The following is a 57,430-nucleotide window of genomic DNA, read 5'->3' as shown; positions in this document are numbered from 1 at the left end:
GGCAAGCGCCGCATCTGCGCCGGTCTGCTCGAATACATCGGAGAAATGCTCCAGCGTGCCGCAACCGCCGGAGGCGATGACCGGGATGCCGACCGAATCCGCAACCATTTTGGTCAGATTCAGCTCAAAACCGGACTTTGTGCCGTCCTTGTCCATCGAGGTGAGCAGGATTTCACCCGCGCCCAGCTCATACACTTCCTTTGCCCATGCGACTGCGTCCAGGCCGACCGGCTTGCGGCCGCCTGCGACATACACTTCATAACCGCTCGGGCACTTTTCCAGATCGTCACAGCTGCGCGCATCAATTGCAACAACAACGCACTGGCTGCCAAACTTTTTTGCGGCATCCGCAATCAGCTGCTTGTTTTTGACCGCAGCGGAATTGACGGAAATTTTGTCCGCACCCGCGCGCAGCAACTCCTTGAAATCATCGCTCGTGCGGATGCCGCCGCCGACTGTCAGCGGGACAAACACCTGCTGTGCCGTGCGGCGCACAACATCGACAATCGTATGGCGCTTTTCATATGTCGCGGTGATATCCAAAAAAACCACCTCGTCCGCGCCCTGCTGGGAATAGAACTTCGCCAGCTCAACCGGGTCTCCCGCATCGCGCAGGTTGACGAAGTTGACGCCCTTGACAACACGCCCATCGTTGACGTCAAGGCAGGGAATGATTCGTTTTGCCAGCATATTCTTACGCCTCCCCTGCCACTTCGATGGCCTTCTTTACATCGAGCTGGCCGGTATAAACCGCCTTGCCCGCAATGGCTTCTTCAATGCCCATATCGCGCAACTTTGCGATGTCCTCCAGCGTCGAAACGCCGCCGGAAGCGACAATGCCGCAGGAAACCGCATCGCGCAGTGCCTGAAGCTGTGCAAAATTCGGACCGGACAGCATGCCGTCCTTGTCGATATCGGTGAAAATAATCGTCTTTACGCCGTAAGATTCCATCAGCTTCGCGAACGCAATATAATCCGTGCCGCTGTCCTTGATCCAGCCCTCGGTGCGGACGGTGCCGCCAAGTGCATCGATGCCGACCGCGATTTTATCGCCGTATTTCTCACATGCTTCCTTGACAAACTGCGGATTTTTGACCGCTGCCGATCCGATAATGACGCGCTTGACACCGAGATCAAGCACACGTGCGACATCGTCCATGCAGCGGATGCCGCCGCCCAGCTCGACCGATGCACCTGTTTCCTCAATGACGCGGCGCACAACCGGATAATTCGGATGCGTGCCGTCCTTCGCGCCGTCCAGATCAACCATATGAATCAGCTCCGCACCGGCCGCCAGAAACGACTGCGCGGTTTCTACTGCGTCCTCCGCAACCTTGTGCGCAGTCGCATAATCTCCCTTGACCAGGCGCACGCACATCTGGTCGTGCAGGTCGATTGCAGGTAAAATTCTCATTCTGCCCCTCCTACCATGTTTCCGAAGTTGCGCAGGATGGTCATACCGACCTCGCCGCTCTTTTCCGGGTGGAACTGGCTGCCGTACAGCTGTCCGCGCCCGACCAGTGCCGTGACGCTGTCATTGTAATCACAGGTTGCAATCAGGTCGCTGCGCTCCGCCGGGCACATTTTGAATGTGTGCACGAAATAGACATACGAGCCCTCCGGCACACCCGCCAGCAGCGGGTCATTTTTGTGGTATTCCAGACTGTTCCAGCCGATCTGCGGCAGCTTGAGATCGGTATCAATACGCTGGACACGTCCCGGCAGCAGGCCGAGGCCTTTTGTCAGGTGCATCTCATCGCTCTCCTCAAACAGCATCTGCGCGCCGAGGCAGATGCCCAGGAACGGGCGTGTCTTTGCCGCATGAATCAGCGACTGTGTCAGTCCGGATTCCGCCAGCGCCTGCATGGCGTCCGGAAACGCACCGACGCCGGGCAGGATGATGCCGGACGCCTGTTCCATCAGATCGGGGTTGGTGACAATCTTATTTTCCAGCCCGAGGAAATCCAGCGCCTTGGATACGCTCATCAGATTTCCTGCGCCGTAATCTACAATTCCTATGTAGCCCATTCGTCGATACTCCTTTGACTGCGGGATGCGGTTCAGCCCTGCATACCCGCACAGATATCCTTCAGCTCCTCCAGCAGCTGTGCGTTTTCCACAGCGCTGCCGGTTGTGATGCGCAGCATCTCATATTTCGGGAAGCAACGCACACAAATGCTGCGATTTTTCAACTCTTCAAAAATTTCACTGCACTTCGGGGTACGCAGCACGACAAAATTGGTATGTGTCGGCAGGACAGTGAACACGCCGCAATCCTCTGCGAGCCTGGTGCACGCCTGCTCCAGCTCCTCCTTGCGCGCAATAATCTCTGCGCACTGTTTTTTCTGCCATGCCGTATCCTCCAACACGATACATGCCGCCATCTGCACCAGCGAGCCGATGTTATACGGCGAGCGCGTCTTGTTCAACTGATCGACCAGCTCGGAATAGCCGATGACAAAGCCGCAGCGCAGCGCGGCACAACCATATGCCTTGGACAGTGTTTTCATGACGAGGACATTTTCCAGCGCGGTGGACACATCCAGAATGCTCTGATCCCAGAAGTCCATATACGCTTCATCCACAACGACCAGCATATCCTCCAGCGCATTGCAAATGCGAACCGTTTCCGCATGTGTAAAGCCCTGTCCGCCCGGATTGCACGGGTTGGAGAAAATCAGAATATCCGGCTTCTCCTTCTGCGCGCGTTCAATGACGTCCTGTTCTGTCAACATGAACTCGTCATCCTTGAGCATATTGACGACTTCCAGCTCTGCAACCTCTGCATAGAACTGGTACATCGAGAAATCGGGCGACAGCACCATGACCTTTCCGCCGCGCGGTGCAAACGTGTTCATAATCAGCGAAATCAGTTCATCCGAACCATTTCCGACGACAATATTGCCGGGCGCCACGCGGAATTCGCGTCCCGCCAGACGGCGCAGGCCGTCCACTGTCGGATCGGGATACCGATTGAAATCAATCGTATCGATGCCCGCCGCAATCGCGTCGCGCAGGTCTTCCGGCAGGGAGAAAAAGCTCTCATTTGCGTCCAGCTTAATCTGATAAATGTCCTCGCACGGGTCATACGGCGTCATGCTGAACAGCTTTTCGGGTAATGTAATCATGCGCGGGCTTCCTTTCTCCGGCGGACAGAATTGGCATGTGCGGTCAGTTTTTCGCTCTCTGCCATGGCAATGATGCCGTCGGCGACCTTCAGCAGCTCCTCCTCTGAATACTCAATGACGCTGGTCTTCTTGAGGAAGGTGTCTGTGGACAGCGGCGAGAAAAAGCGCGCGGTGCCGGAGGTCGGCAGAACATGGCACGGGCCTGCCATATAATCGCCGAGCGGTTCGGGCGAATATGCACCGAGGAAAATCGCGCCCGCATTGTGCAGTCTGGGCAGCAGGGCACGCGGTTCACGGGTGACGACCTCCAGATGCTCCGGCGCAACCTCATCCGCCATCACACAGGCGTCCTCGAGATTGTCAAACACCAGTCCGATGCCATAATTTTTGACCGATTCCTCGATGATATCGCGGCGCGGCATGTCTGCCGACTGACGATCCATCTCCTCGGAAACTGCGTTTGCCAGCGCCTCGCTGTCGGTCAGCAGGACGGCGGACGCCATGCGGTCGTGCTCCGCCTGCGACAGCAGGTCGGCCGCAACATAGACCGGATCAGCGGTCTCATCGGCAATGACCAGAACCTCAGATGGGCCTGCAATCATGTCGATATCCACCTTGCCGAATGCCTGCTTCTTTGCCGCCGCGACAAAGGCATTGCCCGGGCCGACAATCTTGTCAACCGCCGGGATAAAGCCTGCGCCGTAGGTCAGCGCGGCAATCGCCTGTACGCCGCCGCAGGCAATGACCTGATCGACGCCCGCAATTTTTGCCGCCGCAAGCACGACATCACTGAGGTTCTCCGTCGGCGGGGTTACCATGATGATCTGGCCGACACCCGCGACCTTCGCGGTGACGGCGTTCATCAGGACGGTGGACGGATACGCCGCCGTGCCGCCCGGCACATAGATGCCGACACGGGCGAGACCGCGCACAACCTGTCCGAGCTTTGCGCCCGGCGCGCGGTCATATTCCCACGTCTTCACCATCATCTTTTCATGATAGTCGGCGATGTTCTTCGCACTCAGCTCGAGTGCATCGCGCAGGTCGCGCGGGCAGGCGTCATATGCCTGCTGAATGCGCTCCTCCGAAACGATATACGGCTTGTTTTTATCAAACTGTACCGAATAGCGCTCGACGGCTTCCATGCCGTTTTTGCGCACATCCTCCATAATGGCCGCAACCTTGCGGTCAATATCGGCGGCAGTCTCCGCCGCACGCGCCTTCATTTCTGCGATCTGACGCTGTTCCGTCTGACCATCGGCGCGGATTACTTTCAAAAAGCTCATTTGTCTGCCTCCAGACCATCCTGCAACTGCTGTGTGAGCTGCTGGATCTGCTGTTTTTTCATCTTCATGCTCGCCAGATTGACGATGACACGCGCACTGATCGGTGCGACAGTCTCATACGGCTCCAGTCCGTTTTCCTTCAGCGTGGTGCCGGTTTCGACGATATCGACAATGGCATCCGCCAGGCCAAGCAACGGCGCGAGCTCGACGCTGCCCTCAATCTTGATGATATTGACGTCCATATGCTTCTTCGAGAAGAACGCACGGGTTACTTCGGGATATTTGCTCGCAATGGTGCGGGTATGGTAGCCCGCATAAAAATCCTCGCCCTTTTTGCCGCACAGACAGAACCGGCACTTGCCGAAGCCGAGGTCGAGCGTTTCATAAAAGGCACCGCCCTTTTCCATGATCGTGTCCTTGCCCACGACACCCATATCGCACACGCCGTGCTCGACGTAGGTGATGACGTCCGCCGCCTTCGCGAGGACAAGCTCAATATTGGAATCCGGCAGCTTAAAAATCAGCTTGCGCGAACCGGAGCGCAGCTCGCTGACATCATAACCGGAGTGCTCCAGCAGCTCCAGTGTTTTCTTTTCCAGTCTGCCCTTGGTCAGGGCGATACGGATTGTATTCTCCGGTGTCATGCCTGCACCTCCGTCTTCTGAATGCCGTTTTTGTCAAAGGTCACCAGCGTGCGGTAGCCCTTTCTCTTTGCGATTTCCATCGCCTGCTCCAGCGTATCGCACGGCGCAAGCTCTGCCAGCTTCCCGCTGACATGGATGTAATCGAGCGCCAGCTTGAGATAGCCCGCACCGCAGAACACCAGCTCCTCAGCCGTCTGCTCCTGTTTGAGTACAACGGAATCGGACAACGCGTCGATATCGATGGCAAAGCCGGTCGCCGGGATATCCCTGCCGAACTTCCCGCACAGGCTGTCATACCGTCCGCCGACCAGAACCGGAGCACCTGCGCCGCCCATATAGCCGCGGAACATCATGCCGGTATAATAGTCGATTTCCTGTACCAGACCGAGGTCAATCATGACATTCTCGCCAAAGCCTGCGGTAGTGATCGCATCGATCAAGTCGCGCAGGTATTCGACCGCGCGCAGCACCTCACTGTTGTCGGTCAGACGGGCAACCTCTTCGAGCACCTCGCCGCCGCCGAACAGCGTCGGCATCGCCTTGAGCGCCTGATACGCCTCACGATCCTTGAACGGCTCGAGTACATCGCCCAGCGCCGCATACGACTTGTTTTCAATATGCGAACGGATGGTTTCTTCTGTCTCCGCATCGACATCCAGCGACGAAATCAGCGCCTTATAAATCGCCGCGTGACCCAGCTCAATACGGAAGGTCTCACCCTTGACCGCCGCAAGTGCCTCAAATGCCGCCGTCAGGATATCCAGATCCGCCATCATACCCTTTGCGCCGAGCAACTCCGCGCCCGCCTGCATCACTTCAGTCGAATGGCCGCGGTGGAACGAGCTGGCGCGATGTACCTTCTGTACATAGTACAGGCGAAGCGGCAGCGCTTCGTCATCCAGCTTTGTGGTCACGACGCGTGCAATCGGGGTCGTATTGTCCGGGCGCAGCACCAGCAGGCGACCATTGCGGTCGGTCAGTTTGTACATTTTTTCCTGCCCGATAGACGAGCCCGCCTGCACAAAGACGTCATAATATTCCAGCGACGGGGTAATGATTTCCTCATATCCGCGCGCTTCTAACAGATTACGGATTCTTCTCTCATTCTGCCGGAACAAGCGTGTCGCGCCAAACAAACGGTCGCGGCTGCCCTCCGGTGTGGAGATCGCATATTGATTCATAATGTTTTGTACCTCTATACCATTTATTGTTTTATCACTTTAACGCGTTAACATAATACCATTTATGCAATTTGCTGTCAAGCATTCTTTGCCATTTCGCGCAAAACAAATCCAAAAAAGCAAAATTCAGTTCAAATCCCGCGCATTCTACGCGTGTAACATTGTGCAAAACAGACAAAATTCAAAACAGCGAGACCTGCGTGCTCTCCGGCATGTCCGCCAGCGCGCCGATTTGCCCGAGCAGCTCGACAACACCCTTCGATACCTTCGGACAGCGGATAACAACCTCCTCCTGCGAGAGGAACGGACCATTTTTGCGCTCCTCCACGATGGAGAGCGCCGCCTGCTCACCGATACCCGGCATGGAGGTAAACGGCGGAATCAGCCCGTTTTCCGTGACCAGAAATGTGGTTGCATCCGATTTGTAAATATCCATCGGCTCAAACACAAAGCCGCGCCGGTAAAACTCATGCACGACCTCCAGTGTCGTCATCATGTCGTTCTCCGCAGCGGAAATTGTTTTTTCGCGCGTCTTCTGCTGCAATTCGTGGATTTTGTCCACACAGACTGTGTCGCCGCAGATCATACACGACGCATCGAAGCCCTTCGCACGGATGGAAAAATAGGCCGAATAAAATGCGAGCGGCTTGTGTACCTTGAACCACGCAATGCGGAACGCCATCATGACATAGGCGACCGCATGTGCCTTCGGGAACATATACTTGATCTTTTTGCACGAATCGATATACCACTCCGGCACATCCTGTGCGCGCATGGCTTCCTCCATTTCGGGTTTGAGGCCCTTGCCCTTTCGCACGGATTCCATCGTCTGGAAGCTGAGCTTCGGTTCGACACCCTTACCCAGCAGGTAGTTCATGATATCGTCTCGACAGCAGATACATTCTTTCAGCGGAACGCCCTGCTCGACCAGTGTCTGCGCATTGCCCAGCCAAACATCCGTGCCGTGCGACAGGCCGGAAATACACAACAGCTCGTCAAACGACGTCGGTTTGGTGTCGCGCACCATGCCGCGAACGAATTTTGTGCCAAACTCCGGCACGGCGATGCAGCCCAGATCACCCAGAATCGGGTCGGGCTCGTCGGAAACATAATGCAGCGCCTTGTTGGAAGTGAACAGGCTCATGACGTCCGGGTCATTGAGCGGGATTTCACGCGCATTGACACCGGTCAATTCCTCCAGATGCTTGATGATCGTCGGATCATCGTGACCAAGCTCGTCCAGCTTGAGCAGATTTTCGTCGATGGAATGGTACTCGAAATGGGTGGTGATGATGTCGGAATTGGGATCGTCCGCCGGATGCTGTACCGGACAGAAGTCATAAATGTCGACCTCCTTCGGGACAACGACGATGCCGCCCGGATGCTGTCCGGTTGTGCGCTTGATGCCTGTGCAGCCGGCAGTCAGGCGGTTTTCCTCTGCACGTCCTGCCTGAATGCCGCGCTCATCCATATACTTTTTGACATAGCCGTAAGCGGTTTTTTCTGCGACTGTACCAATCGTACCCGCACGGAATACATGGTCATGCCCGAACAGCTCACCGGTATACCAGTGAATTTTCGGCTGATATTCGCCCGAAAAATTCAGGTCGATATCCGGCACTTTGTCGCCGTTGAAACCGAGGAAGGTCTCAAACGGGATGGAAAAGCCCTCACGCCGCAGCTCCGCACCGCAGTTCGGGCATTTTTTCTCCGGCAAATCGACACCGCAACCATAGCCTTCATTTTCATGCCATTCAATATAATGGCAATCGGGGCACAGGTAATGCGGCGCAAGGGAATTTACCTCCGTGATGTCCGACATGAACGCGACAAGCGATGAGCCAACCGAACCACGTGAGCCGACCAGATAGCCGTCCTCCAGCGATTTGGCAACCAGCTTCTGCGCAATCATATACATGACGTCGTAGCCGTTTCCGATGATCGAGCCGAGCTCGCGCTCCAGGCGCGCCTGTACCTTCTCCGGCAGCGGGTCACCGTACATGCGCTTCGCCTTCTCGTAGCACATGGTTTCCAGTTCCTCCGCCGAATTCTCCATCTTCGGCGGATAGTTCTCACGCGGGACAGGGCGCAATGTGTCGCACCAGTCCGCAACCAAATTCGTGTTAGTGACGACGACCTCCATCGCACGGTCTTCTCCGAGATAAGAGAATTCTTCCAGCATTTCATCCGTCGTCTTGAGATACAGCGGCGCTTGATTGTCTGCGTCCTTAAAGCCCATGCCTGCCATCAGAATGCGGCGGAACGCTTCGTCCTCCGGTTCGAGGAAATGCACATCACCCGTAGCGACACACGGCTTGCCCAGCTCGTCCGCAATCGCCAGAATCTCGCGGTTGTAATTGCGCAGATCCTCTTCATCGCGTGCCGTGCCGTTTGCAATGAGGAATTTGTTGTTTCCAATCGGCTGAATTTCCAGATAATCGTAAAAGTCCGCGATGCGCAGCAGCTCCTCATGCGATGCGCCGCCGATGAGCGCGGAAAACAGCTCGCCCGCCTCACATGCCGAGCCGAAAATCAGGCCTTCTCGGTGACGGATTAGCTCGCTGCGCGGCATAATCGGCTTCTTATTATAGTACTTCAGATGAGAATAGGAAATCAGCTTGTAGAGATTTTTCAGACCCACCTGATTTTTTGCCAGAATAATAAAATGATAGCGGCGCAGGTTTTTCAGACTGCCCGTCTTCGCCTTCAGGCCCGCCAGCAACGGATTGATGTCAGAGATTTTCTCCGCATGCAGCTCGGTGCGCATTTTTTCAATCAGCTTGATAAAGATACGCCCCAGCACCGCCGCATCCTCGCTGGCGCGGTGATGGTCGAACGGGCCGACCTTGAGTGCCTTTGCCATGCTGTCCAGGCGGTGGCGCGCCATGTCCGGAAACAGGATTTTGGACATTTCCACGGTGTCAATCGAGGTAAAGTCCCGCTGGATGCCCAGCCGCTCACAGCCCTTGTTGACAAACGCCATATCAAAGCCCGCGTTGTGCGCGACAAGCGGCAGATCGCCCGCGAACTCCAAAAAAGCAGGCAGTGCGTCCGACAGGTCGGGCGCATTGGCAACGGTTTCATCTGAAATGCCGGTCAGCTCGGTGATATTCGCCGGAATCGGCTTGTGTGGATTGACATAGGTCTGAAATTCCTCCAGCACCTCGCCGCCGCGCACTTTAACCGCCGCGATTTCCGTAATCTCCTCAAATTCCGGCTTGAGACCCGTAGTCTCCGTATCGAAGCAGACAAAGGTCTCATCCAGCGGCGCGTCATACTTGCCTTTGACAACCGAAACGCCGCCGGAATCGTTGACATAATATGCCTCGACGCCGTACAGCACCTTGAGGTCGATGCCGTTGCGCTCGATGGCGTGCATTGCGTCCGGGAATGCCTGTGCAACGCCGTGGTCCGTCACGGCAATCGCCGTATGTCCCCACGATTTGGCACGCTTCATCAGATTTTTCATCGGGGAAATGCCGTCCATGGTGGACATATTCGTGTGCAGATGCAGCTCGACGCGCTTTTTCTCCGCCGTATCCTGGCGTTCCGGCTTCTTGCTGAGTACAATGCCGGTCGGTTCAAGGATGGTCTCCTTTTCATAGGTATCATAGCTGATTTTGCCCTGCACGGTCAGATACATGCCGGTTTTGATGACGTCCATCAGTTCCCCGGCCTTTTCCTTCGCCATAAACTTGCTGACGCGCATGGAACTCGTCCAGTCGGTGATATCAAAGCCGACCTTGATCCATTCCCTTCCGGTATTTTTACTCTTGATCTCGCGGTGCTCGACAAAGAACACCTCGCCGCGGATGGTCGCGCTGTCCACCGCACCCATTGCCTCGCGAATGGACACAATCGGCTGGTCAAACAGCTTGCCGAACAGGACATTTTCGTTCTTTTTAACCGCAAACGACTTGCGCGGGCGATAGCTCTTTTCCTTCTTCGCCGGGCGCGGCTCCTCCTTTTTGGGCTTATCCGGCGCAGGAGCGGACACTTCCGCCTCAGCCGCCTTTTGCAGGCGCTCCGCGCGCTTTTCCGCGGTTTTTTCGTCGAATTTCCGCTCGGCTTCCTCATCCGCGTGCACCATATTCACCGGGCACTCCAGTCCGGTTTCCGTGCGAATGATCTCCGGCAGCTGACGCAGGTCGGTGGAAAGGTATTCCGCGCCGGTGGACAGCATAGAAACCGAAAGCCCGTCGTCCGTCACCTGCCAGCGGCTATCCGCCAGATAGCCCTGTGCAGACGGCCTGCGCAGCACAAGATAATCGCGCAGGCTCTGGAGATACGGCTCCGTCAAGCTGCCGAGGTCATAGCGCGGCGCGATGCGCACACGCGAAAAGCCATAGGCCGAGCGGATGCCCTTTTCCATATCAAACAGTGCCTTTCGCGGCACAATTTCGTCAAAATGCACCTTGCAAATCACTGCTTTTTTGTCATGACTGACCGCAACGGAGCATACCTCTCCGCCGGAAAGGTATGCTCCATGATCCTGGTCGTCATATCGTTCAAACAGGTCTCCCAATGTTGTCAAGGGTTATCTGCTCTCCTTTATCATCGCATGAATTTCCTTCATCAGTTCATCGACAAGCTGCTCCTGCGGCACTTTGCGCAGGATTTCGCCCCTGCGGAAAATCAGACCTTCACCGTCGCCGCCCGCGATGCCGATATCGGCTTCACGCGCCTCGCCCGGCCCATTGACCGCACAGCCCATGACAGCGACCTTCAGCTTGGCATCCAAACCTGCCACGCGCTGTTCGACCTCATTGGCAATCTCAATCAGATTGATTTTTGTCCGGCCACAGGTCGGGCAGGAAACAATGTTCACACCCGTGTCATTCAGGCCGACTGCCTTGAGGATCGCATACGCCGCGGTGATTTCATGCACCGGGTCTGCCGTCAGCGAAACGCGGATGGTGTCGCCGATACCCAGCGCAAGCAGTCCGCCGATACCCGCCGCCGACTTGATCGTACCCATGTATTCCGTGCCCGCCTCCGTCACGCCGAGATGCAGCGGATAATGGGTCTTCTCATGCATCAGCTGATACGCGCGCATGGTCGTCGGCACACTGGACGACTTGAGCGAAATACAGATGTCATCGAAATCATATTTATTGAGCAGCGAGACATGATACAGCGCACTTTCCACCATTGCCTCCGGCGTCGGCGAACCGTATTTTTTCAGGATTTCCTTTTCAATCGAGCCGGAATTGACGCCGATGCGGATCGGGATATGCCGCTCTCTGCACGCCTCTGCAACCGCCTTCACGCGTTCCTCCGCGCCGATGTTGCCCGGATTGATACGGATTGCACCCACACCCGCTTCGGCAGACGCCAGCGCCAGCCGGTAATCAAAATGAATGTCCGCAACCACCGGAATCGGCGACTGCGCGCAGATGGTCTGCATGGCCTCTGCGGCTTCCATGTCCGGCACGGTGCAGCGGACAATGTGGCAGCCCGCCGCCGCCAGACGTTCAATCTGTGCCAGCGTGGCCGCCGTGTCGCGCGTATCCGTGTTGGTCATCGACTGCACGGCAATCGGCGCGCCGCCGCCGACCGGAACACTTCCCACCATAATCTGTTTGGTATTCATATGCTGTCTCCTTGTTTTTGCCCGTTTTCACACCGCTCAGCCGACCATACGCAGGATATCCTGACAGGTGACATACAGCATAAACAGCATGAGGACGGCAAATCCACCCAGATGAATATAGCCTTCATATTTGCGCGGAACCGGACGCCGCGCAACCAGTTCGATGAGAACAAACAGCAGCCGCCCGCCGTCCAGCGCCGGAATCGGCAGCAGGTTCATCACGCCAAGGTTAATCGAAATAAATGCGACCAGCAGGAAGAAGCTCTGCATGCTGCTCTGTGCGGTCTGTGCGAGCACATCCGTGACGCCGACCGGGCCAGACATCTGATCCATGCCGACCTTGCCGGTCACCAGATTGCCCAGACTGATCCACACCAGCCGCGCAAAATCAATCGATTTATACGCCGCCTGTTGCAGCCTGCCTGCAATCCCCAGCTCCGTCACCTCAAAATTCAGACCGTACCGCAGGGTGCCGTCATATTCCGCCGGCTCCAACGGCACATCGGTCAGCGTCAGCTTTTTGCCGTCACGCTCGACGACAATTTCATACGTTGTATCATCGCCGCGGCTCAGCCCGGTCGAAATGTCCGAGGAGAGCAGGATGCGGAAGCCATCGATGCGTACAATACGGTCGCCTTCCATCAGCATGCTCTCCCCCTGCGACGGGAAGCCGTCTGCAAACGACTCAATCACCGGAATCGCAGCCTCTTTCTGTGGCAGAACGAGCAGCAGGACGATGAGAAAGCCGATGAGGAAATTCATCAGCGCACCGGCGGCGAGAATGAGCGCACGCCAGCCGATGGGCGCACCGGACAGCGTGCCCGGCGCTTCGTCCTCCGAATCCTCGCCATCCATCACACAGGCGCCGCCAAACGGCAGCAGACACAGCTTAAAATCAGTCTCACCGAATTTATGGTGCAGGATCGCAGGACCCATGCCCACCCAGAATTCCAGGACGCGCACACCTGCCGCCTTCGCCGCCATGAAATGGCCAAATTCATGCACAATGATGAGGAAGCCAAACGCAAGAATGGCCAGAATTACAGTTGCTATGGTCAAAAAAACACCTCTTACTCTGCGAGGGAATAGACGACCTCGCGCGCCGCGCGGTCGCTCTCAAGCACATCATCCACCGTGATCTCCGGCAGATAATCCACCGCATCCATCGCCCCACGCACCAGCTCGGGAATGCGGTAAAACGGAATGCGGTCATGCAGAAACAGATCGACAGCCGCTTCATTCGCACCGTTCATGACCGCACCGAGATTGCCGCGGGCAGCTGCCGCACGGCGAGCCAGTCCGAGTGCCGGAAATGCCTCTTCATCCGGCGCAAAAAACGTCAGATTGTGGCGGCGCGGCAGGTCGAGCGGCGGCACCTTGCACGGTACACGCTGCGGATACGTCAGTGCGTACTGGATCGGCAGGCGCATATCCGGGTTGCCCAGCTGCGCGATAACCGAACCATCTTCAAATTCCACTGCCGAATGCACGATACTCTCGCGGTGCACGACAATATCAATGTCATCCGGCTCCACATCGTACAGCCACATTGCCTCGATCAGTTCGAGACCCTTGTTCATCATGCTCGCGGAATCAATGGTAATTTTTGCGCCCATGCTCCAGTTCGGATGACGCAACGCCTGCTCCTTGGTGACATGGCGCAGCTGCTGTGCGCTCATGCCGAAGAACGGGCCGCCGGAAGCCGTCAGCAAAATGCGGCTGAGGCGGTTGCCCGCCGCGCCCTGGAGGCACTGGAAAATTGCCGAGTGTTCGGAATCAACCGGCAGAATGGCGACATCCTTGTCCCGCGCACGCTGCATGACAATCTGTCCCGCGCACACGAGCGTTTCCTTGTTGGCGAGCGCGATGTCCTTGCCCGCGTCAATCGCGGCAATCGTCGGCAGCAGTCCGACCATGCCGACAACGGCAGTCACAACAACGTCTGCCTCCGGCAGCGTCGCCGCTTCAATCAGTCCGTCCATGCCGGACACGACGCGGATATCGGTATCCGCCAGCTTTTTTGCCAGTTCTGCGGCGCTTGCCGCATCGTATACCGCAACCAGCGACGGATGCAGCAGACGCGCCTGCTCCTCCGCACGCACAATGTTGGTGTTCACCGAAATCGCACACACGCGCGCATCGATCGAATCGAGAATATCGACTGTCTGCGTGCCGATGGAACCGGTAGAGCCGAGAATAACAATGTTCTTCATGATTATATCCCCAAAGTCGTAAACAAATGCAACAGCAGTTCCACTGCCGGTGCAACAAAGATCACGCTGTCAAAGCGGTCGAGCACGCCGCCGTGTCCCGGGAAGATTTTGCCATAGTCCTTGATGCCGACCTTGCGCTTGACAATGGAAAACGACAGGTCGCCCACCTGACCGAGCACCGCGCCGAACAGACCGATGGCAACACACAGTGCGATGGACATACCCGCATCCGCCAATGCATTGACTGCCAGGCCGTAGAGCACCATCAGCACCACAGCGCCGGCCACACCGCCGACCGAGCCCTCGATGGTCTTCTTTGGCGAGATAACCGGTGCGAGCTTGTGCTTGCCGAACGCCATGCCTGCAAACAGTGCAAACGTATCCGAGCCCCACGCCGCCAGCAGCGGGATGAGGATATAGACCTTGCCGTTTGCCTCGGTCATGGTGAACATGCGGATCAGGCTCATCAGCATATACGGAATGATAATACCGCCGAAGTATGCACCCGCAATTTCGGTAAACCCGATTTTTTTGTGGCAGCGCAGCAGAATGGCAAACAGTACCACCACGCCCGCCAGCAGCATCGCGCGCAGCCAGTATTCATTGTAGCTGTTGCGCGCGCTCGCCATCGAGGTGCCGAGCGCCAGCAGCATCGCAGCGACCTGCAAATGCCTGCCGTCCTTTCCTGCGACCGCCGCCGTAAATTCCTGCGCCGCGATGACCGACAGCGCCATCATGCACAGCTGTGCGACAATCGGCGGGCAGAAAAACAGCACGACTACGACAACGATCGCACCGACCACGCCAAATGTGACTCGAGTCTTCATATCTTTTAAACGCCTCCGAACCTTCTCTGTCTTCCATTATAGCTTTCAATTGCCTGTTCCAGATGCTCCGGCTTGAAGTCCGGCCACAGAACATCGGTGAAATAAAACTCCGCATACGCAGCCTGCCACAGCAGGAAATTAGAAATGCGAATCTCACCGCTCGGACGGATAATCAGATCCGGGTCGGGCATATGCGCCGTGTACAGGCTTTCGGAAACCGTGTCCTCCGTGATGTCCTCCGGTGCAAGCTCGCCTGCCTGTACGCGCCTTGCAATCGCGCGCACGGCATTTTTGATTTCATCTCGCCCGCCGTAATTGATGCACAGGCTGGCAATTGCCGGATGTTCCAGCTTTGCCGCCGCCTCGTTGCATTCGTCGATGAGGGCGCGGATATCCTCCGGCAGCACGGACAGATCGCCCAGCACCTGCACGGCGACATTGTTTTCCGCCATTGTATCAATCGCTTCCCTGAGATACCGGCGGAACAGGTTCATCAGGGTTTCTACTTCCTCCGCCGGGCGCTTCCAGTTTTCCGTGGAAAACGCATACACGGTAAAGTATTTGACGCCAATATCCTTGCAGTATGTGGCAATCGTGCGGAAGGTTTCCGCACCGACCTTGTGTCCCGCTGTGCGCGGCAGGCCGCGCTTTTTCGCCCATCGCCCATTGCCGTCCATAATCACAGCGATATGCTGCGGAACCGGACGTTCCTGCGGCTGCTCTGCGTCTTTTTTCAGTATATTGAACAACGCCACGCTACTATAACACCGACCTTTCCTTTTCAGGCATGAATCCGCTGAATACGCGATATGGGCGGCTGCTCTCCAGCCGCCCACATGTCCCGAACGTGTAGCAAATGCGTGTCAGACAGACTTCAGCTCTTCCGACTTCTTCACCGTCGTAGCATCGATCTGCTTGATATATTTATCCGTCAGCTTCTGCATCTCCTTCTCGGCGTCCTTCAGCTCATCCTCCGTCATCTCGGACTTCTTCTTTGCAGCCTTCCACTTATCCATTGCATCGCGGCGGATATTCCGGATGGCAACCTTGGAAGCCTCGCCTTCCTTGGAAACCTGCTTGATGAGCTCCTTACGGCGCTCCTCCGTCAGCGGCGGGAAGGTCAGGCGAATGACCTTGCCATCGTTCTGCGGGTTGATGCCGATATCAGAGGTCTGAATGGCCTTGGTAATCTCCTTGAGCAGGGATGCGTCCCACGGCTGAATGGTCAGCGTGCGCGGGTCAGGGGAAGAAATCGCAGCGACCTGGGAAATCGGGCTTGCGGCACCATAATAGTCCACATTGATCTTGTTGAGCACGCCTGCATTGGCTCTGCCTGCGCGGATGCCTGCCAGATTGGAATCCAGAACGTCCAGCGTCTTCTGCATCTTGCTTTCAAACGGTTTCATCTCGGGTTTCATATCGTCAAACTCCTCTCTCTGTTTGGAATCAATTTATACCTTTACCAGTGTACCGATATCCTCGCCCAGAACGGCGCGGTAGATGTTCTCCGGGTCCTTCAGTGCGAACACGAGAACCGGAATGCTGTTGTCCATCGACAGGCTGGTCGCCGTGGTGTCCATGACGCCGAGACGCTCCTTGAGCACATCCATATAGGACAACTGGTCATACTTCTTCGCATCCGGATTGACCGCCGGGTCGGAATCATATACGCCGTCGATGTTCTTCGCCAGCAGAATGATGTCTGCATTGATTTCTGCCGCACGCAGCGCTGCTGCCGTGTCGGTAGAGAAATACGGGTTGCCGGTGCCGCAGCCGAAGATGACAACGCGGCCCTTTTCCAGATGACGGGTTGCCTTGCTGCGGATATATGGCTCTGCAATCTGGCGCATCTCAATGGCGGTCTGTACGCGCACATCGACGCCGCGCTGCTCCAGCGCATCCGCCAGTGCCAAAGAGTTGATGGTGGTGGCCAACATGCCCATGTGGTCCGCGCGGGAGCGCTCCATCTTTCCGCCGCCGTCCTTGACGCCGCGCCAGAAGTTGCCGCCGCCGACAACAATGCCGACCTGTGTACCGATTTCAACGCATCTCTGAATGACATCGCATACCGGCCCGATGACGTCGAAATTCAGGCCGAATTTCTTATCGCCCGCCAGTGCCTCGCCGCTGATCTTAATCAAAACACGTTTATACTTCGGTGTATCCATAAACTATTTCCTCCATGTGCGATTTGTTTGAATCAGGCTGCAAAGTAAAACCCTGTATTGTTTTTCATTCTATATCATACATGATTGCCGTACAGATTGCAAACGGTTTCCGGCAAAAACCTCCCTTGCACGGGCAGAATTCTTCTTCCCGGACGCGACGCTGGTTTTCGGCAAAACAAAAACCCCGAAAAGCAAGCTTTTCGGGGTTTCAATGGCGGAGAGTCAGGGATTTGAACCCTGGGTACGCTCATCACGCACACACGATTTCCAGTCGTGCGCCTTCGACCACTCAGCCAACTCTCCATCTTCGGTTTTTGTCGTTTTCTCTCAGCGACAGGTAATATTATATCCAATCTTCCCGTTTTCGTCAAGAGTTTTTTTGAATTTTTTTAAAAATTTTATTTTTATCTTTTTTCGCATCTAAAATACCCGATTCTTGAGTGAAATGCCAGTTTTACAGAATATTCTCCATCATCTTCCACCTGACAGAAAAAGCTTCCACCTGACAGAAAAAGCCGGCTGCACATACAGCCGGCTTTTGTTCGGATTACTTGATGCAGATGGTCTCTACCTCGAGCTTTGCGCCCTTCGGCAGGCCTGCCACTGCGAAGCAGGAGCGTGCCGGAGCCGCTTCCGGGAAATACTTCGCATAAACTGCGTTGAATGCGGCGAAATCCGCAAGATCAGCCAGAAAACAGGTGGTCTTCACGACATTTGCAAACGTCAGACCAGCTTCTTCCAGAATCGCGCCGATGTTCTGCATGACCTGTTCTGCCTGTTCCTCGATGGTTGTTCCCTCGACCTCGCCGGTTGCCGGATTGATCGGAATCTGGCCGGAGGTGAACAGATAGCCCTCGGTCTCAATCGCCTGCGAATACGGGCCAATTGCTGCCGGTGCCTTCGGGGTAGAAATTACCTTTTTCATTTCGCGCATCTCCTCTCGTTACTTGCCGCCCTTTGCCTTCTTCATACGCTCGGTATTGGACAGAATTGCCTTGCGCATGCGAACGCTCTTCGGCGTGATTTCAATCAGCTCATCCTCACCGATGAACTCCATTGCTTCCTCAATCGACATGATGCGCGGCGGAACGAGGCGCAGGGCATCGTCCGAACCGGATGCACGCATGTTGGTGAGCTGCTTCTTCTTGCAGACATTGACCGCCATATCCTCATTCTTCGGGGATACGCCGACAATCATGCCTTCATATACTTCCGTGCCTGCGCCAATAAACAGCTGGCCGCGCTCCTGCGCATTGAACAGACCGTAAGCGACTGCCGTACCGGTCTCAAATGCGATCAGCGAACCGGTGGAACGCTTGGAAATCTCGCCCTTGTACGGCTGGTAATCATAAAATACCGAGCTCAGAATGCCCTCGCCCTTGGTATCGGTCAAAAATTCGTTCTTATAGCCGAACAGGCCGCGCGCCGGAACCAGGAACTCGACACGCATGCGGTCGCCCTGCGGTGCCATATGCTGGAGTTCGCCCTTGCGCGCACCCATCTTCTCCATAACAGAGCCGAGTGCATCTGCCGGTACGTCCGCAACCATGCGCTCAATCGGCTCATAGCGCTTGCCATCAATAATCTTATACAGCGCACGCGGTGCACCAACCTGGAATTCATAGCCCTCACGGCGCAGGGTTTCGATCAGGATGGACAAATGCATCTCGCCGCGGCCCGCAACGCGGAAGGTATCCGTGTTTTCGGTCTCATGTACGCGGAGCGAGACATCCTTGAGCAGTTCACGGTGCAGGCGCTCGCGCAGCTGGCGGGAGGTGACATATTTGCCCTCACGGCCCGCAAACGGGGAGTCGTTGACGGAAAAATACATCTCAACCGTCGGCTCGGAAATCTTGACGAACGGCAGCGGCTTCGGATTTTCCGGTGCGCACAGCGTATCGCCGATGGTAACATTTTCGATGCCGGAAACACAGACGATATCACCTGCGGAAATGTCCTCAACCGGTGTATGTCCGAGGCTGTCGATGGTGTACATCGACGCAATCTTCGCCTTGTACGGATCGGTATGCTTGTTGTAATTGCAGACCGTCACGTCCTGACCGACATGCATCGTGCCGCGCTCGACACGGCCGATGGCAATTCTACCGACATAATCGTTGTAATCGATGGAAGAAACCAGCATCTGAAGGTCGCCCTCGGTGTCGACATGCGGCGCCGGGATGTGGTTCAGAATGGTCTCAAACAGCGGGGTCAGGTCTTCACCCGGGATATTCGGAGACAGGCTTGCCGTGCCGTCACGGCCGGAGCAGTACAGAATCGGGCTGTCCAGCTGCTCATCATTGGCATCCAGTGTCAGCAGCAGCTCGAGGACTTCGTCGCCGACATCGGACAGACGCGCATCCGGACGGTCAATCTTATTGATAACGATGATAATTTTGTGGCCGAATTCCAGTGCCTTTTCCAACACGAAGCGGGTCTGCGGCATCGGTCCCTCAAAGGCATCGACCAGCAGAATAACGCCGTCTACCATCTTCAGGATACGCTCGACCTCGCCGGAGAAGTCCGCATGTCCCGGGGTGTCAACAATATTGATCTTGGTATCCTTGTAGTGTACCGATGTATTCTTTGCAAGAATGGTAATGCCGCGCTCTCTTTCGAGATCGTTGCTGTCCATGACGCGCTCTTCCACAACCTGGTTCTTGCGGAATGCGCCGCCCTGCTTGAGCATCTGGTCAACCAGCGTCGTCTTGCCGTGGTCGACGTGTGCGATAATTGCAATGTTTCTCAAATCATTTCTGACCATGAAGATCCTCCAAACGCAAAACAAATGCGAATATTAAAATAATTTCGTTGATTTTTATACGTATCTTATTATACCCCGTATACTATGCTTTTTCTATCTCCGATATCGTCAAAATTTCGCCTGTTTTTGTGCATTTTTTTCAGAAATATTTTTAAACTTTTTCTTGACAAGCAGTCGGATTGTGCGTATAATAATATTCGCTGGTTCACGAGAGCACAGCAACCAATATTGCCGAATTGTGTAAGGGTAGCACGACAGACTCTGACTCTGTTTGTGAGGGTTCGAATCCTTCTTCGGCAACCATATTGCCGAATTGTGTAAGGGTAGCACGACAGACTCTGACTCTGTTTGTGAGGGTTCGAATCCTTCTTCGGCAACCAGAATCTGACCGCTCAGAATCCTCTGAGCGGTTTTTCTTTATCCCTGTGAAAAGGAGGCCTCCCTATGCCGCGCATGATGATTGCAGACGAACACACCGGCCTGCGCCCGCTGAACGGCGAGCCGGTTCTGAGCGGTATTTTCGACGGAGATACCTGCGGGCTGCGGCTGGAAAACGGCTGCGTGATTTTCGACGATGGCCAGCCCAACTACCACACGCGCGACGGGCGCGAATTTGCCGAAGTCCTCGAGCTGGAGGACGAAGCCGACGGCATCAGCGGGATGATTGTCGGCTATGTAGAACTGAACTGACACGAAAAAACCGCCCCGGAAGCTCCGGAGCGGTTTTGCTTTTGTATGCAACGCAATCAGATGTTTGGCAGAAGATCCATTTCCTTTGCGACTTCTATATTTGCCGCACCCATCGCGATCTGTGCCAGCGCATCGACAAAGCGCTGGATGCCGGACAGCATCAGTGAGAAATAATCACAGATATCGGTCACCATGCGCTCGAGGTCATCCTGCATGTTGAGCACGATGTTATGGCGCATATAAATCACGCCGTCCTCTTCGTACAGGCCGAACTGGCCGATGGTGCAGAAATTATTACTGTAGAAAATCGCACGCTTCAGCTCCGGCAGGTTGCGCTCCATGCCCTTCGGATCAATCTGAAGGAGGGTCGCATGCATCTGGAACAGTGCGGTTTCCTCGCGCGCCATCTTTGCGGGCGGGAACCACATGTCGATGATGACATCCTGCTGTACCTTGCCCTGCTTGACCAGTTCTACCCGCGTCATCGCCGGATTGCCGTCCTTGCCGTCAAAAAATTCCGTGCGGAATCCGTTCTGCTTGATGACGTCTGCCATGCAGGCAAGCACGCGCTGCTTGGTTTCTTCCATTGCTTTCACCTTCACTCTAAGTTAATTTTGGGTCTCTCAGCCCTTTTTAATGCCGATATCGTGGCGGATATGTGCCTTTTCAAAGTGGATCTTTTCCACATCGGCATATGCCTTTCTGATGGCCTCATCGAGCGTCGCCGCTGTCGCCGTCACGCCGAGCACGCGGCCGCCGCTGGTGACGATTTTGCCGTCATCGGTACGCGCCGTGCCCGCATGGAACACAATCGACTCGGTGACGTTGTCCATGCCGGTAATTTCCTTGCCCTTTTCATAGGCAAGCGGATAGCCGCCGGACGCCATGACAACACAGCACGCCGCATTGTCTGCCCACTTGATATCCATTTCATCCAGCTTGCCGTCGATGACCGCATTCATAATGTCAAACAGGTCACTTTCCAGACGGCACAGAACTGCCTGCGTCTCCGGGTCGCCGAAGCGCGCATTGTACTCGATGACCTTCGGCCCTTTCGGAGTCAGCATCAGACCGAAATACAGCACGCCGCTGAACGGACGGCCTTCCGCCTTCATTGCAGCAACCGTCGGCTTGAAGATGGTATCCATGCAGGTCTGCGCAATGTCATCCGTATAGAAGCGGGACGGAGAAAATGCGCCCATACCACCGGTGTTCGGGCCTTCGTCGTTGTCGTAAGCGCGCTTGTGATCCTGTGCCGACGGCATGGTGGACAGGTGCTCGCCGTCGACAAATGCCAGCACGGAGACCTCCGGGCCGGTGAGGAATTCCTCGATGACAACACGCGCACCCGCGCCGCCGAAGCGGCCGCCGTCAATCGCGTCATGTACGGCTGCAATTGCCTCGTCCTCAGTCATGGCAACCGTGACGCCCTTGCCGAGCGCAAGGCCGTCCGCCTTGATGACGATCGGCGCGCCGTTCTCCTTAATATATGCAATCGCCTCGTCGCTGTTTTCAAATACTGCATAGCCCGCCGTCGGGATGTTATATTTGTGCATCAAATCCTTTGCAAACGACTTGGAGCCCTCGATGATCGCCGCATTTTTGCGCGGGCCAAAGGCACGGATGCCCTCCGCCTCCAGCGCGTCGACCATGCCCAGTGCGAGCGGATCATCCGGCGTAACGACAACCAGATCCGGCTTGTTCTCCTTCGAGAATGCAACGACACCGTCGATGTCGGTCGCCTTGATGTTGACACACTCCGCAATGTCGGCAATGCCGCCGTTGCCCGGTGCGCACCAGATTTTATCTACCTTCGGGCTTTTTGCCAGCGTCATGCAGACTGCATGCTCGCGTCCGCCGCCGCCGATAACCAGAACCTTCATATGGAAATCCTCCTCTATATACCGCCAAAAGTCAGGCACGCCGACCCCGGCGCACCTGACTTTGTTGTCACGGTTTTGTTTCAATCAGTGATGGAACAGGCGGATGCCGGTGAACGACATCACGATGCCATACTTATTGCAGGTCTCAATGACATTGTCATCGCGGATCGAGCCGCCCGGCTGTGCGATGTATGCGACACCGGACTTCTTTGCGCGCTCGACATTGTCGCCAAACGGGAAGAATGCATCCGAACCGACGGTGACGCCGGACTGGGTTGCAACCCATGCCTTCTTCTCCTCTGCGGTCAGCGGCTCCGGCTTGACCTTGAACTTGGTCTGCCATACGCCCTCTGCCAGAACGTCCTCATACTCGTCGGAAATATAGATGTCAATCGCGTTGTCGCGGTCCGGACGGCGGATGCCGTCGACAAACTGCAAGCCGAGTACCTTCGGATGATGACGCAGGAACCAGTTGTCCGCCTTGTTTCCTGCCAGACGGGTACAATGGATGCGGCTCTGCTGGCCCGCACCAACACCGATGGTCTGGCCGTTCTTGACGTAGCAGACGGAGTTGGACTGGGTGTACTTCAGCGTAATCAGCGATACAATCATATCGAGCTTTGCCTGTTCCGGCAGCTCCTTGTTCTCGGTTACGATGTTGGTCAGCATGTCCGCATCGATCTTGAGATTGTTATGTCCCTGCTCGAACGTAATGCCGAAGATTTCACGGCGCTCGATTGCTGCCGGCTCATATGCCGGGTCAATCTGGATGACCGTGTAACGGCCGCCGCGCTTGCTTTTAAGAATCTCCAGCGCCTCATCCGAATAAGACGGTGCAATGATGCCGTCAGAAACCTCGCCCTTCAGATATGCTGCGGTCTGCGCGTCACACTCGTCGGACAGAGCAACCCAGTCACCGTAGGAGCACAGGCGGTCTGCGCCGCGGGCGCGGATGTACGCACAGGCAATCGGGGAAAGCTCCTCGTCAGTATCGACAAAATAAATCTGCTTCTCGACGTCGGACAGCGGCGTGCCGATGGCAGCACCTGCCGGACTGACGTGCTTGAACGAAGCGGCGGACGGCATGCCGGTTGCGGCCTTCAGCTCACGCACCAGCTGCCAGCTGTTGAAGGCATCCATAAAGTTGATGTAGCCCGGCTTGCCGTTGAGCACAGTGATCGGCAGCTCGCCTTCCTTCATATAAATGCGGGACGGCTTCTGATTCGGGTTACAGCCGTATTTCAATTCGAGTTCTGTCATAATTCCATTTCCTCCCGTTTTCAGCAATGCTTGTTGCGGATTACGCTGGATGCCTTGCCGGTCTCCAGGTCGATGAAGCTGACGTACAGCGAAACCTTGTTGTCCTCGTTGAGGTTCTCCCATACCAGATCGGTAAACGACTCCAGATCGCCCTCGATGCGGACGGTCTCCGGTTCGCCCTCGAAAGACGGCAGCGGCGAGCCGTCACCCATATAGGTGTGGATGAAATGACCCAGACCGGCGCGCGGTGCGTCATACTCAAAGAAGAAACGCTTGTTGCAGGCCGGATCGCCGTCGAAGCTCTTGAGGATGGACAGCTCATAGGCGCCGTCCGGCTCCACGATGCCGGAGATGCGCGGGGTATAGTTCGGGCCATCCGGCTCAAACTGGCGGGTACGCAGTGCCTCGATGTAGCTCTTGCCAGCTGCAAGGCCGTCGCGGACGGTGTCGGTCTGGTCGCCGTTGGTGACGATGGTCGCACCGTTGAACGCACGAACCGGATGATAGATAATCAGCGACGGATCGACCATCTTGGACGGATCAAATGCCTCCGTGCGGATGCCGTCCTCGGTCTCCGTAAAGATGCGGTTGCGGCTGTTTTCGCTGCGGCCCATGATAAAATATGCAATCACCGCAGACTTGTTGTCCGCGCTGCGGCCGAGCACGATGCCGCGGCCAGGATAGCTGTTCGCGCGAAGCTGCGCTGCAAGATCAAAAATTTCCATGAAATATGTCTTCCTTTACTCGAAATTGCGGATTTATTCCGAAATCGTGACGATACCGTCGTCCGATACCGACAGTCTTCCCTCACAGAACAGGGAGACCACATGCGGCAGGAGCACATGCTCCGCCTGTGCCATAACGCGCTTCTGGAGCACCTCCGGCGTGTCGCCCGGCAGTACCTCAACTGCCTTCTGTGCGATAATCGGGCCGCCGTCGGTAATGGCGTTGACGAAGTGCACGGTTGCACCCGTGACCTTCACGCCCTTGCGCAGTGCCGCCTCATGCACATGCAGACCGTAATAGCCATCGCCGCAGAACGACGGGATGAGCGACGGATGCACATTGATGATGCGGTTTTCAAACTCACGGCAGAAGCCCTCGTCCAGCACGGTCATGAAGCCCGCCAGCACGACCAGCTCCACATCCTTTTCGTGCAGGAACCGCGCCAGCGCGGCACAGTACTCTGCGCCGGACGCATAATCCCGCTTTTTCATGACATAACCCGGAACGCCCGCATTTCTGGCGCGCTCCAGTGCATACGCGCTTTCGTTGGACGAAATGACTGCGCGCACGCGGCCGTTTTTGATCTCGCCGCGCGCCTGCGCATCCAGAATTGCCTGTAAATTCGTACCGCCGCCGGAAACCAGGACTGCGATATTTACCATAACTGAACTTCCTTCTCGCCGTTTCTGCACTCGCCGATGATGTAGCCGGTCTCGCCCGCCTCAGCGATTGCCTGAAGTGCCTTTTCCGCCTGGTCAGCCGGAACGGCAACGACGAGGCCTGCACCCATGTTGAACGTATTGTACATGTCGCGCTCCGGGATGTTGCCGGTCTTGGCGATCAGGTCGAAGATCGGCGGGGTCGGCAGCGCGCCCTTCTCAATAAAGACGGAGATGTTGTCCGGCAGCATGCGCGGAATGTTTTCATAGAAGCCGCCGCCCGTGATATGGCTCATCGCCTTGACATCGACTGCCTTGATGAGCGACTGGATGGTTTTGACATAGATCTTGGTCGGGGTCAGCAGCTCTTCGCCCAGCGTCTTGCCGAACTCGGCAATATAGCGGCGGACGGACTTTTCATTGATTCCCAGCGTCTTGCGTACGAGCGAATAACCGTTGGAATGTACGCCGGAGGACGCTACACCGATGAGGACGTCGCCGGCTGCCAGCTTCGAGCCGTCAATCATCTTGTCGTGGTCGATGATGCCGACAGAGAAGCCCGCCATATCGTACTCGTCCACCGGATAGAAGCCCGGCATTTCCGCGGTCTCTCCGCCGACCAGTGCGCAGCCTGCCTGACGGCAGCCCTCTGCGATGCCGCTGACCAGCTCTGCGATGCGCTCCGGATAGTTCTTGCCGACTGCGATGTAGTCGAGGAAGAACAGCGGCTGTGCGCCGCAGCATGCGATATCGTTGACACACATCGCAACGCAGTCGATGCCCACGGTGTCATGCTTGTCCATCAGGAAGGCCAGCTTGAGCTTGGTTCCGACGCCGTCGGTGCCGGAAACCAGAATCGGGCGCTTCATGCCCTGTACCGGCGGCTCAAACATGCCGCCGAAGCCGCCGATGGAACCGAGGACGCCCGGAATGTAGGTGCTCTCGACAAACGGCTTCATTTTTTTGACAGCTTCATAGCCGGCGGTAACGTCGACACCGGCTGCCTTGTAACTTTCAGAACGGCTGTTAAGCATTTTCTCCAATCCCACTTTCAAATATATTCTTTTCGATGGTGTCCGGAACCTCAATCGGATATTCTCCGCTGAAGCATCCGTTGCAGAAGCCGCATCTTGCGCCAACTGCTATTTTATTTGTCGCTTCCAGCGACAGATAACCGAGTGAATCAACGCCGATCAGATCGCGGATCTCCTCGACCGTGCGGCCGTAGGCAATCAGATACTTGCGATCCGGTACATCGGTGCCGAAGAAGCACGGATGCAGGAACGGCGGCGCGGAAACGCGCATGTGCACTTCCTTTGCACCTGCGTCGCGCAGAATTTTGACCAGACGGGCACAGGTCGTGCCGCGAACAATCGAGTCATCGACCATGACGACGCGCTTGCCTTCGAGGTTGTTGCGCAGGGCATTCAGCTTGATGCGTACCGAACGCTCGCGGTTGTCCTGTCCCGGCTGAATGAACGTGCGGGCAATGTAACGGTTCTTAATCAGACCGACGTCATACGGGATGCCCGACGCCTTGGAATAACCGATGGCAGCGGTCAGACCGCTGTCCGGCACGCCGATGACGACATCCGCCTCAATCGGGTCTTCCTCATACAGATAGCGTCCCGCCTCCTGCCGCGCATACGCGACCGAAGCGCCGTCGATGACGGAATCCGGACGGGCAAAGTAAATATACTCAAACACACAAGTGGTGTGGTTGCAGTGGATATCGCACTTCATAGTGCGCATCTGGCCATCCTCAATGATGATGACCTCGCCCGGCTCGACGTCGCGGATGAACTCCGCGCCCAGTGCATCCAGCGCACAGGTCTCCGAGGCAAAGATATACGAATCATACAGCTTGCCGAGTACCAGCGGGCGGAAGCCATGCGGGTCGCGCGCCGCGATCAGCTTGCGCGGCGACATGACGAGCAGCGAATATGCGCCCTGCACGCGGTACATTGCGTTGAGCACCGCGTCCTCAATGCTGCCGCATTTGAGGCGCTCGCGCACGATGGTGTACGCCAGAACCTCTGTATCCGAAGAGGAACGGAAAATGCCGCCGTCCAGCTCGATTGCCTTGCGCAGCTCGCCTGCGTTGACAAGGTTGCCGTTGTGTGCAATTGCAAGATTGCCCTTGCAGTGCGTGATGCAGACCGGCTGCGCGTTTTCACGCGACTGAAGTCCGGTCGTGGAATAGCGGACATGGCCGATTGCCATCGTGCCCGGCATGCCGTCCAGAATCTCCTGGTTGAACACATCGTTGACCAGGCCGAGGTCTTTATGGCACTTGATGACACCGTTTTTGTTGACCGCGATGCCACACGCCTCCTGTCCTCTGTGCTGGAGTGCGAACAGCGCGGTATGCGTGTCATGCGCCGGACTGATCTTGTCGACGTCCTTCTCGTTTACATAGATACCGAATACGCCGCATTCTTCATGCAGCTTGTCCTGCATGCCGAACGGCGTGCAGTCTGCTTTTCTCATTTTATATTTCATATAAGCCCTTTGTCCGAAAATTGAGATTTGCCGTGGATTTAGGCGAGGGTCTGCCCGCCCGAGATTACATAAAATTTCCTCCGGTCATCCTGTGCAGGATTGCCTCACTGACATCCTTTGCACCGCCGGGGTCACGTCGGAAGCGATCCCTGTCCAGCTTTTCGCCGGTTTCCGCATCCCACAGTCGGCAGGTGTCCGGTGTGATTTCGTCCGCCAGAACAATCGTTCCGTCGGACAGCCGTCCGAACTCCAGCTTGAAGTCGATCAGATCAACACCGAGCCCGCGCAGAAACGGCTTCAGGATATCATTGATACGGAATGCATATCTGTCGATCACCGCCAGCTCCTCCGGGGTGCACAGCTCCAGCTCAAACGCATGGTACCGGTTTATCATCGGGTCGCCCAGCGACGCGCTGCGGTAATAGTACTCCAGAATCGCAGCGTGCAGCCGCGTGCCCTCCGGCAGGCCGATGCGCGGACACAGCGAACCTGCGGCCACGTTGCGGACGACGATCTTGAGCGGAACCATGTGCGCCCGCCGAATGACGGTTTCCCTGTCGGAGAGCTGTTCGACGAAGTGGGTCGGAACACCCTCCCGTTCCAGCATCTGCATCAGACAGACGGATACGCGGTTGTTGACCGCGCCCCGCCCCGGAACGGCAGCCGTTCCCCGGCTGTCCTTATACGCGGCGATGAGCAGCTCCGGGTCGTTGGTCGCATAGACCTGCTTGGCCCTGCCCTCATACAGCAGCTGTTTCTTCTCCATGAACAACACTTCCTACCGTACCGGCGCGTGCCTTACTTGCTGTATTCGGCGGAAACCTTCGCGTCCTTTGCTTCCACCTTCGCCTGCATGTCCGCCTTGAACTGTGCAAGCTTTTCGGTCAGCGACGGATCGCCGAGTGCCAGCATCTGTACCGCCAAAATGGCAGCGTTGTCCGCGCCGTTGACTGCTACCGTCGCGACTGGGATGCCAGACGGCATCTGTACCATGGAGAGCAGGCTGTCCAGTCCGTCCATGAACGACGACTTGATCGGCACACCGATGACCGGCAGCGTCGTGTATGCCGCAAGCACGCCGCCCAGATGTGCTGCCTTGCCTGCTGCCGCAATGATGACGCCATAGCCATCCGCTGCCGCATTTTTTGCCAGCTTCTCCGCTGCCGCCGGGGTGCGGTGCGCAGAGATAACGCGCACATCAAACGGAACACCGAACGATTCCAGCTTGTTGATGCAGCCCTCCATAACCTTGAGATCGCTGTCCGATCCCATGACAATACATACTTTCTTCATACAGGCTCCTTCTTTCTTGTACACAGACCGTTTTTTGAACAACCATTCAAAACCATCTGCAACAAAAACGCAGGACATCGCGCACAAAAGGCGACGTCCTGCTGTTGTTTTGCATCATTGACCGTTTTCCGCTGAAAAATGGCTGCAAAAATCCCCCTGGCAGAAACGCTGTACAGCGCAGCCCAGGGACGGAGCTATGTTGTCGGAATATCCAGCAAACATGTGTTTCAGGGCTCCTTTCAGCCAAACCGCGAAAGAATCGATCGTATATCATTATTGTATTACAGTTATGTAATCTGTGCAATACAAAGTTTTACTTTTGTAAAAATCTCGGAAAATTTACCAACGAACGCGGTGCTTTTCCGACAGTTTTTGACCTTTTTGTGCTGACGTTTCGGGCAGATGCCGCCCGCCTGTGCCGATTATGCACCCAGCAGTTTCAACCACTGCTGTAAAACATGATCCTTATAGAAAACCGCTGCACGTTCGGTCGCGCGGCCGCTCATCGCGGCGCGCAGTTCCGCGTCATCAATCAGCTGAATCAGCTTCTGTGCGAACAGGTCTTCGTCGCGATTCGGCACGAGGAATCCGCTGACATTGTCTTCGATAATGGTCGCCGGGCCGACACGGATGTCAAAGGCAACCGGCGGCGTGCCGCACGACATGGACTCGACCAGCACCAGTCCAAAGCTCTCTGAAACCGAGGTCAGCGCAAAGCAGGCGGATTTCGCCATTTCCGTCAGCAGCACGCGGTGCTCCAGCGCGCCTGTAAAACAGACATTGTTTTCTATCTTCAGCTGGGCCGCGTATTGTTTGAGCATCTGTTCCAGCTCGCCCTCGCCCGCAATTTTCAGCATCCAGTCGGGATGGGTCGGAACGACCTTTGCCCAGATGCGCAGCAGCGACGGAAAATCCTTGTCCGCATGCAGGCGTCCGGCTGCGATGACCTGTTTTTCCCTGTGCGAAACCGGCGGGATATCCGGCGGCTCGATGAAATTCGGGATGGTCAAGCACTGAATTCTGCTGTTGTGCCCCTGCATAAATTCACGGATTTCCCGTGTAGTCTGGTCGGTCAGCAGCACGAAATAATCGATATTCTGGTATTTTGTCTGGAAATCGTGAATCAGCTTTTTGTCGAACTGATGGTCGGCATGCAGTTGTACAATTTTTTTCACCTGCGACGCACCATATTTGGACAGCAGAATGGCATGTTCATTGCGCGTGGCAATGACCGTGCCGTCTGAAATCGCCTGAATCGCGCGCTTCATCGTGCTGTGCTTGCGGTACAGTATTTTGACCGCGCGCACACCCTCCTGCAAAATCCGAATCGGATTTTTCTGATGCAGTGCATCGGAAAACTGCCGACGGTTCGGCGCATCCTTCGTGAGATAGGTCACAACGACGTTGTCGTTCAACGGATACACAGGCTCACCCAATCGATAGGTACACAATATTTCCACTTCAAACCCCTGCTCCACCAGTGCGTTGGCAAGCGTCGAAATTACCATCTCCACGCCGCCATGCTTCAGATGCAGGCTGGTCAGATATATTTTGTTCGTTTTCACACTAGATGATCCTCTTTTGCTAAGATATCCGCCCTGTTTGTCCGGAGCAGCATCCGGGCTTTGCTGTGCGATGGATGCGAGCAGCGCCCGCATCTGTTCCAGATTTCCGCTCTCCTCCGCAGTCAGCTGTCCGGCTGCCTGTTTCCAGCGGCTGCGTTCCTGTTCGCCCTGCAAGCGGTCGATCTGCTCCATCAGCTGCTCACCCGTGACATCCTGCACATGCAGTGTCACATCCTGCCGCCCGATGGACTTCAAAAAGCCATCGACCTTCATGTCGTAGGAAATGCCGATGCTCGGCACGCCGTTTTCCACGGCAAAAATCAGTGAGTGCAGCCGCATGCCGACAACGAGCGACATGCGCGAGAGCACGGAAATGGTCTCATTGATGGCAATCTGTTCCGAAATAAGAAAATATGGGCAATGCAACTGGCGGATGACTTTTTCCGCCGCGTCACAGTCGTGCGGGTATTCAATCGGGACAAAAACCGGAACCAGTCCATAGGTCTCCCACGCATATTGGGCTGCGCGCGCAATTTCCGGCGCCGCGCGGTCAAACCCCTTCCATTCGCGCAGACCAAAGCCGATATAGCGCCCGTCTGCCGGGATGCCCAGCCGCGCGAACAGCTGCTCCGTCTGCCCGGATTCCAGCTGCTGGATGCAGATGGTCGGGTCTGCCGTGCGCACAATATGCGGATGGGAAACCCCCATGTTCGCCAGCTCCTGCACGGAATCGTCATCGCGCAGCGTGATAATATCGACGCATTTGTCAATGACGCGTGCCGCTGCCCAGCGGTGCAGGCCGCCGTAGACCGGCCCGATGCCGCAGCCATACATCATCACGCGGCAGCCGCGCAGCTTTGCCATGCACAGCAGCAGCAGATAATAATACAGTGATCGGCGGGATGTCGCGTTTTGAATCAGGCTGCCGCCTCCGCTGATAAACAGTACAGCCTGTCCCAGTGCCTTCCACAGTGCCGGAAAGTCAAACGTATGACACGCCTGCACACCGTTTCTGCACCGTGTCTCCTCCGGGCGGCGGGAGGTGACATAGACCGGCATTTCTGCATCCGCCTGATGCAGCTCATGGATGATCGCATTTAAAATCGCGTCATCCCCCGCATTGCCGCGCCCATAAGCGCCGCAGATCACCGCACCGTCGCGCCGTCTGTCCGCACTCCGCTGTGCCATATGTACGGTATGCCGGTACAGCTCCGCGAGCTGCTCCGGCGTTTCACTTACCGCGCGCACACGCGCCGGGTCAACACCCAACCCGTTCAGCATACACGCATCCAGCTGCGCACCGTCTGCCGCACAGCAGTCCGCCGCATGCAGCAGCGCGCACTCCCGTCTGCCATATGCCATGACGTCCTCGCCCGCGCATTCAAACACGAACGGGATGCCGCGCTGTTTTGCAATTCTGCTGCCGCAGCGTGCTGCCACAGCGCCGTGGCAATACAGCAGCTGCGCGCCGTGCAGCACGGCCTCCGGCACGCCGCCCGCCTTCATCCGGACAGGGACAATCTCATAGCCCTCTCCGAGCTGCTCTGCCAGCGCCGCTGTACCCGTCATACCCTGTCCGGCAGTGCCGCCGTCCATAATATGGATAATCTTCATTCAATATCCTCTTACCAATAATCTGGAAATATCTTCAGACAACCGCATTTCTCTGCATGTTTTACAGCTGTCCGGAAAAACTGCGCACAGAAACCGTTCCCATGCGTTTTCACGAAAATGATAGCACACCGTTCCTGCAATGTCAACGCAGCCTCCCCTTCCTATTCGGCGCATTTTCTGCTATACTGACACTCGGAGGGACGACCAATGGATTATTTTGACGCTTTGACAGACAAACGCATTGACAGCGAAACCGCCGACCTCGTCGACCGCCTGCTGGAGCGGCATGCCGCCGCGCTCGTACCGTGCGAAATGCCGCTGTCCGATGTTCTGACACAGATACAGGCGGAATATCCGCTCATCCAGCTTCCGCCGGATGACATCCAGTGCGCACGCACGGCACTCGCCGTCATTGAAACCGCTTTTCCGGAAGATGCGGACTGGCTGCCGCATGACCCCGACGCCCGGCTGGATGCCGCACTCCCGCTCGCGAAAACCCTGCGGCTGGACATTCGCTGCATGGAGGTCTCAAATACCGACACCGGATGTGCGCTGTACACCGAACAACAGGCAGCATTTGAGCGCCGCACTGCCGGGTGCGGCCTCTCATGGTCACCGATGCCGGTGCGCATTTGCGCCGAAACCTCCACCGGCTACTGCCTTGTCACCGGCTCAGATACGCTCGCCGACCGCATCACCTGCCTGCGCGGCATCTCCCGCGAAGATATCGACACGCGGACGCCTGTCCTGATTGCTTGGCTGCGCGCGAAATACGGCGCGGATTGTGTGTAATTCTCACAGAATTTCTAACTTTTTTATGCGGCATGCTTGATTCATCGCCGGTCATTTATTATAATAGTAAAGTATGACATTCGTTTTTACTACTGATTCCGCGCTTTCCCGCCAGGGGAAGCCCGGAAACAAGAATAGAGAGGACTAACTATGGAATCTATTTCCCTTCCCAAACCGTATGTGGATGCAGTTGAGCTCTGCGCCGCACATATCGGTGAATCGGTTACGTTCCGCGGCACGGTGCACCGTGTACGCGACATGTCCGACTTCGCCTTCGTCATCGTCCGCGTCGACCGCGGTCTGATTCAGTGCCTGCTCAAGAATGAGCTGGACGGCATCACCAAGTCTGACATCCGTGACGGCATGGTCGTCGAGGTCTCCGGCACGGTTCATGAGGAGCCGCGCGCAGAAAACGGCTTCGAGGTCGAGCTTTCCGCTGTCTCCGTGCTTGCAAAGCCGTACGACAAAATGCCGGTACCGCTGGGCAAAAAATATATGGGCATCAATCTGGACACCAATCTGGAATACCGTCCGGTTACGCTGCGCCATCCGCGCATGAAGGCCATCTTCCGCATTCAGGGTGCACTGTGCGACGGCTTTGCAGAATATATGATGTCGCAGGGCTTTGTCCATATGAACTCGCCGAAGATTGTCGCTGCCGGCGCTGAGGGCGGCGCAAATATCTTCAAGCTGGATTACTTCGGTCAGAAGGCATATCTGGCACAGTCCCCGCAGTTCTACAAGCAGTACCTCGCGGGCGTATTCGGCCGCGTCTTTGAGATCGGCGGCGTTTACCGCGCAGAACGCCACTCCACCTCCCGCCACCTGAATGAATATATCGGCCTTGACTTCGAGATGGCTTATATCGATTCGATGAAGGACGTCATGGAGATGGAAACCGGCATGCTCAAGTATGTCATGGACTATATCCGTGCACACTGCAAGCCGGAGCTGGAGTTGCTGAAGGCAGATATCCCGACCATCGATACCATCCCGTCCATCACGTTCAAGGACGCAAAGCAGATCATGCTGGACAAGTTCGGTCACAAGTCGAAGAACCGCTTTGACCTCAACCCGGATGAGGAGCAGATGCTGTGCGATTACGCCAAGAGTGAACTGGGCAGCGAATTTATCTTCGTCACCCACTTCCCGTCCGCAAAGCGTCCGTTCTATGCAAAGGACGATCCGTCTGACCCGTCGCTCGCACTGAGCTTCGACCTGCTGTTCCGCGGCCTGGAAATCACGACCGGCGGCCAGCGCATCAACGACTATCAGGAGCAGGTGGACAAGCTGAACGCGCGCGATATGGATGTCAGCCTGTTTGAATCGTTCCTGCTGCTGCACAAGTACGGCATGCCGCCGCACGGCGGTCTGGGCATCGGCCTGGAGCGTCTGACCATGCAGCTGCTTGGTCTCAAGAACATCCGCGAAGCCGCATACTTCCCGCGCGACATGTCCCGCCTCATCCCGTAAGCGGACAACACACAGATACAAGCAAAGGCATGGCCTCCGGGTCATGTCTTTTTTCGCAGGTTGACGCACTGCGCACAGCGCGATACAATAAAAAATAGAAAAAAACACACAGAGGTGCCTGTATCATGACTGTTTTTACCATCACCTTCAGCCCGACCGGCGGCACGCAGAAATGCGCTGACCTGCTGGCAAACGCTCTCTCCCCGGCTCATACCGTGATCGACCTGACCGACCGCACGTTGGATTTTGCATCCATCCCGTTTTCTGCCGATGATGTTTGCATTGTCGCGGTACCCGTCTACGGCGGACGCGTGCCGGATATTGCGGTTTTACGCCTGCGGCAGCTGCACGGCAGCGGTGCACGCGCCGTTCTTGTCGCTGTCTATGGCAACCGCGCATTTGAGGACACACTGCTTGAGCTGCGCGACACACTGCAAGCCACAGGCTTCCGCCCGGTTGCAGCGGTCGCAGCTCTCGCCGAGCATTCGATTGTACGGCAGATTGCCGCCGGCCAGCCGGATGCCGCCGATGCAGCGCAGCTCTCAGGCTTTGCTGCCAAAATTCGGGAACGGCTGGAGAGCGGCAAAATCCCCGAACCGCTTACCGTACCGGGCAATGTGCCCTACCGCGCGTTCGGCGGCGTGCCGCTCAAACCGCAGGCCGATCCGACTGCCTGTAACAGCTGCGGCAAATGTGCTTCCCTATGTCCGGTCGGCGCAATTCCGGCGGACACGCCCGCGGAAACCAATGCCGACGCATGTATCTCATGCATGCGGTGTATTGCAGTCTGTCCGAACGGCGCACGCGCCCTCAACCCGGACATGCTCGCCGGCCTCGCGCAGAAACTGGGCGCAGTATGCGGTGAACGAAAGCAAAACGAGCTGTTCCTGTAACAAAAATCGTACGGGCGGTATCTGTTTTCCACGGATACCGCCCATTTTTGCGCACAAAAAACGGCGGAGCTTCAGCTCCGCCGTTTGCAGCAGACAATTAGTCGTCGTCCTCGATATCCAGGTAATCTTCCAGAGCCTTGAACAGCTTCTTGGTATCGATGTCGTCCTCAACAACCAGCTTGAGCGGCTCGTTCAGGCTGAGCAGGAACATGCCGAGCAGGGACTTTGCGTCAACCATACCGGACTTGCCGTGAATCCAGATATCATACGGGAACTGGGTAACGATCTTGTTGATCTTCTGAATGTCCTCAGTGTTCTTTACGCGAATGGATCTTGTCATTTCAATAGACCTCCTTAAGTATCATGCGACTCCGGCTGTATGGGTGAAGAAAAGCCGGATTGTACTTCATTGGCTTCATTATATCATAGTGTTTTATTTTGTCAAAGGGATTGCCTTATTTTTTTGAATGCTGTGGAATTTTCCACAAAAGCACCAAAAATTACCCCATCCAAGCTCATTTTAGCGGACAAAATTTGTCATCGTACGCTGGCCGGTCACCGGGGGATCCACAACACCCTTGCCGTTCTCGATGAGCTTGAGCAGCCAGGCGATGTTGCGGCCGAGCTTCTGCATGACCTCGACGCCTTCGGTGTCCTGCATGACGTCACCCTTGTTCAGGCCATGTGCTGCCTGCCAGTAATCCGAGGTGGCCATGACCATTTCCATGGTATTCATGTACGCATTGAGCTGCTGGTAGGTTTCCAGACCGCCCGAACGGCGCAGGGTGACGACAGCTGCGCCGACCTTGTGGTGCAGCTTGCTGCCTGCGGCAAAAAATGCGCGGTCGAGGAAGCACTTCATGCCGCCGGCGATGCCGCCGTAATAGACCGGGGATGCGAGAATGATGCCATCTGCCTCCACCATCTTGTCAATCCATGCGTTAACCTCATCGTCCTTCTGCGCACAGTATCCGCTGCCGGTGTTCAGGCAATAATTACATGCCATGCACGGCTTTGCCTTATTGCCGACCTGTACAATTTCCAGCTCAATGCCCTGTTTGTTCAGCTCCTCGCCGATCAGGTTGAGACAGATCTCCGTATTGCCGCCCTTGCGCGGGCTGCCGTTAAATGCAACTACTTTCATATGATAACCTTCCTTTCATCGGTTGCTTCTTTGCTTTTTCCGCTTCTGCCGGTGGCTGCGGACAGCGTGGGACATCAGACGGATATACCAGGGTTTTCCCTTGCAGATAAAATTCCTGTGCCTGCGCTTCATCAAAATAAAATTCAGTTCAAAGCCCAGAAACAGAATAATTCCTGTCATATACATCCACAACATGAGCACCATGATTGCGCTGAGCGAACCATACAGCGCATCATACCGGCTGATGTTGTTGATATAGAACGTAAAAATCATCGTGCAGACAATCCACACGAGCAGTGTGAACACTGCGCCCGGCAGCGCATCTCGTATTTTCATGATGCAGTTCGGCGCGAGATAACACAGCAGCAGCAGAAACAGAAACATCAGCCCGATTGGGATGATATACCGCCCATAATGCCACAGATCCATCAGCCACATCAGCTGCTGCGGAATATCGATATATTTGGTAATCAGCGCATTGATGCTGCGCCCGAGAATCAGCAGGATAAAGCTGCACACAATGGCAAAAATAAAGCCCGCCGCTGTCAAAATCTCGAACAACAGCTGACCGATGCCGCCGCGGCGGTTCGGGATATTATAAATGCGGTTGACATTGTACATGATTGAGCTCATCGTCCGACTCAGGAAATAGATGCCGAGAAGAATGAAGCCGATCATGCGCCAGATCAGTTCAGCGGAAGAAATATTCCCGATATATCGCGTGATAATCGGCGAAACAATGCGCTGAATATCTCCCGGCAGCACGCTGAGCAGATGCAGCAGCGTTGTCTGCGAAACCTTTGTTACAGACAACAGGGAGCTGACGATCAGCAGCAGTGGAAAAATAGAAAACAGCAGGTAATAGGACAGCTCCGCAGACGCCTTCGGAATATTATCCGAAAAATAGCTGCGCACGAGCTGTATTATGACTTCCTTTGTACCTGGCTCGTTTGGATGATTGATATGATTCGACCGGTTTGACAGGATCCCCGCCTCCCCTCTGCTTTTATTCAGTATACCATATTTCTCTTTTCAGGGAAAGCACTTTGTTCCATTTGCTGACGAAACGTCAGCAACAAAAAGGACAGCGTCACGTCCAGCTCGCGCAGGGCGTGCAGGCGTTCCAATCCGCGGCGCGGTGTGCGGTGTGCATATGGCGTCATTGCAAACAGCGTCTGAATGTCCGCCGCATCGTCAATATGCACCTGATAGGTTATTTTGTGCCGCTCTGCCAGCTGAAATCCGTCCAGCCCGTGCTTTTCTTCGCGGTTTTTATATGGGGTATCGTATACCGCGCATTTGAGCTCCCACAAATGGTCTGCCCCCGGCACGACACACAGCACGGCGCCATCCGGCTTGAGCACCCGATGAAATTCCTCCGCAGGTGTCGGCGCGAAAATCGAGCAGATGATATCCGCACAGCTGTCGGCGACAGGCATATGATACACACTTCCTGTGACATACTGGGTAAAGGCATCGCGCTTTGCCGCGTACTGTGTCGCAGACTTGGAGATATCTATGCCGACGCTGCCCGCAAGTTGCCCGCCTTCGTGCAGCACCTGTGCCAGCTGCCGCGTATAATAGCCCTCGCCGCAGCCCGCATCCACCAGCCGCACGGCAGAGTTTCCCGCCGCCAGACGGCGCACCTGTGCGCACAGACCTTCCGCCAGCCCGGCATAATAGCCGCGGTCGAGAAAGTGGCGGCGCGCCATCACCATCTCCCGGCTGTCGCCGGTGTGCTCTCCTGGGCGCGACGATTGCAATAAATTGCAGTAGCCTGCGCGCGCAATATCATAACTGTGGCCATTCCGGCAGCGCAGGGCATGCTCCTCGCGGACAAGCGGCGCGCCGCAGTGCGGACAGATCAACATGATTTCCTCGTTCCTTTCGTTATTCACATAGCTGATATTATAGCACAGGTGTCCTGTCGGTTTCAAATCCGAAACAAATGACACAATCCGACTCCGGTTGCCTTTTCTTTCCTGCGGTGCTACAATAATGGTTGCCAAATCCTACTTTAGGGAGGGATTTCTCTGAATTCATCCGTATGCTGTTTTTCCGGCTACCGCCCGGAAAAAATGCCCGCCGATATGCCGGAAGGTTCCCCTGCGTTCTGTGACATGCAGCAGCGCCTGCGGCGCGCTGTCCGGCGAAAGGCTGACAGCGGCTGCCGGCATTTCCTGTCCGGCATGAGCCGCGGCTTTGACCTCTGGGCAGCAGAGGCCGTACTCGAGCTGGCGCGGGAGGGCTGCCCGATTGACCTTTGGGCTGCCATCGCGTTTCCCGGCATGCAAAAATACTGGGAGCCGGAATGGAGCCGACGCTATGACGCCGTGCTCGACCAGGCTGCCCGTGTGTTCGCCCTGTATGACCGGTATCAGCCGGACTGCTACACGACGCGCGACCGGTTTCTCGTCGAGCAAAGCAGCGCATGCATCTGCTTTTTTGACGGCACACCGGGCGGAACAGCATATACTGTCGGGCTCGCGCGCCGCCGCGGTTTGGAGATTGTCAATCTGGCAGACCCACAGCTGTCCCTTTTTGAAAACGAAACCATTATGAGAGGAAATGTCCCATGAAAGAACTGCTTTCCATGTTCCTGACCTTTGCGCGCATCGGCGCGTTTACCTTTGGCGGCGGTTATGCCATGCTGCCGATTTTACAGCGCGAGGTCGTCGAAAAAAAAGGCTGGTGTACCGACGATGAGCTGACCGATATGTATGCCATCGGCCAGTGCACGCCGGGCGTCATCGCCGTCAATGTCGCCACGTATATCGGCAATAAAAAACGCGGACCGGTCGGTGCCATTTTCACCACACTGGGCGTGATTTTCCCGTCTATTGTAATCATCACGGTCATCGCCTCGTGTCTGACGCATTTCGCGGAATATGCGGTCGTCCAGCATGCCTTTGCCGGTATCCGCATCGCGGTCTGTGCTCTGGTCACCAAGACCATCTACACACTCGTAAAGAAAAATGTAATCGACGCAGCGACGCTTGTCATCTTTATCCTGACATTCTGCTCGGTTGCGCTGCTCGGTGTCTCGCCGGTTGCCGCTGTCCTTGTCTGCGGCCTTGCGGGCGCACTGCTGCACGGCGGAACAAAGAAGGGGGTGTAAGCAATGGTTTATCTCCAGCTGTTTGTTGAGTTCTTTAAAACCGGTCTGCTCGCCATCGGCGGCGGTCTCGCCACTCTCCCCTTCCTCAAGGAAATCGCACAGACGCATTCCTGGTTTTCGGTCAGCCAGCTGACCGACATGATCGCCATTTCCGAATCGACGCCCGGCCCGATCGGCATCAATATGTCGACCTATGCGGGCTTCCATGCCGCCGGGATCCCGGGTGCAATTGTATCCACGCTGTCGCTGGTACTGCCGTCTTATTTTATCATCCTGATTGTATCCCGCTTCATGGAGAAATTCCGCAACTCCCCGCTGGTCAACAACATCTTTTACGGCATTCGTCCGGCAACTGCCGGATTGATTGCAGGCGCCATGTTTGAGGTATTTGTACTGTCGCTGTTCGACACACAGGCCTATGCTGCCAGCGGCTCACTGCTCGACCTGTTCCGTTTTATTCCGATTGTCGTCTATCTTGCGGCATTGGTCGGCGTCTTCCGCCTGCCCAAGCTACACCCTATCGTGTTTATTATCTGCGGTGCAGTTCTCGGCATCGTTCTCCGGCTATAACGCGTACTTCTTTCGCTTGTTTTGCACATATCCCTTGAAATTGTGCAATAAATAGAATACAATCAAATTTAGGCGCTGTCTGAAAACCAAGAAATGACGAATATTTCGCAAAGGCGAGACTGGTTCAAGACAAAAGCACGCTGAAAGCCTTTCGGATTTCAAGTGTTTTTAACGAAGAAGCAGTCCATATTTCTATAAATAGTCAAAATTTTCGACTTTTCAGATACGCCCTAGTACTATTTTGGAGGTTTGGGGAATTTCTCCCCTGTCATATGCTATGCCGGACAATCATCTCGTTTCTGTCGCAGACCAGCCGCTTGTCAGCATAATCGTGCCCGTATACAATGCGGAGCAGTCGCTGCCGCGCTGTTTGGACAGCATCTGCGCACAGACCTATCAGAACCTTGAAATTATTCTCGTCGATGACGGCTCAACGGATGACAGCCTGACAGTGTGCCGCAAGTTCGCCTACCGTGACGCGCGCATTCATGTGCTGTCTCAGCCGAACAGCGGCGTTTCCGCCGCGCGCAACAACGCCATCGAGACCGCCACGGGGAAATACATCCAGTTCGTCGACAGCGATGACTGGATTGATGAAAACATGACCTTCCTGCTGGTGCAGCGCGCGGAACGCGAGCAGGCAGATTTCATCATCTCACATTACTGCCGTGTGGATGGGGAAAAAACCACCGTGCACGGCTTTCTGGAGACCTCAGCCTGCATGAACCGTCTGGAATTCGCACAGGAGCTCATCCGCAATCCCGCCAGCTTTTATTACGGCGTCATGTGGAACAAGCTGTACCGCCGCGATATCATCCGCCGCCATCGCATCTACTGCTATGAGCAGCTCAGCTGGTGCGAGGATTTCCTGTTTAATCTGACCTATATCCTGTGTACTAACCGGATCTGTGCCGTGCGCACGCCGTTGTACTACTACGTGAAAAACGACAAAAGCCTGACGGCAACCACGCTGACACCACATTCCTCCATCGCCATCCGGCGGCAGCTGTTTGAATACTACAAGGTATTCTGCACCGAGCTGGGCATGTTTGAGGAAAATAAAAAACAAATTTACAAATTTCTGGTCGCTACAGCCAAAGATGGCTGATAAAAAAGGATGTGTACGGAATACGCCGCACACATCCTTTTTCTATGCGCCCACAAGCCCCAGCAGCACCGGCACGGCCAACAGCCGCCACAGTGCTGAGCCGCATAGCAGCGCTGTACTGATACCGAGCACGCCGCCAAACCGTCCGAGCGCGGTAAAATAGCCGCGGTTGCCGCGCCCCTGTGCCGCATCCAACACCGCCGCGCACACAAGCAGCAGCGCCGGAATCCAGAATACCGCTGAAATGCCGATGGACACGACGGAAATATAAATCCCCCGCCAGCCCGATTCGACCAGCGCTGCTGCCGCCGAAAATGCCAGCAGAAAACCGCGCAGCGCGGTCAGCAGTCCGACCCACATCATGCGTCCGGGCAGTGCGCCGAGCAAAACTGCGCCGACTGCCCAGCCGAATGTACCGCCGATACACGCCACGACCGTGCGCAGCGAGGGCAGTTCCCCGGTGGCATTCTCCGCCACCAGCGCCGCGAGATCGCCGGCATAGCTGCCCGCGGACTGCGGGATGTGCATGCCGGTAAAGCTGCCTGCCAGCACGCCGCACAGCAGCGCCGCCACCAGAAATGCGAACACCGGCGACTGCCGCAGCCGCCGGACATCAGAAAAGCTGAGCATACCTCGTTTCATCGCCGTTCCCCTTTCCGGTTCCCTGCTAACAAGATATTCTCAGCCTGTTTCTGTTATTCGCTTTTGTCCGCCTGTTACAGCTGGACGGTCTCAATTTCGCCGATCGATCGGAAAATGTCCTCCACCGCAGATTTCATGTGGTTCGGGAAGCGCTTGGAATAGGTCAGGCGGCTCAACTGTGTGCCGTCCTCCCGCTGTTCGCTCTCCACGCAGACGACATTGGTCGCCTTCGCAACGCGATCCTGAATGTATTCGCAGCTCCGTCCCGGAATGGTGGAAACAAGCACGCGGCCGCGTGTCGTTCCGCAGATAGACGAGAGCAGGGTAGAAAACTCCTGCCGTGCGCTGGAGACAATCATAATCTCAGAGCGCAGCATGGATGCGGAGACATCCGGTGCGCAGTCAATGCCGAGGCCGAGATAATGCTCGCGGCGGATGGCATCCTTTTCCGCAATATGAATATGCTTCGGAGTTACTACATTATTTTTTAAAATACCGTCCAGGATACGTTCGGAAAACTCCGTCATTCCGATCATACCAAGTCCTATGCTATGTGGCATGAAAATCACCTCTGTCATATTACTCTGTCCCGGCGCGGGGAAAGGATTCACCGGAATTCTGTCTGCCTGTGCAGGCAAAGATCGAGTATTATTATTTTCATTATAGAGCGATTTTGCGAAATTTCAACTAAATTATTGTCTTGTTTTGATATTTTGGCGTGTTGCCAGATTATTCCCCAATCATCTCGGCCGCTTTGAGATAAATTGCACATTCCAGGCGTTTTTTCTGTAACTCACAGCCCATCTCATACGGTGTTTCAATGTCGCCGTTCATGTTGAAATTCGCCGCCGCACAACCGCCGGAGCAGTAAAATTTTGCCCAACAGTCCTTGCACTTCGGACGGGTGCAGACGTTCAGGCCGGAGAAATGGTTGGAAATATCCATGTCCAATTTTCCGTCATCCAGCGTGCCCATCAGGAACTCCGGATGGCCGACAAACTGATGGCATGGATAGATTTCGCCGTCCGGCGTCACGGCGACATATTCATAGCCTGCACCACAGCCGCGCAGGCGCTTGATGACGCACGGACCCTGCTGCAAATCGACCATAAAGTGGAAGAAATTGAAGCTGCGTCCTTCCTTTTTGCGCTGCTGCATGATGTCAACCAGCTTTTCATACTCCTCGCCGATGCGCGGAAGATCCTTTTCGCTCAGGTCATAACCGGTTCCCGGCTCGCTGGTGACCGGCTCAACCGACAGCTGGTCAAAGCCCTCATCCGCAATCGAAAGCACGTCGTTGGTAAAGTCGAGGTTTTTGCTGGTGAATGTGCCGCGCACATAGTAGTCGCGATCCTTGCCGCGCTGTGCCACCAGCTTTTTGAACTTCGGCACGATGACATCATAGCTGCCGCAGCCGCCCGCTGTCGGGCGCATCTCATCGTTGACGCACTTTCTGCCGTCAAGCGACAGGACACAGTTGTCCATATTTGCGTTGATGTAGTCAATCTTTTCATCATCCAGCAGCAAACCGTTGGTGGTGATGGTGAAGCGGAATTTTTTGTTCTTTTCCTCTTCGATGGAACGGGCGTAGTCAATCGTCTTCGTGACAGTATCCCACGCCATCAGCGGCTCACCGCCGAAGAAATCGATTTCAATGTTACGGCGTGCGCCGGATTTCTCGACAACGAAGTCAATCGCCTTTTTCGCCACATCAAAATCCATCGTCATGCGCTTGCCCATACCGAAATCACCGGTATCGGCAAAGCAGTACTTACAGCGCAGATTGCAGTCATGTGAGACATGCAGGCACAGCGCCTTGATCGGCGCGCCGGTCGGAATGGCTGCCGCAATGTTGATGTAATCGTCGTCTGCGAACAGATAGCCGGCCTGTTCCAGCTCATACAGTTCGCGGTATGCCTCGCGCAGCTGTTCCGGAGTGAACTGGTCAGACAAGCTGCGGAGGATATCCTCCGGACATTCTTCCGTCATACCGGGCGCGACAACGGCAGACAGTGCATAGGCCGCATCGTCGACAACGTGCACCGATCCACTGTTGATGTCCATCAGGATATTGACACCCTTCATGGAAAAACGATGTATCATAAAAAATGTACTCCTGTCAAACAAAAATTTCGGGACTGACAAAACGCCAGTCCCGATCCTGTATTGGATAAGCTGTGTCTTACTTGTCGTGCTCGCACTTCTGGTTTGCTACCGTGCAGGAAGTCTTGCAGGCAGACTGGCAGGAAGTCTGGCACTCGCCGCAGCCGCCCTTGGCAGCAGTTTCCTTAAACGTGCAGGAATTCAGAGTCTTGATGTGAGTCATGGTAATTTCTCCTTCCTAAGTTAAACTATGAAACGCAGATATTACTATTTGCGCCTTTTTTTCTTTTTTGCCGCCGCGCCGGCAAATGCACCCGGCAGCGAAGCGACCAATGTGATGCCGGAGGTCAGTCCGGCGGCCGGAGCGGCAAACGCCGCATCGCGCAGCGTCAGCCCCAGCAGGAACAGACAGCCCAGCAGCAGCACGCCGATGAGCAGCCCCATCGGCAGCTTATGCGCCGGCGCCCGCCGCGCGCCCCAGAAGGACGCTGCAAAGCTGCCGGCTGCCAGCGGCACATACGCCGCCAGCGGTGCAAGCTGCTGGCCGAGCGTACCGGTCGAAAGCAGAGCCGCGCCGCCCAGCGTGCCGCCGAACACCAGCAGCAGGCCGAGCAGCATGGGAGCTGCCCAGTATACCGCCGCCCTGCCGTCTGTCGATTCCGCACGATTCATCCAAAAATCCCTCCCGCATTCGTTCTCACGAATACGTTACGCGGGACGCCGGAAAATCATACGGATTATTTTTCCTCGGACGCATCAGAGTCCTTTTCAATCTTGGAGCGAATCGCCCACTTATAGAACTTCATGCGGTTGCCGCTGGTCTCGATGACAATTTCGTCGTCACGTACCGATACGACCTTGCCGATGATGCCACCGATTGTGCAGATGCGGTCACCGACAATGATCGAATCGCGCATTTCCTTGTCCTGCTTGTCGCGCTTCTTCTGCGGACGGATCAGCATGAAGTAGAACAGTACAAAAATCAGAATCAGCGGGACGAACGAAAGATAGGTCTCCGCACCCGGCATCTGTGTATCCAGTGCAAATGGAATCATTTCGACTTTACACCTCCTGTCGAATTCACAATAAGTCAATTATATACAATCAACCTGCAAATTACAAGCATTTTTCCCGTTTGTCCATGAAATGTTTGACGCTTTGTCTTTGCGCCGCATGCATTTCGGTGTATAATGGGGACAGATCAGCTCTGACAGGAGGTTTGAAACCATGAAAGTGACAAGTACAGGCATCGAAAACGGCTTCTGGGCCGACCGGTTCGGAAAATTCGGCAGTGATCTCTCCGCGAAGGGAAAAAATGTCCGCTCCGTTCCGTTTTCCATCTCGGACGCGCCGGCAGGCACAGTTAGTTTTGCCGTCGTTCTCGACGACAAGGACGCCATCCCGGTCTGTGGATTCAACTGGATTCACTGGACGCTGTGCAACCTGACACAGGCGGAGGTCGCGGAGGATGCCAGCCGGAACAGTCCTGACTTTATTCAGGGCTCGACAAGTTTCCACAGCGCAGCGGGCGACGAGACGCGCGCCGAAGCCTCCTGCTACGGCGGCATGGCACCCCCGGACGCCGACCACGAATACACCCTGACGGTATACGCGCTCGACTGCACGCTGGATCTCACAGAGGGCTTTTACCTCAACGAAATGCTGCGCGCCATGCGCGGGCATGTGCTGGCACACGCACGCGTTTCCGCGATGTACCGGGCTTAATGGCAGCGCTGCCGGAGGACGGCCCCCGCCCTCCGGCTTTTTTTCGCCCAATCGCGTTATTCCGTAATGGTTGTGGAGAAGGTCAGCGTCTCGCTCTCGCCCGGCTTCAGGCAGCGCACGCCAATTTTGTTTTCCAGCGCGTGGTCAAGATAGGCCGTATCCGGCAGCGTGCTCCACGGCTCAATGCAGACATAATTGGTTGGCTTGCCCGTGTACTTGCTCCAGATGCCGAGATACGGGAAATCCTCGAAATCCATGCGGATGCAGTGTGCGGATTTGTCGCTTTTTACACAGACCGACCGCGTCTGCACGTCGTCCAGAATGAGCGCATCCAGCGCAAACAGCTCATCGGTCAGGTACAACTTTCCGTCGGTGAGCGGCACGTCACGTTTTTCCTTCGTAATCATCAGCGCTTCGTTGTTGATGAGCGGGTGCACGGCGTCCCCGTCACCAAAATCGACATAATAATCCGCCATCGTCTCGCCGTCCTCCAGTGCGACATTGTACGCATCATGTCCGCCGACCTCGTAATACATGTCGGTATCGCCGTTGTTCTTCGTGATATGTTCCTTTTTGAGCGTCGCGCCGTCCAGCGTATAGCGCACGGTCAGCGCAAAATCAAACGGATACATCGCACGGGTGTAATCAATCGGCAGAAGGGTGAAGTCGATGCTGGTTTCCGTCTGCGCCGTGCAGGCAAATTCCAGATCGCGGCCAAAGCCGTGCTGTGTGATGGTATATTCTTTCCCTCCGACAGTATACGTCTTGTCCTTCAGGCGGCCGACAATCGGAAACAGGATCGGCGCATGGCGTGCCCAGATCGACGGGTCTGCCTGCCAGACATATTCCGTGCCGGAGGCTCTGGATTTCATGGAGCTGAGCTCCGCGCCCTTGCTGTCAATGACAACCGTGAAAACTTCATTCTGAATCGTATATTGCATCGTTCTCTCTCCTCTGTGCCCGCCGGGTGGTTCAGCGGTTTTTTCATAATTTCAGTGTAACATGCAGCCCGCCGTTCGTCAATGTCACACAGAGCCACATAAAAAATCATTGACATTTCGCCGGATTCGCCGTATAATACACCCGAAAGACAACTGAACACTTGTTCTTGAACTGGGGATCCGCGGCAAGCGGCTGAGAGTGGAGTAACTGCCTCCTTACTCATTGAACCTGTCTGGTTAGTACCGACGTAGGGAGTTTCGAGGTATTCACAGTTTTGAACGATATGAGACCACGGCTTCCGGGTGCCGGTGGTCTTTTTCTTTTGTATTTTATTTTCAGCACACAAGGAGGAATGCTGCATGAAGGTGAACGGCAAATCTGTCCCGGCAGAAGAGGGCATGACCATCTGCGCGCTGCTCGAACAGCAGGGCTATCCGCTCACGCGCATTGCCGTCGAAGTCAACGGCGAAATCGTGCCCAAGGCGCAATATGATACGTTCGCACTGCACGATGCGGATACAGTAGAAATTGTCTGCTTCGTGGGCGGTGGCTGACATGACCATCACCTGTAACGGAAAGCCGCTGGTGCTGGAAGACGGCGCACGCTTGCAACAGACCTCACATGCGCTGATGCCGTCCGCATCCGTGGTCATCCGCAACGGCTTTCAGACAAACGAAGATGTCCTCCTCGAGGACGGCGACAGCATCACACTGATTGAAAAGGGCGTCCTGCCGCCGCAGGAGGTGCTCGAGCACATGATGGCAGCGCGGCACTCCCCACACGTGCATGAAACGGTCAAGCGCGCCTGTGTCGGCATCGCCGGCCTCGGCGGGCTCGGCTCCAACATCGCTGCCATGCTCGCGCGCACCGGCGTCGGGCATCTGATCCTCGCGGATTTCGACGTTGTCGAACCGAGCAATCTCAACCGCCAGAACTATTATGTCTCGCACCTCGGGATGCACAAAACCGACGCGACAGCGGACATCATCCGCCAGATCAACCCGTTTATCGAAGTAGAAACGCACACGGTTCGCATCACAGAGGACAATGCGGCGGACATCTTTGGCGGCTGTGATGTGGTCTGTGAGGCATTCGACAACCCCGTCTGTAAGGCGGAACTGGTCTCCGCGCTGCTCAGCAGCTCGGACACGATCCGCATTGTCGCGGGTTCCGGTATGGCAGGCTATGGCTCTTCCAACGAAATTCTGACCAGAAAACGAATGTCACGCCTGTATGTCTGCGGCGATGGCGAAACTGCCGCGGCAAACGGCGTCGGCCTGATGGCGCCGCGCGTCTCGGTCTGCGCCGGTCATCAGGCAAATATGGCTCTTCGCCTGCTGCTCGGGATCGGGCAGCCGTGACGCCCCTACCTATCTTTATCAAAAACATCTTTCAAAGGAGACTGACACCAATGGCTGATACATTTACCCTCGGCGGACATGAATTTACCTCCCGCTTTATCCTCGGTTCCGGCAAATACTCGCTCGACCTCATCAAGGCAGCTGTCGAATATGCAGGCGCACAGATCGTCACGCTTGCCCTGCGCCGTGCCACCCTCGGCAGCATCGACAACATCCTCGACTACATCCCGGAGGGCGTCACATTGCTGCCGAACACCTCCGGTGCGCGCAACGCCGAAGAAGCTGTCCGCATCGCACGCCTCGCCCGTGAGGTCGGCTGCGGTGATTTCATCAAGATTGAATGCATCCATGAGTCCAAGTACCTGCTCCCGGACAACTATGAGACCATCAAGGCGACAGAAATCCTCGCCAAGGAAGGCTTTGTCGTCCTGCCGTACATGTATCCAGATCTGAACGCAGCGCGCGACCTCGTCAATGCCGGTGCCGCCGCTGTCATGCCGCTCGGTGCGCCGATTGGCACGAACAAGGGGCTTGTTACCAAGGAATTTATCCAGATTCTCGTCGATGAAATTGACCTGCCGGTCATCGTTGACGCGGGCATCGGCAAGCCGAGCCAGGCATGTGAGGCAATGGAAATGGGCTGTGCCGCTGTCATGTCCAACACGGCGATTGCAACCGCAGGCGATATTCCGGCGATGGCTGGCGCCTTCAAGCAGGCCATCGAGGCTGGCCGTACCGCTTACCTGTCCGGTATGGGCCGTATTCTGGAAAAGGCATCCGCTTCTTCCCCGCTGACCGGCTTCCTCGCGGACTAAGGAGGACAGCATCATGAGTGAAATCATCAACGCAAAATATATCACACGCGAAACCAACCATATGGAATACCAGCCGGGCATGGAAATTGTCCCCGGCAATATCATCGATCAGGTTCTGGATGCGCGCGAAAGCTATGACGAAACAAAATACACTGCCGCGGACGTCATCCGTGCCCTGTCAAAGGATGTGCTGGCGCCGGAGGACTTCGCTGCACTGCTTTCTCCTGCGGCACAGCCATATGTCGAGCAGATGGCAAAACGCGCCCAACAGGAAACCCGCAAGCATTTTGGCAATTCTGTCATGATGTTTACCCCGTGCTACATTGCCAACTACTGTGAAAACTACTGCATCTACTGCGGCTTTAACTGCCACAACAAGATCCGCCGCGGCAAGCTGAACATGGAGGAGGTGGACAAGGAAATGTCTGCCATCGCCAAGTCCGGTCTGAAGGAAATCCTCATTCTGACCGGCGAGAGCCGCTCCATGTCCCCGGTGGACTACATCGGCGAAGCATGTAAAATTGCCCGCAAGTATTTCACTGTCATCGGTGTCGAAATCTATCCGCTCAACTCGGATGAATACCGCTATCTGCATGAATGCGGCGTCGACTATGTCACTGTCTTTCAGGAAACCTACAACCCGGACAAATATGAAACGCTGCATCTGGGCGGTCACAAGCGCATTTTCCCGTACCGTCTGAACGCACAGGAGCGCGCACTGATGGGCGGCATGCGCGGTGTCGGTTTTGCCGCGCTGCTCGGTCTGGATGACTTCCGCAAGGATGCCTTTGCGACCGGCATGCATGCCTATCTGATCCAGAAAAAATATCCGCATGCGGAAATCGCATTCTCCTGCCCGCGCCTGCGTCCGATTATTAACAACGACAAGATCAACCCGAAGGATGTACACGAGACCCAGCTGACACAGATTGTCTGTGCCTATCGCCTGTTTATGCCGTTTGCCAGCATCACGATTTCCACGCGTGAGCGCGCGGGCTTCCGCAACGGCATCATCAACATTGCCGCAACCAAAATTTCCGCAGGTGTCTCCACCGGCATCGGCGAGCACATCGACGAAGGCGAATCCAAGGGCGATCCGCAGTTCATCATCGATGACGGCCGCAATGTCGATGAAGTTCGTCAGGCAATTCTCGACCAGGGTCTTCAGCCGGTATTCTCCGACTACATGTATGTTGGCTGATGCTGATTTGTGTGACGCATCGGCTGCTGTGCCCCGATGATTTTTCGGCACGGCTGGAGCGCATTGCAGCGCAGCACCCATATGCCATTGTCCTGCGCGAAAAAGACCTGTCTGAGAGCGAATATGAAGCGCTGGCGCGCGACTGTCTCGCCATCTGCAAACGCTATCATGTCCCGCTGAATGTCAACACACACATCGAAGTGGCGCGGCGCATCGGCTGCGGCGGCGTCCATCTGCCGTTCCACCTGCTGATGCAGTACAAAGACGAGCTGGAGGATTTCACGCGCGTCGGCGTGTCGCTGCATTCGCCGGAAGAAGCCGCACAGCTGGCAGGCACACCCGCAACCTATGTGCAGGCAGGTCATGTATTCCCGACCGACTGCAAGGCAGGGGTGCCACCGCGCGGCCTGTCCTTCCTGCGCAATGTCTGTCAAGCGACCAGTCTGCCGGTCTTCGGCATCGGCGGCATTACAGCGGCCCGCTATCCCGCCGTGCGGAAAACCGGCGCGGCAGGCGCCTGCGTCATGTCCGGTCTGATGACCTGTCAGAACATGGAAGAAACCATGCGGCCCTTTTTATAAGTGCAATCCCCTCTCTGTCCGGTCTGCACCGGATACAGGAGGGGATTTTGTTTCTATTCTGCAAACTTCCCCCGCCTTCGCTTGCTTTTTCCTCCAGTTGCTTTATACTAAAATGGTAAAGGATCACAGGAGGAATGGATTTCATGAAATTACTGATTGTGACAGCTCCACTCGGCAACGGGCACAATGCGGTTGCCGGCGCTGTGTCTGACTGCTTTCTCCGGATGTTTCCGGAATCCGAATGCAAAATTCTGGATATGTACGAATATATCAGCCCGAACCTGAAAAAAGCCACAGCGAGCGGTTATTTTCTCTCGATGAAAACGCTATCCAAATTTCATGGCATGGCGTCCGGCATCATCGACATACAGAGCGAACGTGAATTCAATGAATACACGCCCGCCCGGCTCACCAACGAATTTATGGCATCTGAACTGCGCCATGCCATCCATGACTATGCGCCCGACTGTATTGTCTGCACCATGGTATTTGCCGCACAGGTTGTCGACCTGCTCAAAGAGCGCGGCGCGGTCACCTGCCCGTGCTTTGGCATCATCACGGATTTCACCGTACAGAATTACTGGTGTGACGTTGAGAACTTTGAATATATTGTTGCGCCGAGTGAATATCTCGAGCCGCAGTTCACACGCCGCGGCATTGATTTTGACCGTGTCCTGCCGTTTGGTATCCCGATTCATGAACAGTTTGCTCAGAAGCAGGATCAGCAGGCCATGCGGCGCAAGCTCGGTCTGGACGAAACCCGCCCGGCTGTGCTCGTCATGAGCGGCGGCATGGGGTTCGGCAACATTGAAGAAGACGTCAAAGCCATCGATGAAACCCCGCTCGATTTGCAAATCGTCGTCATCTGCGGAAAAAATGAAAAGCTGCATCAGAAAATTTCCAAGATGGAGACACAGAAGCCGATGACTGTCTATGGCTTTGTCACCAATGTGGATGAAATTATGGACGCCTGCGACTGCCTGCTGAGCAAGCCGGGCGGCATTACAACCTGTGAATCGCTGGCAAAGACGCTGCCTATGCTGATGATTGACCCACTGCCGGGTGTGGAAGACCGTAATGTCGAATTTCTACAGGCAAACGGCGCAGCGATTTATATCACCAAGACCTTCCAAATTGAGGATGCACTGTTCCTGCTGTTCCGCAATCCCGGCCGACTGGAACGCATCAAAGAGAGCATCCGCAGCATTGCAAAACCAAACGCGGCGCGCGATCTGTGCCGTATCATCGCAAAAACCATCATAGAGAAAAAGGAGGAACTGCAATGAGCATTACCTACGGATTTATCGGAAGCGGCAACATGGCAAAGGCCATGATCGGCGGCATCGTCACCTCCGGTCTGGCAAAGCCGGACTGTGTGGTCGCCAGCAATCCGTCCGCCCAAAAGCTCGACCTGCTGAAAGAAGAATTCGGCATTGAAACCATCCTGAAAGACAACAAGACCGCCGCAAAGCTGTCTGATGTAGTCATCCTGTCGGTCAAGCCATATTTGTATGAGCGTGTGATCGCCGAAATCAAGGACATGGTCAGACCGGATGCCATTGTGGTTATGATTGCCGCAGGCCAGACCATTGCCGCAAATGAAGCTCGCTTTGGAAGACCGGTCAAACTCGTCCGCGTCATGCCGAACACACCGGCACTGGTGGGCGAAGCAATGTCTGCTGTCTGCTTCAATACAAACATTACCGCAGACGACAAAAAAATTGTCATGGATATGCTGAACAGCTTTGGCCGTGCGGAAGAAGTTCCGGAAACGCTGATGGATGCTGTCACCGGTGTCAGCGGCTCATCTCCGGCCTATGTGTACCTGTTCATTGAAGCAATGGCAGATGCCGCCGTCCTGCACGGCATGCCGCGTGCACAGGCCTATACTTTCGCAGCACAGTCGGTGCTCGGCGCGGCGAAAATGGTACTGGAAACCGGCATGCATCCGGGAGCGCTCAAGGATAACGTCTGCTCGCCCGGCGGCACGACGATTGAAGCGGTCGCCGCGCTGGAAAGCAACGGCCTGCGCGCTGCTGTCATCGACGCAGTGGACACCTGTGTTAGAAAATCAAAGGAAATGAGCAAATAATCGCTGAAATATGCAAAAATCCCGCACGGTAAACACAATTCCGTGCGGGATTCGTTATTTTTTCAGATTTTGTACAAAAGCTGTCAACTCCGGCGTACAATTCTCTTTTATCAAAATCATACCCTGATTTTTATCCACCATCAGATAAAAATTGGTCTTTGTCTCCACAATCTCCGTGAGCTCGTCATATGGAATGCTGGTATGACCAAGGGCATTGTCCTGCTCAAAATGGTCGCGGTAAAACCGGAAGGTGGAAACCTGTCCCTGGAGCGCATGATTGGATTGATACAGCCGCTTGATGACCCAACTGTTGACCAGATAAAAAATCACCGGAATGAGTACTGCCACAATGATTCCAGCGATAGCCTCTACGGTACTGCCTTTCTTCCAGCCAAGCCATGCCAGCACCAAAAACGCCGCAACCATCGCCAGCTGGAGCAGCCATAGGCGCTGAACTTTGTTCTGTACAGTGCGACTGAACTTGAGGTATTCGTCATAGGTGTATTCAGATTTCGTTTCAAATAATAGTTTCATACGGTCTTCTCTCCTCATAACTGTTTTCTTTTATTTCTGTGCCTTCCATTGACGGAACCGTTTGTCCATCAGTCTTGCCATATTCTGATAATACATCTCTTCCCACGGAAGAAACAGATAGGCTTCATCCTGGAATACCTCGCTGTGATATCGTTCTTCTCCAAAATAGGCGCAGGCATACAGGTCGATATCCGCCGGGAAATATGGTTCTGTCTGCCCTTCGCCGTAATACCACGCAGCAAAAGCCTGTCCTTCCGGATTGAACATCGCAGGATGCAGAATCCCGTCAAATTCCTCCCGGAGGAAATGACGCAAATCACATTCCAACAGCAAGCGGTTGTCAGGCCGACTGCCCTGTTCTCTCACATAGTCGGCAATGTCTCCATATTCCTGCATAAATGTCGCGCTCATCAGCTGATGCTCCATACACCAGCGCAGATAAATCGCCAGATGCTGGTATCCGGTGGCCTCATTGAGCGGAAGAGCTTTTTCCTCAATTTTGCTGTAATGCCATTGCGCATCATCCATACACTGCTCTATGCTGGCAAAAACCTGCTTTTGAATATCTGAACATTCCTGTTGCACGGTAATACAGGTATTTTCACGTTCCGGATCAGCGATAAACCCAATATAGCTCAGGCACTGTTCCGCAAAATCCACGAGATCCGTCGATGAATAAGTGCGAATTTCTTCATAAAACAACGGGATGACCTGATAAAAACAGACGGTATCGCCATCTGGCAGAACGCAGCTGTCCGCCTCACGTTCCTGTACATAGGTGCTGGTGAGGATAACGCCGGTAAACGCTGCCGTTTCATCAACCGGCCCATCCATTTCAATGGAATGTCCGGCCTCCAGCCAGGCATTTTCCTCTACAGGAAAATGTGCGGTTTCCATCAGCAGCTGGACAGCCCAGCCGCCTGTTTCCATATCCCAATCTGACGGAACACAGAGCACCAGCTCTGCTCTGGATTTATTGCGGAATTCCGGCTCAACAGGGACATTCATCTCATGTGCACCCATACCAACTGTCACCAGCGTATAGAAATCCCGTTCCGCATTCGGCTCAATGACATATACATCGACACGAATGCCTTGTTCCACCGTTTCGTGAAAGACAAAGTCAAATTCACCGAAATATGTCTCAATATGGTCTTCTACAGCAATCCGTTGCTCGTCGTCATATAACTCCGGTTCACTGAAATACACCGGGATACCTCCTTTACATGCATTGTTTTCTCTATTGTAGAGGATACGGCAATCCGTGTCAACAAACAAGAAAAAACCGGAACTGAAATCAGTTCCGGTCAAATATGTAGGCATCGACCTATCTTCCCGGGCCGTCGCCAGCCAAGTATTGTCGGCGTAAATGAGCTTAACTACCGTGTTCGGAATGGGAACGGGTGTACCCTCATCACAAAAAACACCTACTATTGAGTTTTGCATTATCTGCGCCCTCAAAACTGAACAGCAATACTCGTGACAGAAGCTTTTTCCGAGTTTACCCAAATCATAATTCAGGTCAAGCCCTCGACCTATTAGTATCAGTCCGCTGCATACATTACTGTACTTCCACTCCTGACCTATCAACCACATCGTCTACGTGGGGTCTTACTTCCGAAGAATGGGAAATCTTATCTTACGGGGAGTTTCACGCTTAGATGCCTTCAGCGTTTATCTCGTCCATACTTAGCTACCCAGCTATGCCCTTGGCAGAACAACTGGTGCACCAGAGGTATGTCCATCCCGGTCCTCTCGTACTAAGGACAGCTCCGTTCAAATTTCCTACGCCCGCAACAGATAGGGACCGAACTGTCTCACGACGTTCTGAACCCAGCTCGCGTACCGCTTTAATTGGCGAACAGCCAAACCCTTGGGACCGAATTCAGCCCCAGGATGCGATGAGCCGACATCGAGGTGCCAAACCTCCCCGTCGATGTGGACTCTTGGGGAGATCAGCCTGTTATCCCAGGGTAGCTTTTATCCGTTGAGCGACGGCATTTCCATTCACATACCGCCGGATCACTAACTCCAACTTTCGTTCCTGCTCGACCCGTCAGTCTCGCAGTCAGGCTCGTTTTTGCGTTTACACTCACTGCACGATTTCCATCCGTGCTGAACGAACCTTTGAGCGCCTCCGTTACTCTTTAGGAGGCGACCGCCCCAGTCAAACTGCCCACCTGACAGTGTCCCCCGACCAGATTCATGGCCGCAGGTTAGAATTCCAATATTCCAAGAGTGGTATCCCAAGGTTGGCTCCACAAATGCTGGCGCACTTGCTTCCAAGCCTCCCACCTATCCTGTACATGAAATATCGAAATCCAATATCAAGCTACAGTGAAGCTCCATGGGGTCTTTCCGTCTAGTTGCGGGAAACCGGCATCTTCACCGGTACTACAATTTCGCCGGGCTGGCTGTTGAGACAGTGCCCAAATCGTTACGCCATTCGTGCGGGTCAGAACTTACCTGACAAGGAATTTCGCTACCTTAGGACCGTTATAGTTACGGCCGCCGTTTACTGGGGCTTAAATTCAATGCTTCGATTGCTCTAACATCTCCTCTTAACCTTCCAGCACCGGGCAGGCGTCACCCCCTATACGTCATCTTTCGATTTAGCAGAGAGCTGTGTTTTTGCTAAACAGTCGCTTGGGCCTTTTCACTGCGGCCTCTTCTCAGAGGCGCCCCTTATTCCGAAGTTACGGGGCCAATTTGCCGAGTTCCTTAACAACCATTCTCCCGTTGGCCTTAGAATACTCATCCCATCTACCTGTGTCGGTTTGCGGTACGGGCACCTGGACAATACACTGAGCTTTTCTCGCCTCTCACGCCATCTGCTTCCCTACTATATTTCGGTCCCTTACGCCCGGGGCAACCATCGCCCGGGTCAGACTTAATGAAAGTGTCCCTCAGCTTAACATCTTCGGTGGTTACGGAATATCAACCGTATGTGCATCGACTACGCCGTTAGGCCTCGCCTTAGCTCCCGACTAACCTTGGGCGGACGAACCTTCCCCAAGAAACCTTAGATTTTCGGCCATTATGATTCTCACATAATTCTCGCTACTTATTCCGGCATTCTCACTCGTATGAAGTCCACGTGTCCTTCCGATCACGCTTCACCCCGCATACGACGCTCCCCTACCCAATGTTTCAAACATTGCCCGAGCTTCGGTTGAATACTTAGCCCCGTTAAATTTTCTGCGCAAAATCACTCGACCAGTGAGCTATTACGCACTCTTTGAATGAGTGGCTGCTTCTAAGCCAACATCCTGGTTGTCTTAGCAATTTCACATCATTTTCCACTTAGTATTCATTTGGGACCTTAGCTGCGGATCTGGGCTGTTTCCCTTTTGACCATGCGACTTATCTCACATGGTCTGACTGCCATGAACCAATTATCCGGCATTCGAAGTTTGATAGGGTTCAGTAACCTCGCGGCCCCTAGCCCATTCAGTGCTCTACCTCCGGTAATCTATCATAACGCTAGCCCTAAAGCTATTTCGGGGAGAACCAGCTATATCCGAGTTCGATTAGAATTTCTCCGCTATCCACAAGTCATCCCCGGCCTTTTCAACGGACGTGGGTGCGGCCCTCCATTGCGTCTTACCGCAACTTCAGCCTGCTCATGGATAGGTCACCCGGTTTCGGGTCTAATACATGTAACTAATTCGCCCTGTTCAGACTCGCTCTCGCTGCGGCTCCGTGACTCCAGTCACTTAACCTTGCTACATACATTAACTCGCCGGACCGTTCTACAAAAAGTACCCGATCACACATGAACGTGCTCTCGGTGCTTGTAGGCACAAGGTTTCAGGTTCTCTTTCACTCCCCTYCCGGGGTCCTTTTCACCTTTCCCTCACGGTACTGCTTCGCTATCGGTCACCAGGTAGTATTTAGGCTTGGATGATGGTCCACCCGTCTTCCCACAGGGTTCCTCGTGTCCTGTGGTACTCTGGATACTGCTAGCGTGCTTCCGATGTCGCTTACGGGGCTGTCACCCTGTTTCGCCGCTCTTCCCAAAGCGTTCAGCTATCTTTCACACTACATATTGCAGTCCGAACCCCTGAGATATTGCTACCTCAGGTTTGGCCTCTTCCGCGTTCGCTCGCCACTACTAGCGGAATCTCTGTTGATGTCTCTTCCTCGCCCTACTTAGATGTTTCAGTTCAGGCGGTTCCCCACTCATACCTATTTGATTCAGTATGAGCTGCATGAGCTTCTCTCATGCGGGTTTCCCCATTCGGAAATCTTGGATCAATGCTTATTTGCAGCTCCCCCAAGCTTATCGCAGCTTGTCACGTCCTTCATCGGCTCCTGGTGCCAAGGCATTCCCCTTGCG

55 protein-coding genes, 3 tRNA genes, 2 rRNA genes, 1 pseudogene and 1 riboswitch (1 of these 62 cut by a window edge) are annotated in these 57,430 nt (G+C 55.2%); of the genes and pseudogenes, 18 read left to right on the top strand and 43 right to left on the bottom strand.

Annotation, left to right across the window (positions count from 1 at the left end):
• The 18 genes and pseudogenes from hisF to typA all read right to left on the bottom strand — a co-directional run.
• A protein-coding gene (hisF, locus tag CBW42_RS01680; protein ID WP_087017117.1) for an imidazole glycerol phosphate synthase subunit HisF crosses the window boundary here: on the bottom strand, window positions 1–690 show its 5' portion. The gene continues 84 nt to the left of window position 1, outside the view; the window shows 690 of its 774 coding nt (coding positions 1–690); it begins with the start codon at window positions 688–690; the stop codon falls past the left edge of the window.
• 4 nt (window positions 691–694) lie between these two features.
• A complete protein-coding gene (hisA, locus tag CBW42_RS01675; protein WP_087017115.1) occupies window positions 695–1,414 on the bottom strand; it encodes a 1-(5-phosphoribosyl)-5-[(5-phosphoribosylamino)methylideneamino]imidazole-4-carboxamide isomerase in 720 nt (239 codons plus the stop codon).
• A complete protein-coding gene (gene hisH, locus CBW42_RS01670) occupies window positions 1,411–2,028 on the bottom strand; it encodes an imidazole glycerol phosphate synthase subunit HisH (RefSeq protein WP_087017113.1) in 618 nt (205 codons plus the stop codon). The genes hisA and hisH overlap by 4 nt, the downstream gene beginning before the upstream one ends.
• A 32-nt stretch (window positions 2,029–2,060) precedes the next feature.
• A complete protein-coding gene (locus CBW42_RS01665) occupies window positions 2,061–3,128 on the bottom strand; it encodes a pyridoxal phosphate-dependent aminotransferase (protein ID WP_087017111.1) in 1,068 nt (355 codons plus the stop codon).
• A complete protein-coding gene (gene hisD / locus CBW42_RS01660) occupies window positions 3,125–4,414 on the bottom strand; it encodes a histidinol dehydrogenase (protein ID WP_087017108.1) in 1,290 nt (429 codons plus the stop codon). The genes CBW42_RS01665 and hisD overlap by 4 nt, the downstream gene beginning before the upstream one ends.
• A complete protein-coding gene (gene hisG, locus CBW42_RS01655; RefSeq protein ID WP_087017106.1) occupies window positions 4,411–5,058 on the bottom strand; it encodes an ATP phosphoribosyltransferase in 648 nt (215 codons plus the stop codon). Before hisG ends, hisD begins: the two co-directional genes overlap by 4 nt.
• On the bottom strand, window positions 5,055–6,239 hold the full coding sequence (hisZ, locus tag CBW42_RS01650; RefSeq protein ID WP_087017104.1) for an ATP phosphoribosyltransferase regulatory subunit: 1,185 nt from the start codon (window positions 6,237–6,239) through the stop codon (window positions 5,055–5,057). Before hisZ ends, hisG begins: the two co-directional genes overlap by 4 nt.
• Before the next feature lie 181 nt (window positions 6,240–6,420).
• Window positions 6,421–10,773: a PolC-type DNA polymerase III gene (locus CBW42_RS01645; RefSeq protein WP_087017102.1), complete on the bottom strand. Its 4,353-nt coding sequence runs from the start codon at window positions 10,771–10,773 to the stop codon at window positions 6,421–6,423.
• A 3-nt stretch (window positions 10,774–10,776) separates the two neighbouring features.
• A pseudogene (gene ispG / locus CBW42_RS01640) lies at window positions 10,777–11,838 on the bottom strand (flavodoxin-dependent (E)-4-hydroxy-3-methylbut-2-enyl-diphosphate synthase); the annotation flags it as partial.
• A 30-nt stretch (window positions 11,839–11,868) separates the two neighbouring features.
• The gene (locus CBW42_RS01635; RefSeq protein WP_087017097.1) at window positions 11,869–12,891 is read right to left on the bottom strand and encodes a M50 family metallopeptidase; all 1,023 of its coding nucleotides are present in this window, start codon (window positions 12,889–12,891) and stop codon (window positions 11,869–11,871) included.
• 11 nt (window positions 12,892–12,902) lie between these two features.
• Window positions 12,903–14,045 carry a 1-deoxy-D-xylulose-5-phosphate reductoisomerase gene (locus tag CBW42_RS01630; protein WP_087017095.1) on the bottom strand — a complete coding sequence of 381 codons (1,143 nt, stop codon included), beginning with the start codon at window positions 14,043–14,045 and terminating at the stop codon, window positions 12,903–12,905.
• Window positions 14,046–14,047: 2 nt separating this feature from the next.
• The gene (locus CBW42_RS01625; RefSeq protein WP_087017093.1) at window positions 14,048–14,872 is read right to left on the bottom strand and encodes a phosphatidate cytidylyltransferase; all 825 of its coding nucleotides are present in this window, start codon (window positions 14,870–14,872) and stop codon (window positions 14,048–14,050) included.
• Window positions 14,873–14,877: 5 nt separating this feature from the next.
• Entirely contained in the window at window positions 14,878–15,627 is a 750-nt protein-coding gene (locus tag CBW42_RS01620) for an isoprenyl transferase (protein ID WP_087017092.1), read from the bottom strand.
• Between the two features lie 108 nt (window positions 15,628–15,735).
• Window positions 15,736–16,290 (bottom strand): ribosome recycling factor, encoded by a 555-nt coding sequence (gene frr / locus CBW42_RS01615; protein ID WP_087017090.1) that lies wholly within the window; start codon window positions 16,288–16,290, stop codon window positions 15,736–15,738.
• A 33-nt stretch (window positions 16,291–16,323) separates the two neighbouring features.
• On the bottom strand, window positions 16,324–17,040 hold the full coding sequence (pyrH, locus tag CBW42_RS01610; RefSeq protein WP_087017088.1) for a UMP kinase: 717 nt from the start codon (window positions 17,038–17,040) through the stop codon (window positions 16,324–16,326).
• Between the two features lie 212 nt (window positions 17,041–17,252).
• Window positions 17,253–17,343: transfer RNA gene (locus tag CBW42_RS01605), tRNA-Ser, on the bottom strand.
• A gap of 244 nt (window positions 17,344–17,587) precedes the next feature.
• The gene (locus tag CBW42_RS01600) at window positions 17,588–17,965 is read right to left on the bottom strand and encodes a RidA family protein (RefSeq protein WP_087017086.1); all 378 of its coding nucleotides are present in this window, start codon (window positions 17,963–17,965) and stop codon (window positions 17,588–17,590) included.
• Window positions 17,966–17,983: 18 nt separating this feature from the next.
• Window positions 17,984–19,804 (bottom strand): translational GTPase TypA, encoded by a 1,821-nt coding sequence (gene typA, locus CBW42_RS01595; protein ID WP_087017084.1) that lies wholly within the window; start codon window positions 19,802–19,804, stop codon window positions 17,984–17,986.
• A 229-nt stretch (window positions 19,805–20,033) separates the two neighbouring features.
• Here typA and CBW42_RS01590 point away from each other — a divergent pair.
• The 3 genes from CBW42_RS01590 (at window position 20,034) to CBW42_RS01580 (ending at window position 20,494) form a co-directional block, all read left to right on the top strand.
• Window positions 20,034–20,107: transfer RNA gene (locus tag CBW42_RS01590), tRNA-Gln, on the top strand.
• A gap of 3 nt (window positions 20,108–20,110) precedes the next feature.
• A tRNA-Gln gene (locus CBW42_RS01585) sits at window positions 20,111–20,184 on the top strand.
• A gap of 64 nt (window positions 20,185–20,248) precedes the next feature.
• Entirely contained in the window at window positions 20,249–20,494 is a 246-nt protein-coding gene (locus CBW42_RS01580; RefSeq protein ID WP_087017082.1) for a hypothetical protein, read from the top strand.
• Window positions 20,495–20,550: 56 nt separating this feature from the next.
• Here CBW42_RS01580 and CBW42_RS01575 read toward each other — a convergent pair whose 3' ends face one another.
• From CBW42_RS01575 to csaB, 10 genes are all read right to left on the bottom strand, one after another.
• Complete coding sequence (locus CBW42_RS01575) at window positions 20,551–21,081, bottom strand: hypothetical protein (RefSeq protein WP_087017080.1); 531 nt, start codon at window positions 21,079–21,081, stop codon at window positions 20,551–20,553.
• A 36-nt stretch (window positions 21,082–21,117) separates the two neighbouring features.
• Window positions 21,118–22,377, bottom strand: coding sequence for a phosphoribosylamine--glycine ligase (purD, locus tag CBW42_RS01570; RefSeq protein WP_087017077.1), 1,260 nt, complete (start codon window positions 22,375–22,377; stop codon window positions 21,118–21,120).
• Between the two features lie 84 nt (window positions 22,378–22,461).
• A complete protein-coding gene (locus tag CBW42_RS01565) occupies window positions 22,462–23,637 on the bottom strand; it encodes a phosphoribosylaminoimidazolecarboxamide formyltransferase (protein ID WP_087017075.1) in 1,176 nt (391 codons plus the stop codon).
• Between the two features lie 20 nt (window positions 23,638–23,657).
• Window positions 23,658–24,362, bottom strand: coding sequence for an IMP cyclohydrolase (locus CBW42_RS01560; RefSeq protein ID WP_087017073.1), 705 nt, complete (start codon window positions 24,360–24,362; stop codon window positions 23,658–23,660).
• A 33-nt stretch (window positions 24,363–24,395) separates the two neighbouring features.
• The gene (purN, locus tag CBW42_RS01555) at window positions 24,396–25,025 is read right to left on the bottom strand and encodes a phosphoribosylglycinamide formyltransferase (protein ID WP_087017071.1); all 630 of its coding nucleotides are present in this window, start codon (window positions 25,023–25,025) and stop codon (window positions 24,396–24,398) included.
• Window positions 25,019–26,056: a phosphoribosylformylglycinamidine cyclo-ligase gene (gene purM / locus CBW42_RS01550; protein ID WP_087017069.1), complete on the bottom strand. Its 1,038-nt coding sequence runs from the start codon at window positions 26,054–26,056 to the stop codon at window positions 25,019–25,021. Before purM ends, purN begins: the two co-directional genes overlap by 7 nt.
• Window positions 26,049–27,512, bottom strand: a complete 1,464-nt coding sequence (gene purF / locus CBW42_RS01545; RefSeq protein WP_242969760.1) for an amidophosphoribosyltransferase — start codon at window positions 27,510–27,512, stop codon at window positions 26,049–26,051. The genes purM and purF overlap by 8 nt, the downstream gene beginning before the upstream one ends.
• 76 nt (window positions 27,513–27,588) lie before the next feature.
• Complete coding sequence (locus tag CBW42_RS01540; protein WP_087017065.1) at window positions 27,589–28,290, bottom strand: phosphoribosylaminoimidazolesuccinocarboxamide synthase; 702 nt, start codon at window positions 28,288–28,290, stop codon at window positions 27,589–27,591.
• Between the two features lie 32 nt (window positions 28,291–28,322).
• A complete protein-coding gene (purE, locus tag CBW42_RS01535) occupies window positions 28,323–28,817 on the bottom strand; it encodes a 5-(carboxyamino)imidazole ribonucleotide mutase (RefSeq protein WP_087017063.1) in 495 nt (164 codons plus the stop codon).
• Between the two features lie 422 nt (window positions 28,818–29,239).
• The gene (gene csaB, locus CBW42_RS01530) at window positions 29,240–31,996 is read right to left on the bottom strand and encodes a polysaccharide pyruvyl transferase CsaB (protein ID WP_087017061.1); all 2,757 of its coding nucleotides are present in this window, start codon (window positions 31,994–31,996) and stop codon (window positions 29,240–29,242) included.
• A gap of 207 nt (window positions 31,997–32,203) precedes the next feature.
• Between csaB and CBW42_RS01525 the strand changes: the two genes are divergently transcribed.
• The 3 genes from CBW42_RS01525 to CBW42_RS01515 all read left to right on the top strand — a co-directional run bounded on the left by CBW42_RS01525 (window position 32,204) and on the right by CBW42_RS01515 (window position 35,154).
• Window positions 32,204–32,788, top strand: a complete 585-nt coding sequence (locus tag CBW42_RS01525; RefSeq protein ID WP_087017059.1) for a hypothetical protein — start codon at window positions 32,204–32,206, stop codon at window positions 32,786–32,788.
• A gap of 150 nt (window positions 32,789–32,938) precedes the next feature.
• On the top strand, window positions 32,939–34,261 hold the full coding sequence (gene aspS, locus CBW42_RS01520) for an aspartate--tRNA(Asn) ligase (RefSeq protein ID WP_087017057.1): 1,323 nt from the start codon (window positions 32,939–32,941) through the stop codon (window positions 34,259–34,261).
• 125 nt (window positions 34,262–34,386) lie between these two features.
• Complete coding sequence (locus CBW42_RS01515; RefSeq protein WP_087017055.1) at window positions 34,387–35,154, top strand: 4Fe-4S binding protein; 768 nt, start codon at window positions 34,387–34,389, stop codon at window positions 35,152–35,154.
• Between the two features lie 97 nt (window positions 35,155–35,251).
• On the opposite strand, the gene CBW42_RS01510 is transcribed toward CBW42_RS01515, so the two are convergent.
• The 4 genes from CBW42_RS01510 to CBW42_RS01495 all read right to left on the bottom strand — a co-directional run bounded on the left by CBW42_RS01510 (window position 35,252) and on the right by CBW42_RS01495 (window position 38,169).
• Window positions 35,252–35,494, bottom strand: coding sequence for an HPr family phosphocarrier protein (locus tag CBW42_RS01510; RefSeq protein ID WP_087017053.1), 243 nt, complete (start codon window positions 35,492–35,494; stop codon window positions 35,252–35,254).
• Window positions 35,495–35,674: 180 nt separating this feature from the next.
• Window positions 35,675–36,298, bottom strand: a complete 624-nt coding sequence (locus CBW42_RS01505; RefSeq protein WP_087017051.1) for a flavodoxin family protein — start codon at window positions 36,296–36,298, stop codon at window positions 35,675–35,677.
• A 15-nt stretch (window positions 36,299–36,313) separates the two neighbouring features.
• Window positions 36,314–37,213: a YihY/virulence factor BrkB family protein gene (locus CBW42_RS01500; protein ID WP_165761007.1), complete on the bottom strand. Its 900-nt coding sequence runs from the start codon at window positions 37,211–37,213 to the stop codon at window positions 36,314–36,316.
• A 95-nt stretch (window positions 37,214–37,308) separates the two neighbouring features.
• Entirely contained in the window at window positions 37,309–38,169 is an 861-nt protein-coding gene (locus tag CBW42_RS01495; protein WP_133058243.1) for a putative RNA methyltransferase, read from the bottom strand.
• A 156-nt stretch (window positions 38,170–38,325) separates the two neighbouring features.
• Here CBW42_RS01495 and CBW42_RS01490 point away from each other — a divergent pair, with 156 nt between their 5' ends.
• The 4 genes from CBW42_RS01490 (at window position 38,326) to CBW42_RS01475 (ending at window position 41,094) form a co-directional block, all read left to right on the top strand.
• Window positions 38,326–38,877, top strand: a complete 552-nt coding sequence (locus CBW42_RS01490) for an SLOG family protein (RefSeq protein ID WP_330395836.1) — start codon at window positions 38,326–38,328, stop codon at window positions 38,875–38,877.
• A complete protein-coding gene (locus CBW42_RS01485) occupies window positions 38,874–39,416 on the top strand; it encodes a chromate transporter (protein WP_087017044.1) in 543 nt (180 codons plus the stop codon). The genes CBW42_RS01490 and CBW42_RS01485 overlap by 4 nt, the downstream gene beginning before the upstream one ends.
• A 3-nt stretch (window positions 39,417–39,419) precedes the next feature.
• Entirely contained in the window at window positions 39,420–39,986 is a 567-nt protein-coding gene (locus CBW42_RS01480) for a chromate transporter (protein ID WP_087017042.1), read from the top strand.
• Window positions 39,987–40,263: 277 nt separating this feature from the next.
• Complete coding sequence (locus tag CBW42_RS01475) at window positions 40,264–41,094, top strand: glycosyltransferase family 2 protein (protein ID WP_087017040.1); 831 nt, start codon at window positions 40,264–40,266, stop codon at window positions 41,092–41,094.
• 42 nt (window positions 41,095–41,136) lie between these two features.
• On the opposite strand, the gene CBW42_RS01470 is transcribed toward CBW42_RS01475, so the two are convergent.
• From CBW42_RS01470 to yajC, 6 genes are all read right to left on the bottom strand, one after another.
• Window positions 41,137–41,736 (bottom strand): hypothetical protein, encoded by a 600-nt coding sequence (locus CBW42_RS01470; protein ID WP_133058242.1) that lies wholly within the window; start codon window positions 41,734–41,736, stop codon window positions 41,137–41,139.
• A 74-nt stretch (window positions 41,737–41,810) separates the two neighbouring features.
• Window positions 41,811–42,296 (bottom strand): hypothetical protein, encoded by a 486-nt coding sequence (locus CBW42_RS01465; protein ID WP_133058241.1) that lies wholly within the window; start codon window positions 42,294–42,296, stop codon window positions 41,811–41,813.
• A 169-nt stretch (window positions 42,297–42,465) separates the two neighbouring features.
• The gene (scfB, locus tag CBW42_RS01460; protein ID WP_087017034.1) at window positions 42,466–43,839 is read right to left on the bottom strand and encodes a thioether cross-link-forming SCIFF peptide maturase; all 1,374 of its coding nucleotides are present in this window, start codon (window positions 43,837–43,839) and stop codon (window positions 42,466–42,468) included.
• Window positions 43,840–43,918: 79 nt separating this feature from the next.
• Entirely contained in the window at window positions 43,919–44,062 is a 144-nt protein-coding gene (scfA, locus tag CBW42_RS01455; RefSeq protein WP_087017032.1) for a six-cysteine ranthipeptide SCIFF, read from the bottom strand.
• A 44-nt stretch (window positions 44,063–44,106) separates the two neighbouring features.
• Complete coding sequence (locus tag CBW42_RS01450; RefSeq protein WP_087017030.1) at window positions 44,107–44,511, bottom strand: DUF3792 family protein; 405 nt, start codon at window positions 44,509–44,511, stop codon at window positions 44,107–44,109.
• Window positions 44,512–44,576: 65 nt separating this feature from the next.
• The gene (gene yajC, locus CBW42_RS01445) at window positions 44,577–44,894 is read right to left on the bottom strand and encodes a preprotein translocase subunit YajC (RefSeq protein ID WP_407922947.1); all 318 of its coding nucleotides are present in this window, start codon (window positions 44,892–44,894) and stop codon (window positions 44,577–44,579) included.
• A 172-nt stretch (window positions 44,895–45,066) separates the two neighbouring features.
• Between yajC and CBW42_RS01440 the strand changes: the two genes are divergently transcribed.
• Window positions 45,067–45,564 carry a YbhB/YbcL family Raf kinase inhibitor-like protein gene (locus CBW42_RS01440; RefSeq protein WP_087017028.1) on the top strand — a complete coding sequence of 166 codons (498 nt, stop codon included), beginning with the start codon at window positions 45,067–45,069 and terminating at the stop codon, window positions 45,562–45,564.
• 56 nt (window positions 45,565–45,620) lie between these two features.
• Here the strand turns inward: CBW42_RS01440 and CBW42_RS01435 are convergent, their stop codons facing one another.
• Window positions 45,621–46,505, bottom strand: coding sequence for an aldose 1-epimerase family protein (locus CBW42_RS01435; protein WP_087017026.1), 885 nt, complete (start codon window positions 46,503–46,505; stop codon window positions 45,621–45,623).
• A 163-nt stretch (window positions 46,506–46,668) separates the two neighbouring features.
• Window positions 46,669–46,777: riboswitch (TPP riboswitch) on the top strand.
• A gap of 88 nt (window positions 46,778–46,865) precedes the next feature.
• Here CBW42_RS01435 and thiS point away from each other — a divergent pair.
• From thiS to proC, 7 genes are all read left to right on the top strand, one after another.
• Window positions 46,866–47,060 (top strand): sulfur carrier protein ThiS, encoded by a 195-nt coding sequence (thiS, locus tag CBW42_RS01430; RefSeq protein WP_087017024.1) that lies wholly within the window; start codon window positions 46,866–46,868, stop codon window positions 47,058–47,060.
• 1 nt (window position 47,061) lies between these two features.
• Complete coding sequence (gene thiF, locus CBW42_RS01425; protein ID WP_087017022.1) at window positions 47,062–47,868, top strand: sulfur carrier protein ThiS adenylyltransferase ThiF; 807 nt, start codon at window positions 47,062–47,064, stop codon at window positions 47,866–47,868.
• Window positions 47,869–47,918: 50 nt separating this feature from the next.
• On the top strand, window positions 47,919–48,683 hold the full coding sequence (locus tag CBW42_RS01420; RefSeq protein WP_087017020.1) for a thiazole synthase: 765 nt from the start codon (window positions 47,919–47,921) through the stop codon (window positions 48,681–48,683).
• 13 nt (window positions 48,684–48,696) lie between these two features.
• The gene (thiH, locus tag CBW42_RS01415; RefSeq protein ID WP_087017018.1) at window positions 48,697–49,884 is read left to right on the top strand and encodes a 2-iminoacetate synthase ThiH; all 1,188 of its coding nucleotides are present in this window, start codon (window positions 48,697–48,699) and stop codon (window positions 49,882–49,884) included.
• An 11-nt stretch (window positions 49,885–49,895) separates the two neighbouring features.
• The gene (locus CBW42_RS01410; RefSeq protein ID WP_242969758.1) at window positions 49,896–50,465 is read left to right on the top strand and encodes a thiamine phosphate synthase; all 570 of its coding nucleotides are present in this window, start codon (window positions 49,896–49,898) and stop codon (window positions 50,463–50,465) included.
• A 143-nt stretch (window positions 50,466–50,608) separates the two neighbouring features.
• The gene (locus CBW42_RS01405) at window positions 50,609–51,751 is read left to right on the top strand and encodes an MGDG synthase family glycosyltransferase (protein ID WP_165761006.1); all 1,143 of its coding nucleotides are present in this window, start codon (window positions 50,609–50,611) and stop codon (window positions 51,749–51,751) included.
• Window positions 51,748–52,557 (top strand): pyrroline-5-carboxylate reductase, encoded by an 810-nt coding sequence (gene proC / locus CBW42_RS01400; protein ID WP_087017012.1) that lies wholly within the window; start codon window positions 51,748–51,750, stop codon window positions 52,555–52,557. The genes CBW42_RS01405 and proC overlap by 4 nt, the downstream gene beginning before the upstream one ends.
• Window positions 52,558–52,611: 54 nt before the next feature.
• Here the strand turns inward: proC and CBW42_RS01395 are convergent, their stop codons facing one another.
• From CBW42_RS01395 to CBW42_RS01380, 4 genes are all read right to left on the bottom strand, one after another.
• Complete coding sequence (locus CBW42_RS01395; protein WP_165761005.1) at window positions 52,612–53,091, bottom strand: YcxB family protein; 480 nt, start codon at window positions 53,089–53,091, stop codon at window positions 52,612–52,614.
• 30 nt (window positions 53,092–53,121) lie between these two features.
• A complete protein-coding gene (locus CBW42_RS01390; protein WP_165761004.1) occupies window positions 53,122–54,300 on the bottom strand; it encodes a suppressor of fused domain protein in 1,179 nt (392 codons plus the stop codon).
• Window positions 54,301–54,405: 105 nt separating this feature from the next.
• Window positions 54,406–54,522: ribosomal RNA gene (gene rrf / locus CBW42_RS01385) — 5S ribosomal RNA — on the bottom strand.
• Window positions 54,523–54,609: 87 nt separating this feature from the next.
• Window positions 54,610–57,430 (bottom strand): 23S ribosomal RNA (locus CBW42_RS01380); the annotation flags it as partial.

Source organism: Butyricicoccus porcorum (assembly GCF_002157465.1).
Classification (GTDB): Bacteria; Bacillota; Clostridia; order Oscillospirales; family Butyricicoccaceae; genus Butyricicoccus_A; species Butyricicoccus_A porcorum.
The sequence above is the reverse complement of the archived record's forward strand: the minus strand, read 5'-3'. Positions and strand labels throughout refer to the sequence as shown.

Excerpts from the sequence above, each read along its gene's own strand:
- scfA (WP_087017032.1), bottom strand. The coding sequence starts at position 44,062 with ATGACTCACATCAAGACTCTGAATTCCTGCACGTTTAAGGAAACTGCT.
- hisZ (WP_087017104.1), bottom strand. The coding sequence starts at position 6,239 with ATGAATCAATATGCGATCTCCACACCGGAGGGCAGCCGCGACCGTTTG.
- CBW42_RS01480 (WP_087017042.1), top strand. The coding sequence starts at position 39,420 with ATGGTTTATCTCCAGCTGTTTGTTGAGTTCTTTAAAACCGGTCTGCTC.
- CBW42_RS01580 (WP_087017082.1), top strand. The coding sequence starts at position 20,249 with ATGCCGCGCATGATGATTGCAGACGAACACACCGGCCTGCGCCCGCTG.
- yajC (WP_407922947.1), bottom strand. The coding sequence starts at position 44,894 with ATGATTCCATTTGCACTGGATACACAGATGCCGGGTGCGGAGACCTAT.
- purE (WP_087017063.1), bottom strand. The coding sequence starts at position 28,817 with ATGAAGAAAGTATGTATTGTCATGGGATCGGACAGCGATCTCAAGGTT.
- purD (WP_087017077.1), bottom strand. The coding sequence starts at position 22,377 with ATGAAGGTTCTGGTTATCGGCGGCGGCGGACGCGAGCATGCAGTCTGC.
- pyrH (WP_087017088.1), bottom strand. The coding sequence starts at position 17,040 with ATGGATACACCGAAGTATAAACGTGTTTTGATTAAGATCAGCGGCGAG.
- thiH (WP_087017018.1), top strand. The coding sequence starts at position 48,697 with ATGAGTGAAATCATCAACGCAAAATATATCACACGCGAAACCAACCAT.
- CBW42_RS01665 (WP_087017111.1), bottom strand. The coding sequence starts at position 3,128 with ATGATTACATTACCCGAAAAGCTGTTCAGCATGACGCCGTATGACCCG.
- CBW42_RS01470 (WP_133058242.1), bottom strand. The coding sequence starts at position 41,736 with ATGAAACGAGGTATGCTCAGCTTTTCTGATGTCCGGCGGCTGCGGCAG.
- CBW42_RS01420 (WP_087017020.1), top strand. The coding sequence starts at position 47,919 with ATGGCTGATACATTTACCCTCGGCGGACATGAATTTACCTCCCGCTTT.
- CBW42_RS01575 (WP_087017080.1), bottom strand. The coding sequence starts at position 21,081 with ATGGAAGAAACCAAGCAGCGCGTGCTTGCCTGCATGGCAGACGTCATC.
- scfB (WP_087017034.1), bottom strand. The coding sequence starts at position 43,839 with ATGATACATCGTTTTTCCATGAAGGGTGTCAATATCCTGATGGACATC.
- purN (WP_087017071.1), bottom strand. The coding sequence starts at position 25,025 with ATGGTAAATATCGCAGTCCTGGTTTCCGGCGGCGGTACGAATTTACAG.
- CBW42_RS01625 (WP_087017093.1), bottom strand. The coding sequence starts at position 14,872 with ATGAAGACTCGAGTCACATTTGGCGTGGTCGGTGCGATCGTTGTCGTA.
- CBW42_RS01515 (WP_087017055.1), top strand. The coding sequence starts at position 34,387 with ATGACTGTTTTTACCATCACCTTCAGCCCGACCGGCGGCACGCAGAAA.
- aspS (WP_087017057.1), top strand. The coding sequence starts at position 32,939 with ATGGAATCTATTTCCCTTCCCAAACCGTATGTGGATGCAGTTGAGCTC.
- CBW42_RS01560 (WP_087017073.1), bottom strand. The coding sequence starts at position 24,362 with ATGGAAATTTTTGATCTTGCAGCGCAGCTTCGCGCGAACAGCTATCCT.
- typA (WP_087017084.1), bottom strand. The coding sequence starts at position 19,804 with ATGGTCAGAAATGATTTGAGAAACATTGCAATTATCGCACACGTCGAC.
- csaB (WP_087017061.1), bottom strand. The coding sequence starts at position 31,996 with ATGAAGATTATCCATATTATGGACGGCGGCACTGCCGGACAGGGTATG.
- CBW42_RS01525 (WP_087017059.1), top strand. The coding sequence starts at position 32,204 with ATGGATTATTTTGACGCTTTGACAGACAAACGCATTGACAGCGAAACC.
- thiS (WP_087017024.1), top strand. The coding sequence starts at position 46,866 with ATGAAGGTGAACGGCAAATCTGTCCCGGCAGAAGAGGGCATGACCATC.
- hisG (WP_087017106.1), bottom strand. The coding sequence starts at position 5,058 with ATGACACCGGAGAATACAATCCGTATCGCCCTGACCAAGGGCAGACTG.
- CBW42_RS01485 (WP_087017044.1), top strand. The coding sequence starts at position 38,874 with ATGAAAGAACTGCTTTCCATGTTCCTGACCTTTGCGCGCATCGGCGCG.
- CBW42_RS01395 (WP_165761005.1), bottom strand. The coding sequence starts at position 53,091 with ATGAAACTATTATTTGAAACGAAATCTGAATACACCTATGACGAATAC.
- CBW42_RS01495 (WP_133058243.1), bottom strand. The coding sequence starts at position 38,169 with ATGTTGATCTGTCCGCACTGCGGCGCGCCGCTTGTCCGCGAGGAGCAT.
- hisA (WP_087017115.1), bottom strand. The coding sequence starts at position 1,414 with ATGAGAATTTTACCTGCAATCGACCTGCACGACCAGATGTGCGTGCGC.
- proC (WP_087017012.1), top strand. The coding sequence starts at position 51,748 with ATGAGCATTACCTACGGATTTATCGGAAGCGGCAACATGGCAAAGGCC.
- CBW42_RS01600 (WP_087017086.1), bottom strand. The coding sequence starts at position 17,965 with ATGAAAAAGGTAATTTCTACCCCGAAGGCACCGGCAGCAATTGGCCCG.
- CBW42_RS01630 (WP_087017095.1), bottom strand. The coding sequence starts at position 14,045 with ATGAAGAACATTGTTATTCTCGGCTCTACCGGTTCCATCGGCACGCAG.
- purF (WP_242969760.1), bottom strand. The coding sequence starts at position 27,512 with ATGAGAAAAGCAGACTGCACGCCGTTCGGCATGCAGGACAAGCTGCAT.
- frr (WP_087017090.1), bottom strand. The coding sequence starts at position 16,290 with ATGAAACCCGAGATGAAACCGTTTGAAAGCAAGATGCAGAAGACGCTG.
- CBW42_RS01510 (WP_087017053.1), bottom strand. The coding sequence starts at position 35,494 with ATGACAAGATCCATTCGCGTAAAGAACACTGAGGACATTCAGAAGATC.
- thiF (WP_087017022.1), top strand. The coding sequence starts at position 47,062 with ATGACCATCACCTGTAACGGAAAGCCGCTGGTGCTGGAAGACGGCGCA.
- hisD (WP_087017108.1), bottom strand. The coding sequence starts at position 4,414 with ATGAGCTTTTTGAAAGTAATCCGCGCCGATGGTCAGACGGAACAGCGT.
- CBW42_RS01475 (WP_087017040.1), top strand. The coding sequence starts at position 40,264 with ATGCCGGACAATCATCTCGTTTCTGTCGCAGACCAGCCGCTTGTCAGC.
- CBW42_RS01505 (WP_087017051.1), bottom strand. The coding sequence starts at position 36,298 with ATGAAAGTAGTTGCATTTAACGGCAGCCCGCGCAAGGGCGGCAATACG.
- CBW42_RS01450 (WP_087017030.1), bottom strand. The coding sequence starts at position 44,511 with ATGAATCGTGCGGAATCGACAGACGGCAGGGCGGCGGTATACTGGGCA.
- CBW42_RS01440 (WP_087017028.1), top strand. The coding sequence starts at position 45,067 with ATGAAAGTGACAAGTACAGGCATCGAAAACGGCTTCTGGGCCGACCGG.
- CBW42_RS01435 (WP_087017026.1), bottom strand. The coding sequence starts at position 46,505 with ATGCAATATACGATTCAGAATGAAGTTTTCACGGTTGTCATTGACAGC.
- CBW42_RS01565 (WP_087017075.1), bottom strand. The coding sequence starts at position 23,637 with ATGACAGAACTCGAATTGAAATACGGCTGTAACCCGAATCAGAAGCCG.
- hisH (WP_087017113.1), bottom strand. The coding sequence starts at position 2,028 with ATGGGCTACATAGGAATTGTAGATTACGGCGCAGGAAATCTGATGAGC.
- CBW42_RS01540 (WP_087017065.1), bottom strand. The coding sequence starts at position 28,290 with ATGGAGAAGAAACAGCTGCTGTATGAGGGCAGGGCCAAGCAGGTCTAT.
- CBW42_RS01465 (WP_133058241.1), bottom strand. The coding sequence starts at position 42,296 with ATGCCACATAGCATAGGACTTGGTATGATCGGAATGACGGAGTTTTCC.
- CBW42_RS01405 (WP_165761006.1), top strand. The coding sequence starts at position 50,609 with ATGAAATTACTGATTGTGACAGCTCCACTCGGCAACGGGCACAATGCG.
- purM (WP_087017069.1), bottom strand. The coding sequence starts at position 26,056 with ATGCTTAACAGCCGTTCTGAAAGTTACAAGGCAGCCGGTGTCGACGTT.